The organism is Candidatus Neomarinimicrobiota bacterium (assembly GCA_018647265.1).
In the GTDB taxonomy this organism is placed as follows: Bacteria; Fidelibacterota; Marinisomatia; order Marinisomatales; family TCS55; genus TCS55.
In genome coordinates, this window is sequence record JABGTK010000143.1 from 1 (window position 1) to 57,671 (window position 57,671).

The window sequence follows — 57,671 nt, forward strand, 5'->3', positions numbered from 1 at the left end:
ATTAAATAATGAAACTTCGTTTCATCTTATTAATGTCCATTGCTTTTGGGCAGGTGAATTACAATCATCCTGAGTTGGATTGGAAGACCATTGAAACCGATCATTTCCGAATTCATTTTTATGCTGAGACAGAGCAATCCGCCCGTGAAGGGGCAACCGTGGCGGAGCGAATTTATCCATTTGTAACTAAACTCTATCAATATGAACCATTTGACAAGACCGATATCGTTTTCACCGATGTGGATGATATATCCAATGGTGCCGCATATTTTTATGATAATAAAATTATCATCTGGACCAGTCCTTTAGAATTTGAATTGCGCGGTTCACACCGTTGGTTCCAGAATGTAATCACTCACGAATTCACCCATATTGTTTCCATCCAGCGTGCTCAGAAGTTTGGTAAGTCCATTCCCGGTGGCTATTTTCAATGGATTGGCTATGAAAAAGAGAAACGTCCCGATGTGCTCTATGGCTATCCAAATACGCTTGTGAGCTATCCATTACCGGGGACAACTGTACCGCCGTGGTTGGCGGAAGGTGCCGCCCAATTTATGTATCCCGGCGCTGATTGGGATAATTGGGACAGTATACGGGATATGATTCTCCGTGACAGAATATTGAACAACAACATGCTTTCGTGGCGACAAATGAATACCTTTGGTAAAAGTGGGATTGGAAATGAATCTGTATATAATGCGGGCTTTGCTTTGGCCCGATATTTGGCAGTGAAGTATGGACCTGAATCTTTGGAAAAGATTATGACATCCTTGAGCAAACCAATGAATTATTCAATCAATAGAGGTATTAAGGATGCCACAGGAAATGAGGGTAAAAGTGTTTACAATGATTTTGTGACTGTTCTCAATACGAGATATGAAACATTGACAAAATCTGTTTTGCTTCATGAACGAAAGGGGAAAGTTATCCATGATAAAGGGACGGCCAATCTTTTTCCCGTCTGGAATGTTGATGGCACAAAGATTGCCTATATCTCAAATCAGGATCACGATTATTTTGGAAGTACAGATCTTTTCGTTTATGATATAAATAATAGATCGAGTGAAAAAATTGCCAAGAGTGTTTATTCTAAACCGGCTTGGAATGGGGATAAAATATATTATTCCAAAAAAGCGAAGAGGCCGAATAAATTTGGTTCAAAATATTATGACCTTTATGAATATGACTTTTCAACTAAAAAAGAATTTCGTTTAACGAAGGACGCGCGCGCATTCTCTCCTGTATTCAGCTCAAAAGACAGTGCCATTTTTTACCTTGCTACTTTTGACGGAACACAAAATATTTTCAAGATCGATCTTCATTTAAAATCTACCGAAAAACTTACGGATTTTGATGCCCATGAAATCATTGGCGGACTGAATTATGATGAAGGAAATGACCGCCTCATTTATGATATTACCACAAATCATTTTCGTAATATCCATTATTTGAGTTTATCCGATTCTACCTTAGGTCCTGTGTTAAATAATAAATTATGGGATGAGCGGCAAAGTGATTATTCGAAAAATGGAATGGTGTATAGTGATGATCGGTCGGGAATCTTCAATCTCTATTTTATTGGTAAAAAAAACCAAGGTTATCTAACCAATGTCTCCGGCGGCGCCTTTATGCCGGATATCCATGAGAGCGGGAAGGTTGTTTATTCCCTATATGAAAATGGTCAATATAAAATGGCAATCCTTGATTCTATTGAAATTATGGCTGATACACATGTGGGATATACTCCTTCATATTTTCAGCGGAATAAAAATTTATCTTTACGCATAAGTGAAAAGATTCGTGTAGAACCGGTAACGTACAAGGATCATTTTCCGCCCATGTTTACCATGCCTAGGGTGACAATGGATTATGGCACATTTAAACCCGGATTCTATTTCTATTCATCTGAGATTTTGGAAAAAGTTGCGATAGTTGGGGGTGCTTCTGTCAATCGCTCCAAGGATTTAGATTTGTTCTTTTTATTTGAGTATAAACATTTATATCCAACCCTATTTTTTGAAACATTTTATCTCACTCGGAATACGGAAGAACGATCAGCATACTCCGTATACAAACTGGATAATAATCTAAAATTTCGACTCATTGAATTTCGAGGTGGTATTCAAATCCCATTTTATGGGACTCAATTTGAACTATACGGAAGTTGGTCTCAATACCGTGCATCGATAAAGGAGCAAGTGGTGGGGAAGCCTCAACTTCAATCGGGAATTGGTTACGATTATTTCCGTGGAAAGGAAGCTGGTTTGAAATGGGGATTAACACAGTACAAGCGGCGAATCGATCAAAATATTAATCCCGTGGGATATCGGATCAACTTAAATGTGGCCAAAGAGTGGAATCAATTTATTGATGGATTAGATTTATCCGAATCGGGGACTCTTGTTTCCAATTTCAATAATCATGATTTGGTGCGGACAGAATTGAGTGGTGAATATCTTTGGGAAATTCCCAATACAAATAGATGGACGGTATCCATTGGGGGGCAAACAGGATGGATATCCAATACAAAAGCAGATTCATTTTTTCACTTTTTTGCCGGTGGTATGCCCGGATTGAAAGGCTATCCATTTTATTCCCTCGAAGGGACAAATATGGCGATTGGTGAAATGGGGTTGCGTGTGCCATTATTTCGAGAAAAACATATTCCCATTGGATGGTTTACTTTGCAGCATTCTACAATTGGGTTGATTGGTCAAGGTGGTGATGCATGGAATCGCGAAAAGTCAAATTTTAAAATGAAACGTTCGGCAGGAGTAGAATGGCGAATGTCCGGTGCATCTTTTTATAATTACCCTACTTCAATTGGAGTGGAATATCACCGAGGATTGGATACATTTGAAATGGATATTGGTGATGGAAATACCATAAAGTATGGCTATGAAGATCGGTTTTATTTCACAATATTGTTTGGTTTTTAAAATGAAAAGATTCATACTATTGACCCTTTTTATTTCAATGGGGTTGGCGCAATTCAATCCCTATGAGGTATCAAATTATCCAGTCCAGCGGGATTCGGTGAGAATGCCACTCTCTGCGAAGGCTATGTTTAAATCGTTTTTAATTCCGGGATGGGGTCAAATTCAGAATAAAGATCCATGGTGGAAGCCGGCTCTATTTGCCGGTGTAGAAACAATTGGACTGTTATCGTCTGCTAATTATGGTAAAAGGGCTGAAGATATTCGCCGAAATTTTGAATCTTTTGGCGATGAACACTGGGGCCTAGAACGGTGGTATAATAGGACGAAAATAATTTTTCCTAATCGCTGGGAAGAAATAATCATTGGAACCCATAAGCTTGGATTGAAAATAAATGGTGATTATTTTTATTCAGATCAGTTGGCAGATTTGGTAAAAAGATATTCATGGTCAGAAATATATGTTTTGCGGGATAGGGATTTTTATGAAAATATCGGTAAATATGATCAATTTGTAGGCGGTTGGGACGACCCTTATGACGACCCATTTGATTCTGAAGGAAATTGGTTTTCAGTACAAAAAGGAAATGTTGAATCCATAATTCTCACGAAAAGAAAAGATGATTTCCGAGATCAACGTCATCAAAGTAATTTGTTGAAACATTATTCACGTTATGCCGTAACGGTTGTGATGTTTAACCATCTAGCCAGCGGTTTAGAGGCAGCTTTGACGGCTAATAAAAAATCTAAAAATCTGGCAAAATTTAATTTGAATTACAATCCTTTAAATAAGTGGGGAGTTGGGGGTGTTCAAGTCACCTATACGTGGTAAATTCTCTGCTTAAAAATTGAAAGAAAGAATCCATTTAATGCGTGTAGCAGCAACTATTCTAATGTCTACGGTCATGTTTGTAACAGGATGTGCCGGAAATAAAGCTTTACGAGATATCGATTATAATGCAGAATTTCAGGAAGGTAAAACTGCATTAGCAAAAAAGAAATATTCAAAAGCACAGATGAAATTTAATACTGTGGTGATTGGTGCATCTCATACTGATTTGGGCGATGATGCCATTTTTTACCTCGGTGAATCCCATTATTTAGGTAAAGAGTACTTATTGGCGATTGCAGAATACGATCGCTTAATACGTAAAATGCCTTTCAGCGATTATGTTGAAAAAGCCCGTTATCGTATTTGTCAATCTTATGTGACTCTTTCTCCAAAATATTTTCGTGATCAAACTTATTCTGAAAAGGCCATTGGGAAACTTCAGGAGTTCATTGATGATTATCCAAATTCTAAGCATGGTAAAAAAGCTCAGGATGATATAAAAGATTTAAGAAATAAATTGTCTGAAAAGTCATATGAATCGGGCGTTTTATATATGAAAATGGAAGAGTACAAAGCAGCTCTTTTAGCCTTTGAGCAAGTAACTGAATTGTATTATGACACTGAATATATTGACCAAACTCATTTGAAAATAATCGAATGCTATTTTCGTCGTGGCGAATTGGAAATATCTCGAAATCACTTTGACAGCAAGCGTAAACATATTGAAAATTTGGGCATGGCTGAAGTGGTTGAAAAATGGTTCGAACTTGGCAGAGTAATGCGAAAGATTGAGGTCGAGTGAAAACCTGTCTTTTTGGTGGAACATTTGATCCACCTCATTTTGGCCATTTGATTGTAGCTCAAACCATTTTTGAGGCTGAACATTTTGATCGAATTGTATTTGTTCCCGCCCATATCCCGCCCCATAAAAAAGAACAAAAAATCTCTAATGTAAATTTGCGATTAGAGATGCTTAAGATTGCCACGAAGGACAACCCAAATTTCATCATTTCAGATATTGAGATAAAGCGTGGTGGAATTTCCTATTCTTTAGAAACTATAAGGGCTTATAAAGAAGAAACAAATATAACGCGCAATGATCTTTATTATTTGATTGGGAGTGATTCTTTAAAGCAATTCCACACTTGGGAAAATCCCAAAGCAATATTAGAAGAATGTCAATTGATAGTCGCCATTAGACCGGGTTTTCGTCCCAGTGATATTCCAAACTGGATCCTGGCTAAAGTACAATTTGCAAATATTCCACGAATTGAAATTTCTTCCACACAAATTAGGGAAAGATGGTTAGAAGATAAAACAATTCGCTATATGGTGACGCAACCCGTTTGGGAATTCATTAACGAACGCGATATATATTAATCAAATGTTCATGAGTCTCATATTTTTGGCTGCCGGTACTGTAATGCTTTTTTATGGCGCTGAGTGGATTGTGAAAGGTAGCTCTGGGATTGCTCAGCGTTTAGGCATTTCCCCTTTGGTCGTTGGATTAACCGTGGTTGCATTCGGTACATCCCTACCGGAATTAATTGTTAGTATTATTGCTTCTATGGAGGGTAGCTCGTCTATCGCAGTAGGCAATGTCGTTGGTTCCAATATTGCCAATGTTGGTTTAGTATTGGGACTGAGTGCGCTCATATTTCCGATTTCGGTTAATTATGACCATTTAAAAAGGGATATGTTCATTTATCTATGTGCATGTGCGTTATTTATTCTTTTCGCCTTTGACGGACGCTTAAGTCGCTTTGAAGGCACTATTTTGTTCATCAGTCTAATCTTTTATATTTTACTTTGCATTAAAAATCCCCATACTGGCGAATCAAAAACTGAAAAGCCTCAGGGGAAAACATTCAGTCTTGTCTTATTTGTTATTGCTGGAATCCTTCTTTTGGCATTTGGGGCAGACTTATTCGTGGATGGTGCTATTTTTCTCGCTCGATTTATTGGTGTATCTGAAATTGTTATTGGCATGACTGTGGTTGCTTTTGGTACATCTCTACCGGAATTAGCCACATCGGCAATGGCGGCATTCCGAAATGAAAGTGCCATCTCAGTTGGGAATATAATTGGTTCGAATATTTTTAATATTTTATCTGTATTGGGATTGGCGTCTATTATTAATCCTCTTGATTCACCAAAAGAAATCATGTCGTTCGAAGTTCCTTTAATGATTGGTTATGGTGTAGTCATGATTTTGATTGCCAAAATGCAGCAACCTATCAATCGTTTTATATCGGCCACATTATTGGGCGGATATTTTATTTTTATTTATCTCCTATTTTAACCTGGAATAAATCAGATTAGATTAATCCTATGATTCAACTCGATAACGTATCCTATACCTATCCAAAAGGCGGTGGTGTCTCCAATGTTAACCTGACTATCGAAGATGATGAATTCTCATTCCTGATTGGTCCCACGGGATCAGGGAAAACCACATTACTTAGGCTAGTTTATATGGATTTAATTCCTCAGGTTGGAAAGATTGTTATAGATAAATTCAAATCTAATCAGATTAAATCGAGGAAGATTCCTTATTTACGCCGGAAAATTGGTATGGTTTTTCAGGATTATCATTTACTAAACGACCGTAACCTGTTTGAAAATATTGCACTACCTTTACACGTTATTGGGTCATCAAAAGATGAAATAGTTGATCGAGTAGTAGAATCTCTAGAAGAAGTGGGGCTGGAGGATAAGGCAGAACATTTACCTGAAGAATTATCCGGTGGTGAGCAACAGCGTGCTTGCCTAGCGCGGGCATTGGTAAAAGATCCGGATATAATATTAGCTGACGAGCCTACAGGTAATCTTGATCCTGTGACTTCATTTGAGCTGGTTAAACTATTAGAAGAAATTAATCGTGAGGGCACAACCATACTCATGGCCTCTCATAATTATAATTTGATTAAGGGGCGAGGACATCGTATCATTGAAATCCAAAATGGAAGTGTGCGGCAATCCTAATGGATAAAATGGTGTTCCTTTTGGCAGAAGGTGTTAAAAACCTTTGGCGACATAAATTAACCGCCTTTTCGGCCATTTTTTCTACCTTCCTGACTTTGGCAGTAGCCGGATCATTGATCATTGTAAGTCAAAACACAAGTAAGGTAATTGAATACCTTCGTGATAAATACAAAATTGAAGTATTTTTTAAGGAAAGTGTAAAAGATAATCGTGTAGTAGAATTGGTCAATGAATTTAAAAAGATCAAGGGTGTCCGCTCGACCACAATGATTTCAAAATCTGATGCTGAAAAAATATTTAAATCCCAGTTTGGTGAGAACATTTTTGATTTAGTGGGGTATAATCCATTGCCGGCCAGTTGTGTGGTGAATGTGGTGAAAAACCATGAAACTATATTCAATGTTGGTCCGATTATTAACCGATTAAAAACCTACCCAGAAGTTGAAGATGTAAGTTACCAAGGAAGGCTAATTTTAAGAATTGAATCTTATTACCAGAAATTCGTTAAAGGAATGACAGTCTTGTTAATTCTAGTCTTAGGGATTTCTGTATTCATTATTTCAAATACAGTTCGATTGACAATCTATGCAAAAAAAGAATTAATCCAGGCACTGCAACTTATTGGAGCAACGCGAACATTTGTGAAAGCGCCTTTTATTATTGAAGGTATGTTCCATGGCTTGCTGGGAGCTTTGTTTGCTTCAGCGTTCCTTATCGCTGGTTTGGAAATTGGCTCCGGTATTATTTATTCAGTAACCAAACTCAACGTACAATATGACCCATTGGTCTTAATTGGTATTTTATCATCAACTGGGATTATTATCAGTTTCTTGGGTAGTAGTCGCGCAATCTCGAAATTTTTAAAATAAATGATTATAATTACTTTCTTGACAGATGAAAATCAAACCATCTAATTTTCAACCCTATGTCAACAATTAAAATTCCAAATTTGAATGATCGAGAAGCGGCGATTCTCACATCAGTTATTGAGGAATATATCGCATCTGGAACTCCTGTTTCTTCGGGCTATCTTAAAAAGCATTGCGGTATGAATGTGTCTCCAGCCACAATCCGAAATGGCATGGTTTCATTGGAGAAAAAAGGATTCCTTATGCAATTGCATACATCCGGTGGAAGAATTCCATCAGATGTAGGATACCGATTTTATGTCAACGCCAAGCCAAAATTTCGATCGCTGGATGATCCTTTTTCTGAAAGCGTTGAAAAAGAACTGTTGACCGTTGCTAATAATGTTGACGAATTGTTGGACTCCACAGCATTAATGTTGGCGAAAGTTAGTCATATGTTTGGTGTTGTTTTGATCTCAGGGTATCATAAGAGTATCCTAACGGACATAGAATTAGTTTCTCTCCATGGGAATCGCATTATGCTCGTGTTGGGTCTAGATTCAGGTTTAATTAAGTCCATTGTGCTGAACTTGGATTTAAACATTCAGCCAAAGTTGATAAATAAGATAACTCTAATTCTGAAAGAGCGATTGATTGGATGCTCTTTAAAAGAAATTCAATCCACCATTGGAATGCGATTGAATGGTACAGAAATGTATTCCCACGAATTGGTTCAGGTTTTGATAGATGATTGTTTAAATTATTTTCATATAGATAATAATAAAAGAATATACACATCGCCATCTGATGTATTACTTGATCAACCTGAATTTCAAAACTTAGCAAACTTTCAACGTCTTTTACCTGCCTTGGATAAATCGTATTTGAACCAACATTTTAAAGATAATTTTTCGGATAAATCAGAAAGAACATTAATTGGAATCGAGAATGAAGATGAACTGTTAAATGATTGTTCCATTATAACAACCCAGTTTGACAGTGGACTAATACAGGGAACAATTGGTGTGCTGGGCCCAAAAAGAATTCCATATATGTCAGTCCAATCCATAATTGATAAATTTGCGGAGATTATACAAAGTGCCCTCTAAAGAAAAAACTGCCAGACCGGTAGCTAAGAAAAAAACGCCTACAAAGTCATCGACTACTAAACTCAAAGATCAAATAGAAACTTTAAAGTTCGATATTTCTTCTCATGAAGATAAATATCTTAGGCTTAAAGCTGAATTCGACAATTATCGTCGTCGGAAACAGGAAGAGACTAGTAACATGTTCAAGTATGATGGTGAATCTGTCATTAAACAATTTTTGACTGTTTTAGACGATCTGGATCGATTGGCAAAAGCTGCAGAAGAAAATGGTAAATCAAATATTGAAAAAATTAAAGAAGGTATCGATTTGATTGTTAATAAAATCACCAAACGGTTTTCTGAGCGGGAAGTTGTGCCTTTTACAGCGCCCGGTGATTTAGTAGACCCTGAACTTCATGATGCCCTTATGATGCGATTAGAAGAAGGAAAAAAAGAGAATGAAATCCTCGAAGTTTTCGAAAAAGGATATCGTTATAAAGATCGTGTCATTCGTCATGCAAAAGTTGTTGTAAACCAGACGCCATCATGAGAGATTTATATGACATAATAGGTGTAGACAAAAGTGCCTCTGATAACGAAATCAAAAAATCTTATCGGAAGATTGCCATGAAATATCATCCAGATAAAAATCCCGGTGATTCCGAAGCAGAGCAAAATTTTAAAGAGGCAGCTGAGGCGTATTCAATTTTGTCTGATAATCAAAAGAGAAGACAATATGATCAATTTGGGCATGCCGGCGTAGGCATGGGCGATTCTCCTGGCGGCGGTACTGGATTTCATGGTCACATGTCCATGGAAGATATATTCAGTAGTTTTGGAGACATCTTCGGCGGTGGAGGTGGTAGCGGTGGATTTGATCCATTCGGCGGTATATTTGGTGGTGGGCAAAGAAGGGGTATTAAAAAGGCCCGAGATTTAAAAGTAGCATTAAAATTAGATTATGCGGATATCGTTAAGGGTACAGATAAAACGATCAAGATTAAACGTCATGAAACGTGTGAAACTTGTACTGGAAATGGCGCCCAGGCAGGAACGATGCCAACATCCTGTCGACAATGTAGTGGGTCTGGCCAAATTCGACAAATGTCTCAGTCATTTTTTGGGCAATCCGTAACAGTTCGAGAATGTCCTGTCTGCCAGGGGTCTGGTGAAATGATTGAGAATCCCTGTAAACCCTGTGGTGGCAATGGCATACAACGCAAAACTGTTGAAATAAAAGTAAAGGTACCTGCCGGCGTTGCAGAGGGGAATTATATGACCCTCAATAGTCAAGGAAATAAAGGACCGAAAGGTTTTCAGTCTGGGGATTTAATAATAATTTTTGAAGAAAAAGAGCACCCTGTTTTTACGCGTAATGGTGAAGATGTTATAACCGAAGTGCAAATTCAGTTCCACCAGGCCGCGCTTGGTATAACATTAGAAGTGCCTACATTGGAAGGAAAAGCTAACTTGAAAGTGCCTTCGGGGATTCAATCAGGGCAAATTTTACGCATGCGTGGAAAAGGATTTCCACGTGTTCGGGGATCGGCCAGGGGAGATCAATTGGTTCGCGTCCAAGTGCAAACACCAAAATCTTTATCTCGTCAACAGAAAAAAATACTAGAAGAGTTATCTTCGCTTAATGGTCAATCTGAACCCATATTTAAACGGGTAGTTCTGGATTGAGTATCTTCACCCAGCAGGAATCCTTGGTAATTAAATTTCTGCTTGGTGTCATTGTATTAGGTATTGTTGTTACATCATACCGCCATTGGATCGGTGATGAAGTGCCGTCTGCAGAATCAGAAATATTGGCTTTCAAAGTAGCTGCCGAAAGGATTGCTGAAGAAAAGGTCAGAAATCCTCATGAAAAGAAGCAGATTCGAACCGTAAAAAGTGTTAATATCAACACTTCGAATAAAGTGAAATTGATGACAATTCCCGGTATTGGGCCTGTAACTGCAGAGAGAATTATGCGCCATAGGGAAGATTATGGATTATTTGAATCCGTCGAAGGGTTATTGAAAGTAAAGGGCATTGGCCCTAAAACGTTTGAAAAAATTAAAAACTATATAAAGACGAAGGATTGAATCGAATGTCTGAGAATAATCAATCAGAACTATCTAAAAAACGTAAACTGTATTCCGACCTATTAGAATTCGCCATTGTGACTGCTTTTCTTTTCCTGATTATAAGTATTTACGTACCTAGGGCCATTTGGGATGAAGAAGAGCTTTATGAGGGGCAAAGCCATTTTTTCATGGAAAACATGTACGATATTGAAAATTTTTATAATGATCTCATGGAAGAATATGATGCGGATGGACTTTGGGCTATGCAAGTCGTGAACTCTGTTCGTGATTCATTGACCGGCGATTCAACCTATTTGGGGGAGCAATCAATTACATTAAATGGAAAATCCTTTATGGTTAATGTACCTAAGGGATATGATTCTGATTTTGATACAACGTTTGGATTCCCCATGATCCGACGTGATACAGTTTCAGATACGATTGCAACTATTGTTATGTTTTCAGAAGATCTATCCCGAAATGATACATCCTATGTTCAGAAAAAACTTTTGGCAAAATTCCAGGCTGATACTAATTTTGTTTCACTGATAGAAGAAGTTGAATCTGAGCGTGTAGAAGTTGTGAATTACTATGATACATTCATGCCAGATTCTTCTATGTATTTTTGTCCAGTCACCGAAAAACCCTTTCTTATTTCAATAATGAATGAAGGTAATGTGGTTAGAGTTGATAGTCCAATCGAAGAAACTGTTATACGCCGACGATATGCCATTTTTGCCTTCAAAGCTGATAATCATGGTTTTATTGATGATGGCTCCAAAAGTTGGGATAGGTAATTATTTATAAGTGATTCATCTCGCTATATCGGATAGCCATCTTTTATGTGCTCAGTGGACAGAAAAAGACGGGCAACCGCTACTCACTTCTTTCTCATATAAAAAGCTCCCAAGGCCCCTCAGTGTTTTAAATAATTCTGAAACGGAAATTATTTCAGTCCTGAATGCAGGCTTGCATCTAATCCGTGAAGATGTTCCCTTTGAAGGTGATAAAGTATATGTCACAATCCCAGATGAATATTGCCACTCTTCCGTTGTAGATCTTGAACCGGAATTGACAGAAAATGACGGATGGGCATTTGTTCAATGGACGATAAATCAGCGATGGGAAAGTGGTGGTTCATTTGAATATTTTGGAAGATCATTTAAAGGGAAACCTAATTCAGTTTTTGCAATTCGCGTCTCTACAATTTTTACCGAGCCAATTAAACTCGCTATTCAGGAGTTGGGTGGAGAGGCTGTGTGGATGGGCAGCGAATCAAGCGTATATTTTGGATTGAACCCTGAAAATGGATGTACAGTATTTCACCCTTCAGCAAACGGTTATCAATATTTTCAATATTCACAGGATAGTTTTCAGATTGGATCGGCACGATTTTTAAAAGGTGAATGGAAACTTCATCCATTGGTCGGTAATGATTCAGACAAAAAAGTATTTTCTGGCCAATTATTTTTTGCCGGAATATTAACTGAAAAGAGAAAAGCTAATTTTAAAGGTCGTCGGATTAAACAAATGGCTGCCCTTACTGGCATTGCATTAGAAGGTAATATTATTCCGAAAGGGGTTAAAGAAGAGGATCTATATATTTTAACAGCGATTGCTACAGGAACGATTAAAGGTGTAGCTCTTAATTTTTTCGATAAACCTGGATTGCAAAGATTTGAATATGAGAAGCCTGTTCCAATTTTAAAATCGAAAGAGGAAACCGAAAAACCTGCAAAAAAGAAAGTTGTAAAACAAAAAGTTAAAAAGAGAATAAAAAAGCCTAAAAAGAAAATTAATTTTCTTCAACCCTTCTTGTACTTTTTCTTTTTTGTTACCATAGGGGCCATGCTTGTTTTCGATCAAAAACCAGAATTGTTCGATCCAGTCATGAAGTATAAAGATGAAATTTTTCAAAAAACCGCACTGCCAATTCCGGTAGTTACAAAAATTCCGATTATTAAAACAATAACCGCGCCGCCTAAAAAAGAATTGGAATATCTATTTAAATCACAAAGCTTAATATCTATAACCCGGAAAATTTTAAAATTATCGGACGACTATAAAATCCTATTATTATCCATAAGTGATGGTAGGATGGATTTAGAATTGGTTGGTACTAAAGTAATGGATGCACCCATAGATTCATTCGGGGACGTTTTAAACTATTCCCTCCGTCAAGTAAATGGAGATGAAAAATATAAACACGGTTATTTGGTTAGTTATCGTTCGGCCGATTCAACTAATATCCGTTCCGAATTCACGGCGGAAGAATTTCAATCTTACATTTCAGGTATTGACCAATCATTCTTAAAGGCAATTGACCCAATAGAAAGAAATAGTGGAATCCAAATTCCAATCATCGTTAGGATAGGTGGTATTAAAAATATTAATCAACTATTGTCAGAATTATCTGTGAATGGAAAAAATGTAGTAGTAGAAAAATTTGTTTATACCAGTGATCCGGGTAATATTAATCCGTCGGCCATTTTTTATATTTCACTTTATTTTGCATCACAAACCGAATACCAGGATTAGGGTATGCAAATCCAAGCTGGCCGCTATAAAGGTCGTCGGGTAAAAACTGTAGCCAATGCACCTTACCGACCAACAACATCCATTGTAAGAAAAAGTCTTTTCGATATTCTCGGTGATTTATCTGGGTACCATATATTAGATCTTTATGCAGGGTCAGGCATTCTTGGTTTTGAAGCAAGCAGTCGTGGCGCTGAATCAGTTACATTCGTCGAAACCAGTATGCGAGTTGTATCCCTTTTGAAAATGAATGGTTCTCTTTTTAAAGAATCTCAATTTAGTTACATAAGGATGGATGCATTGAAATATTTAGATAAATGCGAGTCATTTGATCTAATCATTGCCGATCCACCATATCAAAATTCAGAAACTGATTTAGTCATAAAAAAATCGTTAACTCGCTTAAAAGAAGATAAATTTTTTATACTTGAATCTTCGCCTCGAGAATTCTCAATTTCGCCCTCAAGAGTTAAGCTTTATGGAGACACGCAACTAACTTTTTGGAGAAACACCAAATGAGAACAATCGTATACCCAGGAACCTTTGATCCCATTCACTGTGGTCATATTGACATTGCTGAACGTGCGTCAAAACTATTTGATAAAATTGTTTTTGTTATTGCCGTCAATACGGAGAAGAATCCCTTGTTTACGCCCGAAGAGCGGATAGAGATGATTTTGGGTGCAACCAATCATATAGGGAATGTTGAAGCACATTCTACCAATGGTTTAATAGCAGAATATGCTCGAAAGATTGAAGCCGTGGCTCTGATCCGGGGACTTCGTCATGTGTCTGATTTTGAATTTGAATTCCAGATGGCTACCATGAATCACCATTTAAACCCAGACGTATCTACATTGTTAATGGTGACAGCAGAAAACTTTATACATTTGAATTCCACCGTTGTGAAAGATGTGGCTCGACTGAAAGGTGATATTTCAAAATTTGTACCGCCTATTGTGCTGCAAAAATTAAAAGATAAATTTCACCTTTCCTGATTTATTTTACTTTCGGCAACTTTACCGAAAGCAATCATTCTCTATTTTATTTAAATTCTACGTCTCATTTTTAGAGATTTACAATAATTATGCCTACATACGACTATAAATGTCAACAGTGTAACCACACATTTGAATACTTTCAGGCCATGTCCGATGCTCGGTTAGAAAATTGTCCTGAATGTGAGGGAGCAGTGCGTCGTCTAGTTAGTGGCGGTACTGGATTAATTTTTAAAGGGAGTGGGTTCTATCTCACGGACTATGTTAAAAAGAAATCATCCGAAAAAGCGAGTGAAACGAAAAAAAGTAAAGAAACGAAAAAGAAGACAGTAAAAGAAAGCGCGAAAACATGAGTAAAATAAAACAGGGTGAAAAAATAACATTTGTTGATGGAATTTATAATGTACCGAACTATCCGATTATTCCCTTTATTGAAGGTGATGGTATTGGGGCTGATATTTGGGCTGCATCTAAAAAGGTATTTGATGCGGCAGTTGCAAAAGCATATAAGGGTGAAAGATCTCTTGTTTGGCATGAAGTGTTGGCTGGTGAAAAAGCAAACAAAAATACTGGTTCATGGTTACCTGATGAAACGTTAAATACAATTCGTGAATATTTGATAGCCATCAAAGGACCATTGACAACTCCGGTTGGTGGTGGAATCCGATCTTTAAATGTTGCACTTAGACAAATCTTAGACCTTTATGCTTGTGTCCGTCCTGTTAGGTGGTTTGAAGGTGTGCCATCACCTGTGAAAAAACCAGAATTAGTAAACATGATTATTTTTAGGGAAAATACCGAAGATATTTATGCTGGGATAGAGTGGGAGCACGGTTCTGAAGAAGTTGAAAAAGTAAAGAAATTCCTCACTGAAGAAATGGGTGTAACGAATATTCGTTTTCCAGATACTACTTCAATAGGGGTGAAACCAGTTTCCGAAGAAGGAACGGAGCGCATCGTAAAAGCCGCTTTGGATTATGCTATTGAGAATGGTAATGAAACGGTGACTTTGGTCCATAAGGGCAATATAATGAAATTTACCGAAGGCAAGTTCAAGGAATGGGGATATGCGTTAGCCAAACGGGAATATGGCGCCCAAGATTATGAAGGCGGCCCATGGCAGGTGATTGATAATAATGGAAAACAACTAATTGTAAAGGACGTGATTGCCGATGCTTTCTTGCAACAAATTTTGCTTCGCCCGGGTGAGTATGACGTAATTGCCACACTTAATTTAAATGGCGACTATATTTCAGATGCCTTGGCTGCTATAGTCGGAGGAATTGGTATCGCCCCTGGTGCCAATATAAATTATAATACTGGCCATGCGATTTTTGAAGCCACCCATGGGACAGCGCCTAAATATGCCGGTAAGGATATGGTAAATCCATCCTCTGTCATTTTATCTGGTGTTATGATGTTAGAACATATAGGCTGGCAGGAAGCAGCTAATTTAATTACCGGAGGTATCGAAGGTGCCATTGATGCCAAAACGGTTACATACGATTTTCACCGACTCATGGATGGTGCTGAGAAAGTTTCATGCTCAGGGTTCGGTGAGGCCATAATCGCGAATATGTAAACTATGAATCAACTTATTTCAATGAAAGGTGTGTAAGTAATTACGCGCCTTTTTATTTTCAATTATGTTTATTGATTACACTAAAGTAGAACTCCATGCCGGTAATGGTGGTCGGGGTTGTGTTTCATTCCGCAGGGAAAAATATATTTCCAAAGGCGGCCCCGATGGCGGTGATGGAGGCAATGGTGGCAATATTATTGCAAAGGTGGACACAAATCTTCATACATTGCAGGATATCCGTTATTCGAGATTATACAAAGCGAAAAATGGAACATCCGGTGCCGGTGGTTTAAAGACTGGTAAGAATGGGGAAGATATACTTATAAAGGTCCCATTGGGAACAATCATTCGAAATATCGATTCCAATGAAGTTGTGGCTGATTTTGATGCGAATGGACAAGAATCTATAATTTGTGAAGGTGGAAAAGGTGGCAAGGGAAATATAAAATTCAAATCTTCTACGAAACAAACGCCCCGCTATGCACAACCTGGCATTGAAGGTGAATCTGGAAAATTTGAATTTGAGTTAAAAATATTGGCAGATGTTGGTTTGGTTGGATTTCCAAATGCCGGTAAATCAACATTATTATCTGTGTTATCAAAAGCACGACCAAAGATTGCCGATTATCCATTCACGACACTTGAGCCCCATTTAGGTATTGTAAAATCAGGTGAGTACAAATCCTTTCTTATGGCGGATATTCCCGGGCTCATCGAAGGAGCGGCAGATGGAAAAGGATTGGGGCATCAATTCCTGCGCCATATTGAAAGAAATCGCGTCCTTTTATTTTTGATTGATGGTAATGACGAAGATCCATTCAAATCATTTGAAGCGTTAAAGAATGAACTTATTTCATATAATTCTTCATTAATCATGAAACCTATACTTCTTGTGAGGACAAAAGGGGATGCTCTCGACAAAATTGACCATACAAAGTGGAATAATATTCCCGAATTTTTTATGGAAATTTCTGCTGTAACTGGTGATGGGTTATTAAAATTAGTCAAAGAAATAAGCGGTCATCTTGATGAAAAATAGTAGCCTCATCAAGATATTAAATCTGCTAAAAGTAAAAGGTCTTGGGCCCCAACGAGTACGAACAATAATATCACATTTCGGAATTGAAGCAGAAATATTTTCTTTATCCTCCGAGGAATTATGCGCAGCTCCAAATATTAATCTAAAAATTGCGAGAGCAATTCATTCGTATTCCGATTTGGACTTTGGTGAAAAAGAACTTGAACGGGCAAATAAGGTCGGTGCATCAATTGTAGCATTCTGGGATAAGGATTATCCGACCCTTTTAAAGAAAATTTACGATCCGCCAGTTATCCTCTACGTGAAAGGCAATTCATTGAAAAAAGAAGATGATTGTGTGGGTGTGGTTGGCACGAGAAATATCACGCCTTATGGTAAAAAAGTGACGACTTCGATTGTATCAGATTTGGTTTCATCAGATTTAACAATAGTCAGTGGACTTGCGAGAGGTGTTGATAGCTTTGCCCATCATACGGCGGTAAAGGCGGGCGGTAAAACAATTGCAGTGCTTGGGAACGGTATAGACTTTGTCTATCCATCCGAAAATAAAAAGCTGGCAGAATCGATTTGTGAAAATGGATCCGTAATATCCGAATTCTCAATTGGAACCAATCCCGATGCGGGGAATTTCCCCCAACGTAACAGGATCATTAGTGGATTATCTCATGGGACAATTGTAGTCGAAGCAGGAAATAGAAGTGGTGCAATTCTGACTGCTTTAAATGCTGTGGATCAAAACAGGGAAGTGTTTGCCGTTCCGGGTAGATTAATTGACAAAATGAGTGTTGGATGTAATCGCTTGATTCGGAATGGCGCGATTCCTGTTGAATCGAGTGAGCAGATTTTGGATCATATTACAAATCAATTGTTTAATCCAAGAAACCCTGTTCAGCAGAAGATGAAACTTCATTTATCAAAAGAGGAACATGCACTGGTTGATCTCCTAGAAGATGATCCGAAACATATTGATGATATTGTATTGATCAGTGATTTGGAAATAACCCAAGCATTGACATTGTTGTTAAAATTGGAATTGAAGGGTGCTGTAGTTCAGCTTAGTGGAAAACAATTCGCCCGTGCATAGAATCCGTTGTTTAGGATCAATTATATCAATTAAATTTAGACGCAAAATATAAATAATAATTTTGCATTTGGAGGGGTGGCCGAGCGGCTTAAGGCGGCACCCTGCTAAGGTGTTTTAGGTGAAATATCCTAACGTGGGTTCGAATCCCACCCCCTCCGCTCATAATAAAGAAGCCCTGAACTAGTTCGGGGCTTCTTTATTATGATCTTTGCGTATTTTTCTCTACAAGTTTTAAATCAATGTTTTTAGAAATTATCATAGGTAAAGAACATAGCAAACGCTTACCTATATTTGGTGTCGTCACACACTTGAATTTCCCCTCTATTTACATTACTATCATTGCTTAATTTCCTCGTCAATTTTTATGTCAAATTCTTCAGTAAAAGTTCGATTCGCACCCAGCCCCACCGGTGAGCTACATATTGGCGGCGCACGTACAGCACTGTTCAATTGGTTATTCGCAAGAAACAATGGTGGAAAATTTTATCTTAGGATTGAAGATACGGATCCCACTCGTTCCCAAGATAAATTCACAGATCAAATTTTGGAGTCTCTTGCTTGGCTAGGACTAGATTGGGATGGTCCCTTAGTGTATCAATCCAAACGGTTTGACGATTATAAAATTCACGTAAAAGCACTCCTCGGCTCAGGGCAGGTTTACCGTTGTTTTTGTTCAAAAGATGATTTGCAGTCGGCACGTGATAAAGGTCATTATCAATATCCTAAAACATGTAGAAACCTAACTGAAGATCAGGTGAAGCAAAAACTGAATCAAGGGGTGGGGTTTACTTATCGTGTGAGAATTCCCGATGGTGAAACCAATTATGAAGATTTGATTTATGGTCCAATTCGAGTGGATCATAAGGAATTAGATGATTTTATAGTCGTCCGTTCTGACGGATCTCCAACATATAATTTCACCGCAGTGATTGATGATTACGATATGGGCATTACGCATGTCATCCGTGGGGAAGACCATGTGGCCAACACGCCCAAACAGATATTATTATATGAAGCGCTTGGTTATGAAATTCCAACTTTTGCCCATTTGCCCATGATTTTAGGCCATGATAAAAAACGATTGAGTAAAAGACACGGTGCGCCCGGTGTGCAAAATTTTAGAGATGACGGTTATTTTCCAGAAATTTTATTAAATTATTTGGCATTGTTGGGATGGAATCCCGGAACAGAAGAAGAGCTGTTTTCCGTGGCTCAGCTTATTGAAAAGTTTGACCTTTCCTTGGTGCATAAAAAAGGTGCTGTGTGGGATGAGAAAAAACTCCATTGGCTTAGCGGTCAGTATATAAAGAATCAAACTTCGGATTCTCTTTTGGAATCCATTCGGGGCATTAATCCTGATTGGGGTAAGGGGAGTGAAATATCCTTTTTAATTTCTATACTGGAATTGTTAAAAGTCAGGGCGAAATCGCTCAATGAGTTTGTGCAACAATCGGAATACTTTTTTAACGATCCGGCAAGCTATGATGAAAAAGGCGTTAAAAAAGGTTGGAAAGATGAATCCGTAAACCTGCGAATTAACGAATTTTTAGTTTATCTTGTAGAAATACCTAATTGGCGAAAAGAAGAAATTGAAACGGTATTTAAAACATTCGCAGAAACTAAAGAATTAGGATTGGGAAAAATAATTATGCCCGTCCGATTGGCTACTTGTGGTACCTTAAATGGCCCATCTATCTTTCAAATATTGGAATTGTTAGGTAAGGATATAACTATCCGAAGAATAAAAACTGCAAAAGAAAAATTACCGAGTTAAATGGAAGAACAAAACAAACACCGCCACTTTATTCAACGTATTATTGATGAAGATAATGTTTCCGGGAAATTTGAAAATCGAGTTCATACTCGCTTTCCACCGGAGCCAAACGGTTATCTTCATATTGGTCATGCCAAAGCTATTTGTTTGAACTTTAGTATCGCCAATGAATTCGGCGGTGAATGTAATCTCAGATTTGACGACACCAATCCTATAGCAGAAGAAGAAGAATATGTCCGATCGATTCAAGAGGATGTTAAATGGCTCGGTTTCAATTGGGATAAACTTTGTTTTGCATCTGATTATTTTCAAAAATTATATGATTATTCTATGCAATTGGTTGAATCGGGAAAAGCTTATGTTTGCGATCTAACACCAGAAGAGATTAGAAATTCCCGTGGCTCATTGACAGAAGGTGGACAAGAAAGTCCATACCGTAATAGGTCTGTTGGAGAAAATCTTGATCTATTTACCCGTATGAAAAAAGGCGAATTTCCCGACGGTAGTAAAACATTGCGCGCAAAAATTGATATGGCACATCCCAATATGAATATGCGAGATCCTGTTATTTATCGAATTTTGCATGCCCATCATCACCGCACTAAAAATGATTGGTGTATATATCCTATGTATGATTGGGCTCATGGTTTAGAAGATTCAATCGAGGGTGTCACCCATTCATTATGCTCATTAGAATTCGAGGATCATCGTCCTATTTATGATTGGTATTTAGATGCATTAGATGCTTACCATCCGCAGCAAATTGAATTTGCCCGACTAAATTTGAGTTATACTATAATGTCCAAAAGATTGTTAAAACAATTGGTGGATGAGAATCATGTTTCTGGTTGGGATGATCCTCGTATGCCCACTATCTCCGGATTACGTAGAAGGGGATACACGCCAATAACAATCCGAAATTTTATGGATGAGATAGGTATCGCCAAACGAAATAATGTGATGGAAGTGACTAAACTTGAAGCGCTACTACGGACGGATTTGAATAAAAAATGCGAGCGGCGTATGGCAGTGTTGAATCCGTTGAAGGTTGTGATAACCAATTATGCTAAAGACAAAGACGAAATGTTGGATGCGATCAATAATCCGGAAGATGAATCTGCGGGTAAACGGAGTGTCCCCTTTAGTGGCGAGTTGTTTATTGAGCGGGATGATTTTATGGAAGATCCTCCGAAGAAATTTTTTCGATTAGGTCCCGGTCGTGAAGTAAGGCTTCGTTATGCTTATTTTATTATCTGTAATGAAGTAATAATAGATCAAGATGGGAATATTACGGAATTGCACTGTACGTACGATCCTGAAACAAAAGGGGGTAATGCTCCTGATGGTAGGAAGGTGAAAGCAACGCTTCACTGGGTTTCGGCAACCCATGCCATTGATTCTGAGGTACGTCTTTATGATCGATTGTTTAAAGTACCATCGCCAGGATCCATGGATAATTTTATTGATGCACTTAATCCTGATTCGCTGACTGTTTTGAGTAAATGTAAATTGGAACCAGAATTGGGTAATGCAAAAGTTGGAGAAACTATTCAGTTTGAGCGATTGGGATATTTCTGCAAAGATTCTGATTTAAATCAAATGCCCGTATTTAATCGAACTGTCCCATTGCGGGATTCCTGGGCTAAAATTGAAAAACAGATTCAATTGGGACAGAAAAAATAGCATTGAGAAAAATCCTTAATTCCAATTAATTTGACAGCCGATGTGGACTAAAACTAAATCAATCTTTTCCCTTTTTCTTATAGTGGGCGCAATTAATGCGGCGCCCCCATCTTTGCATATTTATGTAATTCCATTTGATAATACAAAAAATGATGTGGCTATCGGATGGTTATCTGATGCTTTTTCTGAAATGGTTAATTCTGAATTAAGTCAACATGATCGAATTTATTTAAAAAATAAAATAGGATTAGAAGAAGTTATGACAAACCGTTCCTTACTTCTTCAGCAACGACCTGGTACAAAGAATTTCCTCATCCTCGGAAAATTTGAACGCGCATTGGATAAAATTTCCGTATCAGTCCAACTGATTGATATTGCTACCTGGGATGAAGTGGACCGTAGAAAGATTCGGGGTGACTATAACGATATTAAGGAAATCAATCAGTCATTGTCAGAATCAGTAAATGTCATGATTGAGCGTTTCCTGCCAAAACCTGAAAAAGGTCCGTATCCAACTATTACGGAAGGCAAGCGGATGCGCACACCACCTACTTATGGAGAAAAAGCCATTAATGTAAGTTCAGCCATCGATGTGGCCATTGATGAATTGGAAAAGAAACTGGACTTAAATATTGGTGCCCGCGGAGAGGTTGATTCCAAGGAATTGCGGGAAGAAAAAGGTGAATGGATTCTTGATATTGGAAAAGACAATTATAAAGATTCCCGCCCGGAAAACAATATTAACACGAATATGATGGTCGAGGTTTTGGGAAATCTTATGGATAATCCATACAAGGTAAAAATAACTCGTCCTGAATTCAATTATGATCCAAAGAACCGAAAAGAATTTCAAATTGAGATGTCCGTTAATTATAGTCTAAAGAGTAATATAATAAATGATATGCTTACATCACTGCCATACTCAGGATTGAAGCAAGATGGGAATCTTACTATTTTTTATTTCAATCGGGATAAATATAATTTTCCCAAGGAGATTTCGGAAAAAATCCAATTCGGTAAATATCGTTCAATTCCCGTTATTCAATTACAGGATTTAAATGGGAAGCCCCTAGTCATTCTAGTCGATTCGCCGGATCAAAATATTCATGGACTGGGCAGCCGAAACGTCTTATATAAACCATTCCATTTCTTTTCCCCATTGATTGATTTCACTGTTGGTGGATGGTCTATGCAAGTGGCACTCGAAACGGTTGACATTCCTGTCTCGTATAATTTTACAATGGACGTAAATACTGCCAACAATATCAGCCGTATCAGTCTGAAATTCATACCAGAAGATGAATTGCAGTCGTTCTTGAGCAAATTGCTCTAATTTTAATAAAAAGTAATAATATGAAAAATAGAATTTTAATTTGCATTATGGCATTAGCTGTGCCCATCATTCTAGGGCAAAGTAAAGTCCCCAATATTAAATTGAAAAAGCTGAATGGTAAATCAGTTATGCTACAGGATTATCTTAAAAGTGGACCTGTACTAATTAATTTTTGGGCTACATGGTGTGCGCCTTGTAAAAAGGAAATGGTTTATTTAGATCAATTTGAAAAGAAGTACACAAAGAATGGATTCTCTATTTTAGCCGTGAGTACCGATAGTCAAAAAAGCCTTTCCCAAGTACGTAGTTATATTCGATCAAAAAAATACACCTTTGAAGTTTTCCAGGATCCAAATAGTCAAATATTTAAAAAGCTGAACGGCAACCTTATGCCTACTAATATCCTGATTAGTAAAGAAGGCCAAATCCTCTGGCAGCATTATGGTTATCTTCCGGGAGATGAGACTCAATTGGAAAAAGAAATAAGGTCTGCACTCAAGATAGATTCCTGATTCTGTTATGAATTTCTTACGTCGATTAATATCGGCCATTATTATTGTTTGTACCGCGTTTAGTCAATTTTCCATTTCTGGCAATGCCTCTATTGGCTATGGAAAAAGTCAGAATAATTTTAATTTTTCTGAAAATAGTATTGATTTAAATGGTTATTGGAATAACTGGACAGGCTGGCTTCAGTTTGAATTATCCGATCCGCCTCAATTGGGCCGGGATATGAAGGCACTTCGAAAGTTTCGCGCGGAATATTCAATAAATTCATACACCTTTAAGTTGGGGGATATTTATGAATATTGGGGCAAAGGTTTGGTTCTAAATATGGTTGATGATCAAGCGATTAATCTTGACACAGGAATTAGAGGTGGCCTTGTGAGTTGGTCAAATGATAACTATTATTATGATTTATTGATTGGTTCACAGACCATTTGGCGGAATTCTAACCAGGTGATTGGTTTTGATGATCGCGTCCCCAATTACAGGATTGATAATAATATATATGGCAGTCGCGCTGGAATCAATTTTGATAAAACATCTATCGGTTTTCATTTTTTGAAAGTGAATGAGAATCATCCAAACCCAAGCTTCAAAAAAGATGATATAATTGCTCATCAATTATACAGTATAAACTTTAATTATTACGGTCAATCGTCTGACATTAATTTTGAATTCGCCCAAAAAGACAAAAATGGCTTTGGTATTTATGCTGATGGAAATATTTATTTAAGCGCTTGGTCAATGGGGTTCGCCTACAAGAATTATCATTTTGCAGAATTATCACCTTATGACCGGTGGGATTTTGTAAATAATACGGGTGGTGCATTAACATTTCAGCAAATGCCAACCGTATTCAGGGAACACAATACAAGTCTCTTGGGGACGATTACCCATATAATTGATTATAATGATGAATTGGGATTTCACATAAGCGCAGAGGGACCTATATTTGGAGGAACATTATTGTCCCTTCAATATTCTCAATCCTCTCGACATAATGAGTGGATAATGGATGAAAATTGGGAATGGAAAAAAAGTGGTGGTACGAAAGGATTTCCATCTTCTGACCCGCTTTTAAATCCATTCAAAGAATATTTTGCTGAAATTAATGGCTATGCATTTGGAAAAAAACTGTATTTTGTAGTCGGTTATGCCAACACTGAGGATGTTGTTGATATTTATCTAAATCGCCCTTCTGACAGTTATCAATCATATAGTTACGAATTTTTAGAGGCAAAAACGATTCCGACCCATTTTACCTATAGATTTAATAATACGTATAGTATTGATTTATTATTCGAATACCAGGAAAAGAAAAAAGGAGTAAATCTATTTTCTAATTACCCCCAATTGACACAAGATTTATTCACTTCATTATATTTAAATGATAAACAGATTAATCGTTTCATCAGTCTCGGTGTTGCAAAATCGCCTCGTTGGTCAGCCACACTTAGCGTGGATTATTCAAATACAGATGAAAGGGTGGTGCTGGAAAATAATCGAAAAAATAATGCATTCGAAAAAGCATTAGACAAACTTTGGGATACATCCTTGACTTGGGCCAATTTTGAAATGGTGTTTAATGTAAATGATAAAACCCGTTTGTCTATTTCTTATGGGTCACAGCGTGGTGGTGTATTTTGCAGCAATGGGGTATGCCGTTATATTCAGCCATTTGAAAACGGCTATAATCTTGGAATAATTTCATCCTTTTAGGTAAATTTGTGAGTTATTTTTACCTAAACAATCAACCTTTGGGGTATTCTTGAAGAAAAATTTACTATTTATTTTAATCACTTTCGCATTTTGGTCATGCGAGGATAAAGCTGAGCCTAAACAGGAAATAGGATCCATTGTTGTTTCGCCGTTGAGTAATATCCTTCGTCTGGGACAGACTATACAATTCAGTGCCTTGGTAATAGATAAATCCAATGCCTCCATGGATGTACCCGTAATATGGTCAACGACAAATGATCAAGTTGCAACGATTACAAAAGAAGGGTTGGTGACAGCAGTAGGTCAGGGAGAGTCCGTTATTTATGCCACCATTGACAATGTTCAAGGCATGGCTGAAATTTTGGTAAGCATAAATCGCCGTCGAATGTTGAGTGAACTATTTACTTCTAGCACCTGAGGACCATGCGCATCCGCGGAGCGGATACTAAATGGAGTTTTAAAACCAGGCACGGTCAACTATATTGGTAAGAATTTAGACTCAATGTGGGTTCAGATGAATTATCATGTTTGGTGGCCAGGGCAAGGAAATGATCCTATGTATTTAGCTAATACCAATATGAACCGCACTCGAAATAATTATTACGGTAATAATTATACACCCCACATGTTTACCAATGGGAAAGATTCCGGCTCAAATACCACAAACTGGAAAAATGATCCAAAAGATTATTTGGATGATGTTGGTTTTTATGGAGTTACAATTGCTGGGACTCAATCAGGTAATGATATTTCTTTTGATGTTTACCTCGATGCAATTAAGTCTACCACTGATTCAAGAGATTTGAGGCTCTTCGTCGCTGCTGTTATGGATACGGTAAAATACGATGGATCTGCCAATGGATTGAAAGAGCATCACAATGCGGTTATTGAATTGTTAACAGGTGACACTGGCAAAAACATTAAACTGATTAGTGGCGTAGTAACAAAAGAATCTTTTAGTTGGACCATGCGGAATGAGTGGCTGAATCATCCCGATTTTTCTTACAATATGTCCGGATTAAAAGCAGTGGCTTGGATTCAGGATTATAGCAGTAAAGAAATTCTTCAGGTTAACGAATTCAATTTTAAATAAAATTCCAGTTTATTTCATTTGGGTGCTTAATTAGACTGATTAAATTCTCGACCTTATTTGGCAGCATACGGGGGTAACTTGCAGGATTTATTGGGGTGTTGTCTAACGGTAGGACATCAGGTTCTGGTCCTGAGGGTCGGGGTTCGATTCCCTGCACCCCAGCGATATAATTAAGAATTATGTAATTTTTAATTAATAATTTTTCGAATGCGCCCGTAGCTCAACTGGATAGAGTGTCTGGCTACGGACCAGAAGGTTGGGGGTTCGAATCCTCCCGGGCGTACACAAAGCCTCCTAACGGGGGCTTTATTTTTTTTATAAAATTGATTAAATGATTCTTGCTTAGTGGATAGAAAGGCAAGTGATCCCTCATTCCATATATTGCAAATTCGTGGCATTTGATTTGGGTCACATGATATCAATTCTTATCTATATATATTCTTGCTCATTACAACGGTGAAACTTTAAATTAACGACGGACAATGTGAGTATTTTATTCATAAGAGAGCGTAGTCTGAACTGCGCCCCGAAAGAGCTAACTATAAAACATGGATTTAGACATGAAACAAGGATTTCGTAAAACTCTCCCTATTTATTTGATTCTAGGGTTATTTGTGATATTCACACCCTTTTCAATTCTTTCTGCCCAAGATGAAGAAGATGACGCCGGTATTGAGGAAATCTTCTGGGGAGATGAAGAAGAGGATGACGCTGGGCTTGATGAAGAATTTGACTTTTCAGAAGATGATGAAGGTGATGATGATTTAGAGGGATTTGAATTCGACGATGAAGGCGATGATGGATTTTCGGAGGATGATGAATTTTCTGATGACGAGGGCGATGACAGTTTTGCCGATGAATTTGCCGATGAACCGGAAGAATCTACCCAAGTAGCCGCCAGTCGCCTTGGCTACACCTTGAATATTGTTGGCGCATCTCCTGCTTTTGTAAATCATCAATTAAGAACTTATAATTCCGGGATGGATTTTCGCGCCGCTTTTGAATTCCCAATGCTACTTCAAATGGGGCCCCTAAGGTTCCGACTTGGGGCAGAGGTGGGAACATTCAAATTCACCAATTATAAACCTATTGGCGGATCCTATTCCGGCGTACACATTACGGGCATACTTTCTTTCCCTGCCGGGCCGGGGCAAGTGAGGCTTGGTGGTGGTATGGTGGGTAAAGGTTTTGGCATAATTGCTGAAAACTCCTATGGCTTTGCCGTAGGCAATTCACTTGATATTCGCATTGGTGTTCGTTCCACAACTGCCTTTGGTGTTACGGATGATAAAAAAAATAATCTCGGCACCGTGAGTTGGATGGATGGTATCCTAGTGCTTGGGGTTTCTTTATAATTTATAATTTAAATAATTTAGTTTTTCAAAGATGATTTACATAACAAAATTAAATAGATATTTTTCTATACTTATACTCTTGTTTTCATTATTAAGGGGTGGAACAGAATTAACATTAACTGCCTTTCGATTGTACACATCAGGAGTGTCAGCTGATTTAGTGTCGGGCTATTTTAATGAGAATGCTACCGGGTTGACCTTGGTATTTACGCCCGATGCAGATTACACTTCTTTTAAACTTTACGCTGAACTTTCCGCAACTACTGTTGGTGGTTGTACAGAGGCGAATTTTGACGGAACTGAGTTAGAATTAACAAATGGTACTTTTGATGGAAATAGCATGGGTACGGGTACGAGTTATGATCCTGTTGGCAATTTTTCACAAACATCTCATACAATTTTTATCCCTGCAGCAAATATTTTAACCAGGGTTGGTGGCGCTTGGAATTCAGGAGAAAAGTTATATATTGCCATAAAGTTTGATGGTAATACTGCTAAATGGGCATGTCCGAAAGATGCCCCCACAGCAGGTACCGATGCTTCCCAATCTGACGGGGCTCGACATTTTTTTGCTGTCGATACAACAGATCCAACCCTTACTTCTATTCTAGAGCATACGGTTAATGAACAAATTTGGAATAATCCGGATTATGTTAAAACGCCTAGCCTTGCAATAACTGTTGGGGCTGAAAGCATATCAACGGGTGGAATCACATGGACTGCTGTCTCTGGTGGCGGTGGAACTGTTTCAGATTCAGATGCATTAGATGGTGCAACTGCTGGTGTATTAAATATGACAACTGACCCAGGATTGGTTGACGGTACAGTGTATAATATTTCTTTTACCCTGAATGATGCGGCAGGTAATAATAAAACTTACACACGATCAAATGTTCTTTACGATATTACTGCACCAACAGTAACCAGTGTGGTTAGTGAAGAAGCTAATGGAGATATGCTCGCAGAAGGAGCAGTTGCAGATTTTTATGTAGAATTTTCTGAGAATATCAATTTTGTTGGCGCACCACAAATAACACTTCAATCCAATGATGGCGCCACAACTACAGTCAATGCGGCAACTTTTGCCAACGATACCGATAAAGCCTATTTTGATTGGACTGTCCCCGATGGTGCCTATTCTGTTTACCTAGATTACGAAACAACAACTTCTTTATCTGCAGGTACAACGATTAAAGATTTAGCAGGTAATGCGGCAACACTAACATTGCCAGCGCCACCGGCGTGGGGTGCTCAAGGGACAAATGCATCTTTGAGCCAAGCTGCTACAGGCGGGTCTTTCGGTGTGGATGGTGACGATCCTGCGGCTTTTTCGGTCGGTGCAGTTGTAACGACTGGGGGCAATGTTACTGCTGATTATTGGAATGGATCAAACACGGGTGTAAGTGTAACTGTCCCTGTTGCCAATGATAATAGTTTGACCGATGGCACCGTTCAACTCAGATCAGAAGCTGATGGTAATTATGAAGATATTGGTGGATCGTATACAATTTTAGTAGGTGATTTGAATACAAATATCACTATGACTGCATCGGGGGCTGGTTCCGGAAATACTGATGTGACAGAATTGAATGGATACACCCAGGCTGATGTATTGGGGTGGAAAGCCATTATTACGGATAAATCTGGGAATGCAACAACCGCGACTGCAAGTGCAACTACTTTAACAGTGGATACAGTAGCGCCTACGGTAAATACAGTTACTAGTTCGGATGGCGACTATAAATTGGCAGAATCAGTTGATGTGGTTGTTAATTTTACTGAGAATGTCTTAATAAGCGGTACGCCGCAACTTACATTAAATACAGATAATACACCGGGAACTGCCGATGCAGCCGTGGATAAATCAGGGCTTACGGGTGGTGCGGTAACTTTCGCATATACTGTAGGGGCCACTCATTACTCCGCTGATCTGGATTATGAAAGTACAACGGCATTAACAGCCGGCACCTTTATTAGAGATGCAGCCGGTAATGATGCCGATTTAGCTTTGCCGGCTTTAGGCACATTTGCCGCCGCTCAAGCTGTAAAAATTGATGGTGTTTCACCAGCGGCATTTACCACGGGAACAGTCATAACTGTGGGTGCTCCTATCGTGGCTGGATATTTAAATGAAGACAATACAGGCGTTGATGTAACTGTCCCAATAGCTAACGACGCATCACTTGAGAATGGAAAGCTCTACATTCAGGCAAAAATTGGCGCCAATAACTATGCCAGTGTTTCTTCGGCTTATACCATTCAATCTGCCGATTTAAATACGAATAAAACAATTACTGTGGCTGAAAGCGATTTGGATGGTATTACCGGTTTTACGCTTGGTGCTGTTATATCATTTGTGGGCATGATTGAAGATTTTGCCGATGGCGCAGCGGGAACGGGAAATCAAACTGTAGGCGCCGCATCCGCAACCACTTTAATAGTTGATCAAAACGATCCTGCTGCTTTTACAACAGGGGCAGTTACTACTTTGACTGAAACAGTTACTGCCGGAAAATGGAATTCTCACAATACTGGACTTACAATAGTGGTGCCTATCGCAAATGAAGCAACCTTAGAAGATGGGGACGTTCAGATTATTGCAAAAATTGCTACTACAGCCTACGAGGATATTGGCGCTTCTGTGGCAATAGCAAATGGCGATCTTGGGGGAAACATTACTGTTACTATCACCGCAGCCTTGTTTGAGGCTATTAATGTTGCTTTGGTTGATGGCGATGTTGTTACGCTCAATAGTAAAATAAATGATGTGGCGGGGAACATTACCACGGGAACCGCCAGCGGTACAACACTCACCGTTGATCAAACACCGCCAACAGTATCTTTCGTTTCTTCGGATGATGATGATTCCAATCCGTTTAAAGTTGGCGACGTCGTCAATCTAAAAGTGAAATTCGATGAAATTGTGAATGTTGCGACTGGGGGTGGTATTCCTTTTATAGGTCTTGATACCGACGAGGCTCCGGGAAATGCATCATCAACAGCGCCATATGCTTCGGGAACAGCTTCAGTTGACATAATCTTTGGCTACACGGTTGCAGCAAATGAATACAGTGCTGACTTAAACTATATTAATACTACTTCATTGTCAGTAAATGGCGGCACTATAAGGGATGCAGCGGGAAATAATGCAACACTAATATTGCCTGGAATTGCTGATAACAATGCCTTAAAACAGAAAAAGGATATTTGGATCGATGGTGTAGCGCCGGCAGCGGGTACAGTGGATGCAGTATTGACAGTCGGTGGAACATTAATGCCCGGTTTTTGGAATGAAGATAACACAAGTGCAACTGTGAAAATTCTCTTAGCTTCAACTGATGTGAGTTTAGAAGGAGGAACTGTCCAAATTTCTGGGGAAGCGGATGGCAATTATGCAAATGTTGGAGCATCCGGTACAATTTCAGCAGGTGATGTAACAGCAGGATTTAAAACAATTACATTGAGTGCTGCAAATATTGAAGGATTGGCTGGATATACCGACCAATACCCAAACCCTGATGTGATAAATTTCAAAGCTATTGTTTCTGATAAAGCAGGCAACAGCACAACCCACGCAGCTAGCGCAACGACCTTAACGGTGGATGAAACAGATCCTGCCGCTTTTACTGTGGGGAGTATTTTAACAGTATCCGGTGAAGTTGTGCCGGGATATTGGAATGAAGATAATAATTTAGTAAATGTTGGCATTCCTGTTGCTAATGATGGTACCCTTGAAAATGGTCGCATAATGGTTGAAGGCGAAGCCGAAGGCGCTTATGAGTATATCGGTAGTGGGTCGTTGTATAATGCGGCTGCTTATGTACCGTCAGATCATGATGATTATTATAAAGATTGGACAACGATTGCAGCTGGAGATGTGAATACAACAAAAACTGTATCCATAAATGGAAATCCTTTATTTGCAGCCGATCGTGAATTAGAAGAATTAACTAACTTTAGCGACGGTGACGAAATCGGATTTCGGGCTATCATTATGGATGCGGCAGGAAACACCACTACGGGAACCATATCTGCTACAACATTGGTTGTAGATCAAACAGATCCAGACACACCGATTATTGAATTAAAAAATTCTTCAGATACGGGCATTGCCGACTGGGATAACCTAACCAAAGACGACACGCCCACATTTACCTTAACCAACTTAACCAATACTGATTCTGTTTTCCTAAAAATTGCTGTAGATGTGGCCACTTTAGCAACGGATGGTTCAATTGTAGTTAGAGATGTTTCCACTTCAAATACTAAAGAATTAACCCCTGCCACCCATGCAAACGGGACTTACCTGGTATCGGCTCTCGCTAAGGATGTAGCAGGAAACTGGGGACTTGATGCAACAAAAACTTTTGTAAGAATTGATGTAATTCCGCCAGATGTGCCTAATAAACCGGATATGATGGGCCTCTCTGATACTGGATTTAAAGATAATGACAATATTACCAAAACAACCCAACCGCAGTTTATATTTACAGGTCTTTCTGCTACAATTGATTCGCTCCGATTGGTGATTGATGGGGGGGGCGCCGTTGGGCGAGATTCTATTATGTCTCAAGTAACAACCGATACTTTTAAAGTTAGTATCGCCTTAGCGAGTGGGTACCATACTGCCGGTGTTATTGCCATAGATTCTGCCGGAAACGTGCAGGATACCAGTGCAGTGTTACCTTTTGTCGTTGACAATGTAGCGCCTTCTAAACCAACAGCACCAGATATGACGGTAGCGACGGATTATGGGCAAAGTAACACAGATAACATTACTAAAGAGCCAAAACCCAATTTTGATATTACTAATATAGAAATAGGGTCATTTATTAATTTATATCATGTGACACCAGCGCCAGTAACAACGCTTGCTGCTTTTGACACAGTGGATGTGGGAGTTACCACATTAACAATTGCGCCATTAATTAATATGGATGATGGTACTTATACCATGTATGCAACAAGCGAAGATACAGCAGGGAATACATCTCAAAGTGATAACCTTACCAATGTAATTATAGATGCAACCGTTCCAACAATTTCAGCCAGTTATTATAACAGAACAATTCAAACGGTTTATAATACCTATGCCAATAAATTCAAGACAGACTCGGTGAATTTTGGTAAAGGAAACGATGAAGTCGATTTCATCGCCAAAATGAGCGAACCTGCCGGTACGACTCCTGAACCAACATTGGATGTGACCTATGGGAATAACTCAACCGACTCATTTGCTGCACTGGCTAAAACAAGTAAAGCAGATGATGATTCAACTTGGATTTGGAAGTTTGACCTACCAACAGCAACTAAAAATGACGGAGCTGCGAAAGTATCTTTTACGGCCTATGACATTGCAGGGAATCTCGCCATTGCTTTTACAGATACGCAAAAATTTACAGTAGACAATACACCACCAGTAGCTTTCACAACAGGAGTTGCTACTGTCCATGGTGATACAAATGTATCTATGGTAGTAGAAGCTAAAACTGGATGGTTTATTAATAGGACGACAGACAGCGTAAAAGTATTGGTAAATATTGATGCAACCGATAATTCCTTAGTCGGTGGTGGGTATGTGGATATACAAGCTACCGTTCGAAATAAAATGGTTGGGAATTGGGCAAGTATTAATTCAAATTATGGATCCAATCCATTCTTTCCGCAGGATTCAACTGAAGGTTTGGGGACATTAAAACCATTTTTCAGAAAAAAAGATGATATTACGGCTGCACTTACTGGAAGTGGATTGGTTCAAGGAGACACCATTGATGTTCGCGCATTGATTTATGATAAAGCGCTGAACCTAACAACCGGAACTCTAAGCGAATCCTATTTTGTTTTGGACACTATAGCACCAACAATTGGAATCTTCGCAACTGATACGTTATATACTATTGGTACCACTACGAATCGTTTGCGAGTCAATCAAGATACAACATGGACTAATGATACCATTAGTTTTGCAGTAAAAGAATGGACGGATCCAGGAAGTGCTACAAAAATTCCTTCAGGATTAGATCGATATGAATATGCCCTTTATCAAAGTGCAGATAACACCAATGCAAATTATACATTATTCAGAGATTTTCGAGAACAAACATCCAAAATGGATTCTGTATTTATAGATACATTTGCCTTAACTCATAATCGCAATTATTTGGTTCGCGTAAGGGGCATTGATGTGGCTGGGAATATTTCATCAACTGCCAATGATTCGTCAAAATCGGACTTTGTGCTCCGTTATAATGCTCGACCCGATACAGATTCAATACCGAGAGCCACGGCAAATGAAGATGTACTTTGGGAGCAATTGCTGACGGTGAATGATAAAGATTTGCTAACGATACGATCGGATGAATTTATTTATTCTATGGAATCTTATTTTTCTGATACAACTCAAACGCCGTGGATAACAGTGGGGAGTAAAATTGACACCATCACGGCGGCTGTTTCTACTTCTGGTAAAATGACTTTCACGCCAACGAAGTGGGATACTGCGACGTATATCCATCGCGTTTTTATAACGGATAAATGGGGATTAAAAGACACAGTTGATGTAGAAATGCTCGTAAAAGCGGTCAATGATGCACCACTGATCGATTTATCTTCATTGTCTAAATTAGAATTCTTAGAGGGTGCGAATAGCGATTCTGTCAATTTAACACAATTTGTGACCGATGAGGACAATACAACAGCATCTTTAAATTACACCTTTAAGATTGCTTCGACACTTCCTGGAAAAGGTGGCTTTCCAATTGCGAAGACCGGTTTTCTTTCGGATGTTAGTGCTGAATTTAAAAAGGCATTCATTGCCAAATTGGTTGATGAATTCCCAGCATCTACAATTATTCAGAAAAATAATGCTTTTGTGATTTATCCCGCGAATGTGATTGAATTTCGAGATCCTCTAAAAGTTGATTCGCTACTTAAAAGCGATTCAGTCTTTTCTTGGATTACGCAGACGGATACAGCTTCTTTGGACACTAATTATTATACATCATCTGATATGATGGTTGAATATACGGTAACTGATCCAGATGGACTTTCAGGCCGTGACACTGTTCTCTTCTCAATTACTCCAATCAATGACTCACCCGTTTGGGCTGGATTGCGGGACACGGTTGTTAAAGAGAATGATTCACTCTATATAGATTTTGCCAACTATTTAACGGATGTGGATGATTCTACCCTGACTTTAACAATCCTCCCTCTGTCTTATGATGCTAATGTAACGGTTGAACCAACCAAAACATTTGAGAAGAAGGCAACCGGTTATGTCTATTCCAGCAATGCTAGGAAGGATACAGTAAAGTTTAAACCATCTGCCTTGTGGTTTAAAAAAGATTCCGGGCCGTGGAATCCAAGCGATACAACTAGCAACCAGATTAAATTTCAAATTACGGCCGCTGATGGCGATACATCTGCAATAGATACATTTATTGTCAGAGTCCAGCGTGTACCGCGTCCTGAGATCAGCATGTACGTTGTCCAAAACAATGCGTTTACCAATTACTATGAGATTTTTCTCATAGACTCGGTTGGTAAAACTAAGGACCTTACACTTAAAGTTCAGTCTAAATCAGTGACACTGGATAAGGCGGCCGCGTTTACTTATGTGGGCCATTACGATTTCAAAACAAAAGGAACGTATACTTTTGAAGTTGATGCTAAGGGATTAGTTGGTGATACAGTAATTACCCAAAATCTTGGCTTAGCACTTGCAAAGATGTATGGAACTTGGTCCGGAAAAAGTGCCGATGGTCAATTCAATGTGATTGGTGGATCTGGTGCTGTTGATTTTGATCAATCTATCATGATATTGGATTCTACTCTTTTTGAACCTTATTTCAATGATCGCGCGTCTTATTTACTGGGGAATGAAGCCTTTCGATTCAAAAAGTCTGTAGAAATATCCCTGCCCGGAGATGATGAAGAAATGGCCTTATATCAACGTTCAATAGGTAGTGGGTGGATAGAATTACCTTCAATTACACAAGGAAATCGTGTGTTGGCATATACCCAAAAAATGGGTTATTTCCGAATGGGACCGAAGACCTTGATTGTGCCGGGACAAACATCTCTACAACAAAATTATCCAAATCCATTCAACCCAGTCACAACCATAATGTATGATTTGGGATTCATTGACGGTCCTTTCCAAAGAGTGAACATGACTGTTTATGATATTTTGGGAAGAAATGTAAAAACCTTGGTGAACCAGCAACAAGGTATTGGGCGTTATCGCGTCAAATGGAATGGGAGAGATCAAAATGGTGTACCAGTTGCTTCTGGTGTTTATTTTGTTCATCTGCTCACAGATATGGGTCGCAGTCAAACTAAAAAGATTATGTTAATGCGATGATAAATCGTTTCCATAAACCAACCCTTTTATTCATCATGGCAATAGGATTGCTCACCGTGGATGCTTGTCGTAAGAAATATTATGCTACCGCAGAAGACATGGCAGAATACGGATGGGTTTTGTACGAAACTAAAGATTACCTTAACAGCAATACATGGTTTCAAGACGCGGCTGCCAATGATAAAGATTGGAAAGATAGTTATAATGGATTGGGTTGGTCCTATGCTAAACTGATGGTTTTGGATAGTAGTATTGCCCATTTTAATACTGGATTATCCAAAAAACAGGATAAGTGGAATCTCACAGATGTTCAATCCGAAATTCTGGCCGGACTTACATTTGCCCATCACGCCAATGGTAAAGATACAAAAGCAATTCAATACGGTCGTGCTTTTCTAGATTCTACAGCAAAACCATTAACCGCCGGATGGATTTTTACCCATGATTCATTGCTCAACCATCTGGATGTCCGAATTACATTAGCGGCTTCTTATTATTCAGTAGGAAAATTTGATTCTACCATTTTACAGGTCACTGTTATTTTGGATTCCTTAAATTCAAGTGAATTACCTGTAACCGATACATCATTGGTTGGTCGAAAAGATATGGCCAAGCAGATCATGACTCTCCAAGATTATCTCTTGGCAAAATAACTCCCCTTGAAACAAGCCCATGAATACTGGATGAAGCAGGCTCTTGTCCAAGCAGAAAAGGCCTATAAGGCTGAAGAAATCCCTGTTGGTGCTATTGTGGTTTATGAAGAAAAAATTATAGGTCGGGGATACAATCAAAGAGAACGATTGAATGACCCCACAGCACATGCTGAAATTATTGCTATAACGGCGGCGGCAAATACACTTGGGGATTGGCGTCTTAACAAATGTTCTCTTTATGTAACAAAAGAACCATGTCCTATGTGCGCAGGTGCCATAGTAAATGCAAGACTAGAGATGGTCATATTTGGATGTTATGACGAAGAGGCTGGATGTTGTGGCTCCTTATATCAATTATGTGGCGATCCCCGTTTTAAAACTAAAGTGGCTGTTAAAGGTGGCGTTTTGGAAAAACAATCACTTTCTATAATTCAGGACTTTTTCAAAGTCCGTAGAATTATGTAATTTCACGTCGCGAATTTTTGGAGAGATGGCAGAGTCTGGCTGAATGCGCTGCACTCGAAATGCAGTTTACACTTGTGTAACGGGGGTTCGAATCCCTCTCTCTCCGCATTGCTATTAATAATAACAAAAAGATTATAATGAAACACTTATTGAAAATTACCCCAATCTTATTTATACTTATTTCGTGCTCAGCGCCGATTTCTGTCGATGATTTAAATGGAGAGGACGGTATCGCAATCGACCCTAAGACAAGTCAGCCATATTCCGGCGAAGCATTTTTAAATTTTTATGATGGCTCAAAAAGAATGGCTGGCAATTATGAGAATGGAGTAAAATCGGGTGATTGGACCTATTACGTAAAAGGTAATGAAGACAAATTTTATATTCTTAATTTTATTGATGGAAAAATTATTTCAGCTAATTATAATGAAGGTGATAGAAGATGGGATGGAACACCTGTTGAACATTCACCGGATTCACTCATGGCAGATGGTCGTTACTTTGTTCAAGAGTTAGATGTTTATAATTTTAATTTATCCCCAAAAGTATACGTGCAATTGATGCAGAATAATCCACAAGGGAATTTGACCCGCTGGTGGGAGAATAATCAAATGTATTCAGATGGCTATTTTGCAAATGGAACACGAAATGGCCAATTTACATGGTGGTATAAAAGCGGTGCCAAAAAAGAAAATTCAACTTGGGACAATGGTCAACAGGTAGGCACGACATCCCAGTGGTGGGAAAATGGGAAAAAATTCGCAGAAGCAAGATATAAAAAAGGTGCTTTATCGGGTAAGTTAGTTTGGTGGTATGAGGATGGTCAGAAAAAAGAAGAAGTGAATTTTATAGATGGTAAACGAGATGGCCTTGCCTATTGGTGGTATTCGAATGGGAATAAAAAAGGCTTCGCAGATGTTTCAGCCGGGTTAGGGAAAATTACAATGTTTGCTTTGGATGGTTCTCATTCAAAACAATATGAAGTTAAAAGTAACCAAATATTTTGTTCTTCAGGAGAAATTCTATTTTCAATTGATAAAGTTTCTAATTCAGGAGAATTACCCATGGGAGATGGCACGTGCGATTGTGCTGACTGTTCCGACGAAAATAATAACTGAATTGGCCGAATTTAAAATATAAAATCCTCTGATATAGTCATTGGTGATTCCTGTTGCAAAAGGGTATTTTTCCTTCCTGCTCTTATGCGCAATTTTCTATTCATCTTAACAATTTTATCGGCACAACTTTTTGCCGATGATCATTCCATTGCTGTTTTGGATTTCACCGGTGAAGGTATCCATGTATCAGAATTAAAAACTCTGAGTGAGCAATTTCGGATAGAATTATTAAAACAAGATTCACTTAGGGTAATGGATTATAATGATATGGCCCTCGTGTTGTCGAACGCGGGTTATGAGAAACCGGAATGTACTACAATGGAATGTGCCGTTATCATTTCTATGCTTTTAGAGCGAGAATGGATGGCGAAAATTCATATAGCTAAAATTGGTGAAGTTTATGTTTCAGAAGGTAGATTATTCGATTCTAATTCAGGTCGTGTAATCAATGTGGTTAACTATGACCATGAACTTTCCATGGAGGGGTTAATTTCCCGTGGGATGCATAATCTAGCTGAAATGCTCATGTCAACTCGAATACCTATGGATATTCATACAGGAAAAAATTTAGTATATATAAAAACAAAACCTAAAGGCGCCATGGTTCGTGTTGGTAGAGATACTTTAAATGGCGTCACACCTATGCCGCTAGATCGAGTTGTTTTTGAAAGCCGTCCCATAATATTATTAAAGACTGGATTTGAACCCTACCGACTGAAATACCTTCCTGAAGATGACTCTGACGTTATTTTTGTGGAACTTCAGCATTCGGTTCTTCAAATTGGTACTTTAGTATTTCCCAATCCAGTCCCGGAAGATATCGCTATTGTGTCTGAAGATGGTGAAGACCGTTTTTTAATTGACGAAGGTGCTCTAGAGGTGAAACAGCTGACCGCAGGAAAATATACCCTTGAGTCGAAAGAATTTATCATTAATGATGGTGACTTTAGAATTCGTCATAGGCGGACGACCCATGTTTCTCCAGTTTTTCATAGGGTTTTAGATGTTGAGAAAGATAGGGACCGATATAAACTGAAACGCAATCTACTTATTGGAACTATAATATTAAGTGTAGGGACTCGAGGCTATTTGCAGTTTAAGTCGGGGCAGTTATATAATGATTATAGCAGCGAGAATCCCGAGAGCGATATTCGTCATAAAAAAATTGAACAACTGGATCAGATGAAACCAATTATGGATGGAATCTCTCTTCTCCCTGTTTTTCCAATCATTTATTATCATGCAAAATATTTGAAAATGAATCGGCGGCTAGAACAACGATGAAGAAATTTATCTATATGTTGTTAGTTTTAATGGCTTGTGAAGATGTAAAGCGCGTCTGGGATAATCCTTATGATCCTCGTAGCGATAAAAGTTTATGGACACCTGACAGTTTGACTATTAATCAAAGGTCTCCCGATGAGATTGAATTGTCATGGTTCAGGAAAGGTCGCGATTTTGACGGATTTATAATTGATAAAAAGGTAGGAGAAGGGGAATGGCAGGATACAGTCGCAAAAGTGTGGGATTCCCTATATATTTGGGTTGATAAGCTCGATTTAAAGGAAGTTGTGAAAAACCCAGTTGAATATACTTATCAACTGTATGCCTTTGCCGATTCAAATGTTTCCAATAAAGTAAGTGCAAAGATTAAACCGGTATCACCAGGCCCGCCAGATAAAGTAAATGTCATATCAGTTACATATACAAATGAGCCCAAAATGACAATTACATGGGCCCTGTCTATAGATGGTGATTTTGCCAAATATAATTTATATCAAGCCAAAGATAGCACTGGAACGCAATCACTTATACAATCCTACAATAATAAAACTATTATTACCCATATTATGACTACTTTTGATCCTACAATTGAGAATTGGTTTTGGGTTGAGGTAGAAGATTCCACGGGCCAAAAAACAAAGGGTGTAGGTAAGGGACATACGGCCGATTCACCACCAATGGCTGCTGTTCTTGATAGTGTTACTTATGCAAGTGGATTTTTCAATTTGAAATGGTCAAAATCAAATATATCTGATTTTGATGGATATATTATTCAACAAACAAATATTAGCGGAGAAATCGTTATCTTTAGTGTGAATGAGCCTATTCAAGCCAATACGGGAAGTTTGATGCCCGTGAACCCGGATGAAGAACAATTTTTTAAAGTCGTTATTAAAGATATATGGGGACAAACCACTATTTCCAATATTCGAAGCGCCTCATCTTTCCAACGCATTGTTAAAGTGGATAACCTCACCAATAGCGGTGATAAACTCACTATTTTTAACAGAGGACCTATTTTGAACTTTACTCATGAATTTGTTAAAGATAATTCTGGTAATCCCGTAAATGCGTATTTCCCAGTTTGGATTCAAAATGGTAATAAAGTATTCGCCTTGAATAATAACGGCCCGGGCCTTGTGGTGAATAAAGATGGTTCTAACCTGAGAATTATGATTGGTGAAGAAGCGCAGAATTATGCTTTTAATCCTGACCAATCTTTTGTCGTTTATACCGGGATTGATCATAATATATATTTGGCTAATTTAAACAAAGATGTTTCTCCATCACAATTAACTGCCACGACGAACAATGAATGGTATGGCGATCCTGAATTTATTGAAAACGGAGATCGTATTCTTTATTGGCAACGGCAACATCAATCCAATAATAATGTAGGAGTAACAGATATTTTTTCAATGGATTTGGATGGGAAAAATGTAAAACAGATTACTCAGGCGCAAAACTTTGATAAACTTATTATGCCTCGTATGTCTCCAGACGGAACTAAGATACTTTACGTCAAAGAAGGGGATGGCCTTTACATTTTGAATTATCCTAATGAATCTATCGGCGTACCGGTAACCAAAAGTGATGGTGAAAAAATCATCCCCGAAACCAGTAAATATTTCAAAAATATGCGCTGGTCTTCGGATAGTAAAAAAGCAATTTTGTGGACGTATAAAAACGATAGCTATTTTCTTTATGTATTTGAATTAGGCGCATCGCCAGAATTAACACTTCTCCAGACGGGAGGCCACTATGCAGACTGGCTTTATGGTACGAATAATGATACTGTAATTTTTAAAAGCGAATCTTCAAAAGGTATGTTTACAAAGGCAGTTAATGCATCATCTTCATCAAACCCAAGTTTGTTTTTCGATGGAGATTGGGCGCAACTTCAACCGAGGCAGTAAAATGGAAATACAAACAATTAGACGAAGTGATTTTGAATATTTTGCAACGGTAGAAGCACGTTGGCGGGATATGGATGGATTGCGCCATATTAACCACGCTACCTATTTGACTTATTTTGAAACGGGAAGAATCCAGTATTGGGCATACATGGGATGGGCTTTGAATGAATGGGAAGCCGAAGTAGGCACCATATTGGCCAGCATGAAAATTGATTATATCCAACAGTCTACTTTTCCTAATATTTATGAAATTGGGAACAGAATCATTCGGTTAGGAAACAAAAGTTTTGACACATTTTCAGCCATCTTTGAAAAAGGAAATGAGATTCCAATCGTGACCGGAAACTTTACCATTGTGGCATTTGACTATAAAAAACAAAAAACGATTGTTGTTCCAGAAATAATAAAAAACGTATATAATCCTTTCTGATGTCTGGACCTGCGGGAATACCGTCAAAACAGTGGTCAGAACGCCTCATTGATCGTTTAGCCTATGCCCATGACGCTAGTATGTATCGATTGGTCCCTCAAGCGGTAGTTCGCCCAAAGAATGAAGTAGAAGTTAAAGCATTACTGCTCCACGCTAACAATACAAAAACGCCCGTAACTTTTAGAACTGGAGGGACGTCCCTATCCGGTCAGTCTATCACTGAAGGAATTTTGGCAGAGGTCGTTCGGAATTGGCAAAATTATTCCGTTCTGGATAAGGGTAAATCTATAAAACTTCAACCGGGCGTAATTGGTGCCCGGGCCAATATATATCTTTCTCCTTATCAAAAGCGCATTGGACCAGATCCAGCTTCAATTAATGCCGCAAGGATTGGGGGTATTATTTCTAATAATTCTTCAGGGATGGTTTGCGGCGTAAAGAATAATACTTTTCATACTATGAAATCCTTACGGTTTATGCTGGCCAATGGTAACACGTATGATACATCCGATCCCGGTGATTTTGATAAATTTATTCATAACGAACCGGAATTATCGAATGGAATTATCGCTTGTAAAAATGAGATTGAAGGCCAGAGTGATTTGGTTAAACGAATACGGCATAAGTATCGTATTAAGAATACATTGGGGTATTCACTTAATGCATTTATTGATTATGACAATCCACTGGATATTTTTGCCCATTTAATCATTGGTGCTGAAGGTACTTTAGCTTTTTTCTCAGAAGTAGTTTTAAGCACAATTGATGATCCCCCATTGAAAGCAACCGGATTGGCGTTGTTTGATTCTGTTGAAACCGCTATGGCTGCACTTCCCGTATTGGTTGATGAAGGTGCTGATGCCATTGAAATGTTGGACGATGCTTCCTTACGCACGGCGCGATACCTTGAAAATCCACCCTATGACCCGAGCAGTATTTTGGATAATTCTTCTGCTCTTTTATTTGAATTTCAAAAAAATAACTTGAATGAGATTGAGCATCTAACTCAGGCCATTCCCCATGCATTGTCTTTAGCAGGTGGGCAGTTACCATCGGGATTGATTTCTGATGATATACAGCGGATGAAATTATGGAATATCCGCAAAGGTCTTTACCCCACTGTAGGATCCATGCGTAAGAAGGGAACCAGTGTAATTACAGAAGATCTGTGTTATAATTATCGCGATTTGCCAAAGGTGGTAAATGAACTTAAATCCATCTGTCGAAACTGGCAGTATGATGATGCGGTTATTTTTGGGCACGCCAAGGATGGAAACCTTCATTTTGCTGCATCCCTGGATTTGAACAGTTCTGATGGTGTAAAACGGTTCGAAGGATTGTTGGATGACATGGTGGATCTGACAGTAGGAAAATTTGATGGTTCTCTAAAAGCCGAACATGGGACAGGTAGGAATATGGCCCCTTTCGTAGAATATGAGTGGGGCGGTGATTTATATAAAATTATGTGGAAAATCAAAAATTTAGCCGATCCAAACAGCATTTTAAATCCTGATGTTTTATTGACGAAAGATAAAAAACTCCATCTGAAAAACCTTAAAAAAATGCCCGTCGTTTCAGATCATGTTAACTTGTGCGTTGAGTGTGGATTCTGTGAACCAGTTTGTCCATCTAAAGAATTAACATTGACGCCGCGACAGCGGATTACTATCCAAAGAGATATCGCCGGTGGATATGCAGACCCATCGGTGTTAGATGCATATAATTATGAGGGCATAGATACTTGTGCCGCCGATGGATTATGTGAAATCGCTTGTCCGGTGAATATAAATACAGGTAACTATGTTAAATCACTCCGAACGGAAGGTCATTCAAAATTAGGAGATAGATTGAGCATTTGGGCGGCAGAGCATTTTTGGTTGGTGCAATCATTAGCTAAAGTCGGTCTGCGAGTAGGAAAAATTACTGAAAAATTGTTAGGATTAGCATTCTTGAAAACTGCTTCCGGTTTTCTGAGTAAATATGGATTAACACCGCTGTGGAATGAAAAACTCCCTAATGCGGCCAAATCATTACCCCAATCAATGATGAATGGGGGAGATGAGTGGATATACTTTCCGTCCTGCTTAACGCGGGTTTTCAGTAGCGATGGTCAGAAGACATCATTAGCAGAAGTGTTAATGGAAATTTCACAATCATCAGGAATATCACTGCAAATACCACCGGATATAAATTCATCATGCTGTAGCCAGCCCTTTTCAACTAAAGGATTGGTGGAGGCGGCCATATCAATTCAGGCAAAAACTATCAATCTTCTTTATAAAGCGTCGAACGGTGGATCATTACCGATTTTAGTGGATACATCTCCATGTACTTATCAATTTTTGTATCCAAATAACGGATTGGATAAATCCTCTATAGACAAGCTAAAAAAGTTAAAATTTGTGGATATTATTCAATTTTTGTCCCAGTGTGTTAACAGTGTTGATCGTCTGAAATTAAAGCGAAATATTACTTTGCACCCCACTTGTGCCTCGGAGAAAATGGGACATAGTCAAATCATGGCAGAATTAGCCCTTAAATGCGCAGAAAAGGCTATAATCCCAACCCATTGGGGATGCTGTGGTTTTGCTGGCGATAGAGGCTTAATTATCCCTGAATTAAATCGATCTGCAACTCGAATGGAGAAAGAAGAAACTAATGACCATGAAATGGGGTATTCTACCAGCCGTACCTGTGAGGTGGGAATGATGTCTAATTCTGATATTGATTATCAATCTATAGCCTTTTTAGTAAGGGATTATTTAAATCAATCTGTGAACTAACGCACTTTTCGAATTGGCTTAATATGGTAAATTCTAGGGCATTAATAAAAAATTTATACACAATTAAAGGTCGAACAATGGTTCAATCCACACTTAAAAAATATTCTATCATTCTCATTTTATTTACTTTTACTTTTGTTTCTGCAGAAACAATTGGAAGAGTCATTAAAGCCAATGGTACGGTACTCATAAAACCCATCGGTGGTGGCACCTATTCTGTAAACGTTAAACCGGGACAGGCTGTATCCAATGGTGATGCCATTCGGGTGGGTGAGTCTAGTTTTGCAGTAGTCATTTTTCTTGATGATAAATCCATCGTTAAAGTTCGAGAAAATACCGACTTCCAGTTTGTAGAGACTTCAAATACGCGCAGTCTCATTATTGAACAGGGAACGACACTCCATAATGTAAATAGTAAAGACAGGAAAAAAGCTTATCGTGTAGAAACGCCCGTATCGGTAGCATCTGTAAAAGGGACTGAATTCTCTGCATTTCATGATGCTATAGCAGGCGTCGACAAATTTGTGGGTAAAACAGGAAATTTTGAAGTATTTAATACCATTAGCGGAATGACCATAAATGTTGGTGCAGGGCAAAAAGCAGTTTCGAACTCTTTGGGACAATTGATTCCAGCGCCGGCGCAGCCAGGTGATTATCCGGAAGACCCGGATGGTGAATCTTCTGAGGAACAACAAGAAGAGCAGGACGAGCAGGATGAGCCTGAAGAATCTCAAGATAAACAGGATCAAGAAGAAACTCAAGGCGACACCAAAACAGAAGATGAAAATATAGACCAGGATGCAGAACCTGATGATATATCTGATCCATCGGACACGCAGGTCGATGATCCAAAATCGGGTGATACAGCTAAACCTGAACCAAAGCCAAAGAAACCTTTCAACCTAGGGTTGGGTGTTGGTTCAGCCACGATAGACGGAAAAATATATAATCAAGTGGCGCTCCGCCCGGAACTTTCCTTTGGCAAGTTGGGGCTTGGACTTGATCTAGTCCTTTATATCGATAATGAAGGTAACGTCCGCCAAGATGAATGGGACGAAGCTTCTGATGTTTTTGATAAATTCCTCTACATACGCTGGGGGCAAAAATCTGATCCATTCTGGTTCAAATGGGGCGCTTTAAGTAACGTGACACTTGGTTATGGTGGATTGTTGGGCGGTTATTCCAATATGATGGAATTTCCCTCTGTTCGTAAAGTTGGCATCCATTCTGGGGTAAGATTCGGTAATTTTGGGACGGAATTGTTTCTATCCAACATGAAGGACTTTTCCCGCGGTGGTACATTGATGGGTTTGCGTGGTACGTATAAAGTATCCGATGCATTGCCAATAACGCTCGGTCTGAATTTTATCATGGATATGAACCAATTCTCTGGATTGAAAGATGCGGATGATGATACCTATCCTGATATGTTTGATGATTTCCCGGATGATAAAAATTACTGGAATGATACAGACGGTGATGGAATTGCCGATTTTAATGGTGGTAGCAAAGAACCTGAAAATGGTTGGGATATTGATGGCGATGGTGACAATATTTTAGACAGTGCAGATAGTGACCTTACTTTGAAACCAACGCCATTCAGCCTTAAGGACAATAAAGCCACAGCACAGGGATTTGCCTTTGATTTGGGATACCCCATTTTGAAGAGTAAAGCTTTCAGCCTTGAAGCTTACATGGAATACAATAAGCTGATCTTTCCAAAAGTTAAAGGAGATGCCTATTATAGTCGTAAAGCCATGAATGGAACGGGTATAACAGTGCCAGGTGTTCGCGCAAGTTTATTCAGTTTTTTGAATGTGAGCTTCGAATATCGTATGAAGCAGGGATATTTTGCCCCGCAATTCTTTGATGGTAGTTATGATCTTTCTCGTGTGGTAGCTGAATTCAGTGATACTGGAACTGTGATAAAAACAAAAGATCAAGTGATCCTTGTAGACTCCTCAAATACATCCGGTATGTACGGATCGGCTTCGGCTAACTTATTTAATTTTGTGAGTTTCAATGCAGCTTATGCCAGCATGAAAGGTGACGGCGATGTTGAATACAATAGTTTCAGTGCAATGATAAATGTGAATGCTGAGAATATTCCCAAGTTGAGTGTGGCGCAAGCGTATTACCAACGGAATAATGATAAGAACCCATTTGATTTCAAAAACCCAACTATGAACACAATCTTTGGTTATAAGGTGGGTTATGAGGTAAGCGCCGGTGTGAGTTTGATATGGGATTTCCGCCAGTTCTACAGAGATACAGGTGCTGGTTTGGAACCGGTGAAACAGACAACCATTGAAACAGCTTTCAATTTTTAATGGGAGATGATCTAAAAACAGTTTACCGTTATGATGCTGGTGGAAAGGGATTTCGTAAAGTTGCCCTATTTCTTGCCGCATTAGCTGGTGTACTCGCTGTTTTTGGTGTTGTATGGGTAAGCTCATGGTTTTAAGGAGGAATGATGCGTATTTCAATCGAATATTGTAACAGTTGAAACTATTTGCCTAGGGCGGCCAGTATGGCTTCCGAATTGCTTGAGAAATATGGCAATGCTGTAAAAGGATTGGAATTGATTCCATCCGGCGGCGGTGTTTACGAAGTAATCAAAAATGGTAACTTGATTTTTTCTAAGAAAAGGGAGGGGCGATTCCCGGAATTGGATGAAGTGATTGAATCATTGGAAAAACCTGCATAAGTATTTTCTGATTTTTGCTGTGGTTTTACCTTTAGCGGCACAAAAAGGTGAAGTCATTCCATTAACAAAACATATTGGCTTTACGCTAGACGCTGAAGAAAATATGTATTATGAAGTATTTACTGATATTCCCAATTTTAAAAGCGCCCAGTTTTATGAAATAAAAGTAAATAGAATTGAAGCGCGTATCTCCTTTGTTGATTTTACCAAAATTAAGCTAAGTCGCCGTACTTTCAATCTAAGAGAATTGACTGACCTTCAATTCCGAATCAATCAAATGCCGGTAATTACAGAAGATATTCGAGAATCTTACAGAAAAAACTTAACCTACCTTAGAACAAAAGAAGTGCTAGAAAACATCCCCACCGGCCAGTATATATCGGTAAAACATCAAAATGGAAAATGGATAAGAGGAACCCTTTTATCTTATCGAAAAGAACGATTATCTCTGCAGACACCCTTTGCGGTTAAGCGAATACACATTACCAAAATGGAGCACATTAATTATAGAGAAACAATTATCCGCCGACCTGAGTGGAAAACAATAATTTATGGCCTAGCAGCTGTGATGGGCTTTGGATTAATGGAATCCTGGAATAGACAAACAACACCGGAATGGGGAATGAAATGGCACAACCGCTTTATGGGTGCTATCTTTGGATTGGTGGCAGGAGCGGAAGTTTATGACACATCTATGATATTATTATCTAAGAAAACACAGTTTGGACTTACACCTGAAGAAATGGATAAATTAAACCGTTAGAATTACGGAGATAATGTGACTGAACCAGCAAAAGAATTCAATAAAGAATATTTAACCGATAAGATTCAAGCCATTGGCGACAAGTTGGGTGATGCCTACGGCCAACCCTTTATGGATGAATTAATTGTGCGCATGGAACGCACCGTTGCCCATTTCAATGATGAAGTGGACACAATGGTATCCACCCTGAAAAGCAGGACAAAAAACCAACGGGGACTTTTAATGACCATGCGGGGGGAAGATCCCAACGCCGAACCTGTTGAATTGAGCGATCTCGAGAAAAAACTTGAATCGGGAGAAATAAAAGGAAAATCTTCCGGAGATAAAAAAGAAGAAGAAAAGTCTAAAAAGGGTTTCTTCTCTCGATTTAAAAGAAAAAAGAAAAAATGAAACCGATCCGCAGGGGAAAGTGGATCGCCCGGTTTTTTCTATTTATAATATTCACCTCGGCAGCCGTTACCCAAGAATCCAACCAAAAATACACTGAATTCAAATCGCTCACCAAGCGCGTTTATCATTTTACAAAAGTTGAATTCATTACACCAGAAGGTGAATTTAATGATGCAATTTGCACCCTGGTCATATCAGAATTAGATGAAGATAGTCCACCCTATGTAGCCATTTATTATAAGCGCGATAATTCCGATTGGTTTACCGAATCGCTCTACCGCAAACGCGTTCGTTACAGCTTTAAAAATGGTGTACTAAAATTAGACCGATCAAATTTCTGGGATTGGTATGAGGTGAATGAAATTAAGGTTGTGGTGATTTATTAACTGCTTCTGCTCTTGCTTCCCGACGAAAAATACGGGTAGATTTCATGCTAATTATTTGACAATTTGGTCGTGCTAGATGGGGAATTAGCGGTGCCCTGTAACCTGCAACCCGCTACAGCAGGATTGATGCTTGCATACGGCGAATGCTGATCTTTTAACTCGAATTAAGTGGTGTTGAAGTTTCAATTCTTCGCAATGGTTTTGCACTAAACCCCGTCAGGACCGGAAGGGAGCAGCGGTAGGTGATTAGAATTATGTGCCGGAGAACCCCTGGAATGGAGCTAACTGGTTTGTTGTTATCTGAGTCCAGATTTGACAATTGTAAGTGCACGACCATCCTTATTTGAGAAAAAAATGTCCTATCAAGTCTTATCCTTAAAATGGCGGCCCCAATCCTTTGAAGATGTAATCGGCCAGGAGCATGTGACTAAAACGCTGATCAATGCGTTTAAGAAAGATCGTGTTGCTCAAGGCTACATGCTCACCGGTCCTCGTGGTGTGGGCAAAACAACCACCGCACGAATTATTGCCAAAGCATTGAATTGTCCTGAGACAAAAGATGGTATTCCATGTAATAGCTGTAATATTTGTCAGGAAATCACTGACGGCAGAAATTTAGATGTGCTTGAAATTGACGGCGCTTCAAACAGGGGAATAGAAGAAATACGCAATCTCAGGGAGCAGATCAAATATGCGCCCATGCATGGGAAGTATAAAATTTTCATCATCGATGAAGTGCATATGCTCACCAATCCTGCATTTAATGCATTATTGCGCACATTAGAAGAACCGCCACCTCATGGTAAATTTATTTTAGCCACCACTGATATCCATAAAGTGCCCTCGACGATTATATCCCGCTGTCAACGATTTGATTTTAACCGAATCACAGAAGCAACCATTGGCGTACGTTTATCTTCAATCCTTAAGGATGAAGGAATTACGGCCGATGATGAATCTATCAGTGCCATCAGTCGTAAGGCAGATGGCAGTATGCGGGACGCATTAAGCCTCATGGATCAAGTAATCGCTTTCGCCGGCGAATCAATTGAAATTGATGCTGTTTCATCGGTAATTGGACTTATTCCTATTGATGTATTTTTTGATTATTCTTCAGCGATTTCAGATAAAGACTCTTCCAAAATGATGGGCGTTTTACGAATTATTCGAACCACCGGATTGCCCTTAGAAGATGTAGCGCAAGGATTGAATCAACATTTTCGTAATCTGATTGTTGCTACAATTGATGGCGGGAAGGCATTATTGGACTTAAATGATGAACATATCAATCGGTATATTGATGGTTCTAAGTCGTGGAATAGTAAAGATTTACTCCGAGTAGCTAAAGAATTAAATGAATTAGAATATTCTCTAAAAAGAGTAACGCAACCGGTTATTCATTTTGAAATGACAGCAATGAAATTATTAGAAATGGATACCTCCGTTTCTATTGCAGAATTATTATCTGGGGCTGAACCAAAACAAATAAAAAAAAATCCTAAATTGGTAAATAAGGCTGCAACTGTACCGGAACCATCTCAGCTACCACCGGCTCCAGCGCCACCCGTTTATGAAGAACCGATTGTTAAAAAAGCAGAACCAAAAGTTCCAAGCCCAGAGCCAGAAAGAGACGCGCCTGTAAAAGAAGAAGCGGGAAAAAATAGTAAAATATCTTTAGAAGAAATTGAAGAAAAATGGGGTGGATTTGTGGGAAAAATCCACAAAGAAAGGCCGTCGATAGGTACTGCTTTAGAACACAGCGAACCATTTGAACTTAATGAAAATAAACTGACAATAATGGTTTATGACATGCCAAAATTCAGCGTGGGAAATTTGAACCGGAACAATCATGTTCTGGAAAGGTTTATCGAAGATCACTACGGGGTAGCCTTGAAAGTGAAAGCGGAACGAGGTGAAAGAAAAAAATCAGATAAACAAATTGAAAAAGTAGAAAAAATTGAGGATCCGGCTCAGTCCGATGGTGATAATACTGACAATGTTGTTTCCCGGGTTCTGGAAGTCTTTGATGGTGAAATTTTAAGATAGGAGAAAGCATGTTTAATAAAGGTAACATGACAAAAATGCTGAAGCAGGCACAGGATGTGCAGAAGCAAATTGAAAATGTGCAAAATGAATTAGATGATTTGCATATCACGGGAGAATCCGGGGGTGGTATGGTTACGGCCACTGTTAACGGTAAAATGGAATTATTGGACTTAAAACTTCAGGATGAGATTCTTGAAGAAGATAAAGATATGATTGAAGATTTAATTATTTCTGCTGTAAACAATGCCATGACAAAAGCGCAAGAAGAAAGTCAGAGCAGAATGAATTCCGTAACGGGCGGAATGCTCAGCGGAATGAAAATTCCGGGCATGTAATTGGGTTCAATTCCAGAAAGCATTAACCGCCTTATCGAAGAATTTTCTCGATTCCCCGGTATTGGTCGTAAAACGGCTCAGCGAATGGCGTTTTACGTATTGAAATCACCCAATGAGCAGGCTGTTCAGTTGGCGCAATCAGTCATGGATATGAAAACAAAAATTAAATTTTGTTCAATATGTTTTGGCATTACGGAAGAAGATCCATGTCAAATTTGCGATAATCCAAAACGAGATCAATCATCAATTTGTATTGTTGAAGATGCGGCCGATGTTTATACTTTCGAGAAAACAAATGTTTTTCAGGGTGTTTACCATGTTCTTGGTGGTGTCCTTTCCCCATTGGATGGTATTGGTCCGGACGATTTAAAGATTAATCAACTGATAGATAGAACACAACCGGGAGATGAAGTAATCATTGCTACAAATCCAAGTATAGAGGGTGAAGCAACATCGCTTTATATTGGTAAATTATTGAATGGAAAAGATGTTAAAGTTACCCGATTGGCAAGAGGTCTACCTATGGGGGGAAACTTGGAATACATTGATGAAGCAACCATAATGAGAGCCATGGAAGGCCGCACATCTCTATGATGACTTTACCCAATATTTTGACACTTTTCAGAATATTCCTGACGCCGGTTTTTATTGTTTGTTTGTTTGCTGAATTCCAGGGCGCTCATTTATGGGCATTAACTATTTTTATTGTGGCATCGATTACCGATGCTTTTGATGGTTATTACGCGCGGAAAAATGATATGGTAACTGATACGGGACGGTTTTTAGACCCTCTTGCGGATAAGATTTTAGTTTCATCCGCATTCATATCATTTGCCATTATGGGGCTCATTGATTTTTGGATGGTGGCCCTAATCATTTTTAGGGATTTGTTTGTGACTGGCCTCAGGATGATCATGTCCCGCAAAGGGGTGACTCTGATGACCAGTAAGGTCGCAAAATCCAAAACAGGTGTTCAGCTTGGTATTATAATTTTTATACTCTTATTTTTGAGTTTGAAAGGTATTGACTGGTCTTTTGTGAAGGACTACCTCCAATTTGTCAAAGATTATCAACTGGTCTATTATTTAGCCATGATTGCAGCTATTTTTACAGTATACACAGGCTTCACCTACATTCAGGAAAATCGCAAGGCAATCAGGGAGATTATGAACTGATTCATGAATCGTGCGGCGGCAGAGTTGATTGGAACGGTATTTTATATAGGTAAGTTGCCCTTAGCACCGGGCACATGGGCCAGTATGGCTGCGACTATTTGTTGGTTTTTTTTATTCAAAGATGTAGACCCAATCGTTCTACCCGCTGTTTCAGCATTACTTTTTTTGATTGGTGTATTTGCTTCAGATGCCATTATTCAGGATACAAAAGAACATGATCCATCCAGGGTGGTTATTGATGAATGGGTAGGCCAGTGGCTGGCCTTTTCTATGATGCCGGTAAATATAACTACTGGTGTAGTTGGGCTAATCGCATTTCGAATTTTTGATATCGTTAAACCCGGTCCTGTAAGACGATTGGAAAAATTGCCCGGCGGGTGGGGTATTATGACTGATGATGTTATGGCCGGCATTATGGCCTATTTTGTTCTTTTACTCACCTATAATTTCATTTTATGAAAATTGGACTTATAACTATTGGTGCTGAATTATTAAATGGTGCCCGAACAGATACGAATGCTACCTGGATTGGTCAGCAGGTAATAGCTTCCGGTGGCGAGGTAGTGTGGCATATGACCGTGAGTGATGAAAAAAATGCCATTGTAAGCGCATTGGATCAAATTCCAAATGTGATAGATGCAGTCTTATGTACCGGTGGACTTGGACCCACCCACGATGATATTACTCCCAAAGTGCTTTATGAATATTTTGGTGCCGAAGCTGAATTCGATGAGGCATATTGGAAATTGCTTACGGAAAAATTTGCAGCCCGAGGAAAGGCGATACCTGAATCCAATCGCAATCAAGCAATGAGACCAAATGTGGGTGATGTAATTCATAACCTCGTGGGATCGGCCAGAGGTCTTCATTTTACCAATGAATATTATGATTGTTTTGCCATGCCCGGCGTCCCTTCTGAAATGAAATCCATGATGACCAATACAATCCTCCCGTGGATCGAGTCAAAATCCCATACAAAAATATTTGTAGAAGTCATGCGTACAACAGGGGTGATGGAATCTGTTTTATTTGAAAAAGTTGAGAATATCTTAAAAGAATACCCACAAGTGGATGCGGCCTTTTTGCCTAGATTTACTGGCGTTGACTTAAGGATTACATCATCAGTTGAGTCCGAAATCAAAGGGCTGATTGATGAAATTTCACCTGTCATTCAAAAATATCATTTTGGGGGTGAAGGGGTGGAGTTGGAAGATGCCGTAGGAAAATTACTCTCATCTAGTGGAAAAACAATTGCCACTGCTGAATCGTGTACCGGAGGTCTTATTGGCGACCGATTCACTAATGTATCTGGCAGTTCCGAATATTATAAAGGCGGCATTGTTGCCTACAGCAATACGGTTAAAGAAGCGGCAATCGGCGTTCAAAAAGAGACCTTGGATTCCGTTGGTGCTGTCAGTGAAGAAACGGCTTTGGAAATGGCCAAAGGAATTCGTGAAAAATTTAATGTAGACATTGGTATCTCCACCACGGGTATTGCAGGCCCAACCGGGGGCACAGATGAAAAACCAGTAGGATTAGTTTATGTGGGAATCAGTTACGAAGGTATGGATAAAGTATATCGTTTCACCTTTACACCATTCCGTAAAACCAATAAATTGATGACGAGTCAGGCAGCCTTGAATATTATCCGAATTCATTTGTTAAGTGGATTATAACCTGATTCGAACATTTATTGCCGTTCCGGTGCCGCAACAGGTTTTAGAACTGCAGAATTATCTCAAGTCAACCGTCTCGGGAAAAACAGGAAAGATAGACTGGGTTCGAAGCGACCAGCTTCATTTGACCCTAAAATTCCTAGGTGACACCACCGAAAGCTCTATTGGTAGAGTTCAGTCCACAATTAAAAATATCACAAAAGAAACAAGTCCGTTTGATTTGAAGATTCAAGGAACTGGATGTTTTCCTAAAGTGGAAAGGCCACGGGTGATGTGGGCCGGCATTGAGGGGGCAATAAAATCATTATATGATTTGCTAGAAATGATTCAAATTAAATTAGATCCATTGGGCTTCCCCAAGGATATTAAGCCTTTTCATCCTCATATAACTTTAGGTCGGGCCAAGTATCCCCAAAAAAGAACACCGGATATATCCACTTTTTTAAATTCAAACTATGACTCAATTCCATTTCGAATTGAAAAAGTTCAATATATTAGCAGTGAACTCTTCCCAAATGGGCCAATTTATACTATTTTAAGTACTCACTTTTTTGGTAATAATTAAGTTTAGGAGCAGAAATGCCATCCACAGACAATAAAAAAACAAAAGCTTTAGAACTCGCAATTTCACAAGTTGACCGTCAATTTGGTAAAGGTTCCATCATGCGCCTTGGTGGCGATCACATTATTGTATCAGACAATAGCATATCTACTGGATGTCTATCTCTAGATGTAGCCCTTGGTGTCGGTGGTATTCCAAAAGGGAGAATTACTGAGATCTATGGTCCTGAATCTTCGGGGAAAACAACTCTTGCACTTCATATTATTGCAGAAGCCCAAAAGGTTGGCGGTTATGCAGCTTTCATTGATGCAGAACATGCAATGGATGCACAATATTCTCAGAAATTAGGTGTCAACATAGATGACTTATTGGTCTCCCAGCCGGATACAGGTGAGCAGGCATTAGAAATAACTGAAACACTCGTTCGAAGTAGTGCCCTTGATGTTATTGTTATTGATTCAGTGGCAGCACTTGTGCCGAGGGTAGAACTTGAAGGCGAAATGGGTGATACCCACGTTGGTCTCCAGGCACGGTTAATGTCTCAAGCTTTGAGAAAATTAACGGGTACTGTAAGTCGGTCAAACACGGCCGTTATTTTCATAAATCAAATTCGTGAAAAAATTGGCGTTATGTATGGAAATCCTGAAACTACCCCTGGTGGACGTGCACTTAAATTTTATACATCTGTTCGTTTGGAAATACGACGTGTTACAACCATTAAAGATGGTACTGACGTTGTTGGTAACCGTACCCGTGTAAAAGTTGTGAAAAACAAAGTTGCGCCACCTTTTAAACAAACAGAATTCGATATCATGTATAACCAGGGTATCTCATTTATAGGCGATATCCTTGATCTTGCAATAAAAGGCGATATTGTGCAAAAAATGGGATCTTGGTTTTCCTACGGCGACATGAAGATTGGGCAAGGAAGGGAAAATTCAAAACAATTTCTCCTCGACAACGAAGACATAAAAATGGAAGTGATTACCAAGGTTAAAAATTTTATGGGCATCGAGGAAACCAAACCTCAAAAGAAATCAAAACCGAAGGCTAGCAAAAAGTCGGAGGAGAATGGCGAATCGTAAAGTAGTCAGGGTTAAACGATCGACTAAATATTCAGATCGTATTATAGTTCATTTGGATGATAAAAGCGTCTTCAGAATCCCTGAGGACGTTTTTGTTTTAAATGTGTTACATGTTGGAGATGAAGTCTCCCTGGAAACAATTGAATCCTATGGCAAAAAAATGCGTCTACAGGAGGCGAGAGATAGGGCATTTCGATTGTTGGGTTTTAGAATGCGCAGTATTGCTGAAATGAAAAAAAGACTGAAAGAAAAAGATTTTGAGACGGAAGAAGTTGATCGCACTATCGATTATTTAATCAAACAGAAATTTTTAGATGACAAAGAATTCGGAAAAGCATTCGTTAAAGAAAAAGTCCGAAATAAAAAGATTGGCCCAAGAGCATTAAAAGAAGAATTATTCCCACATTATATTTCGCCAGAATTAACTGAAACACTTATTCAGGAAATATATATAGAATTCGATCCATACATTCTTATTGAGGATCATATGAGAAAAAGACGAATCGAAAAGAAAATCCACTTAAATGATAAAGACAAAAAACGTCTGACGGACTTTCTTATGAGGAAGGGATTTTACTGGGGATCCATTCAGGAAGTATATAATGATTGGGAATTAATCTGATAATGGAACCCATTTGCGTATAAAGAATAAAAAGATGAATTTAAAACTAATCCAAAAACATTTGGGGCGTATACCCAACGATTCCGAACAAATATTTTTCAAGTCAATTTGGAATTCCATAACAAAACAATCTCAATTTGATTCTGAATTTTCTCAGTCTGAGGTTCAATCGAATTATAATTCGAAATTAATATTGATAGCCGAGGGGAAGTACGATCCGAGGATGATTGTAGCCGATAATATATTTTTGGCTGAAAACAGGAAAAGACTTGTGACTATTCCTACTGAAAAAGGGTCTTTTGTTCTTGGCCTTTCGTCTGTGACAGGCATGAATGCCTCCAATTCAGGGAAACATATTTATTTCATTTTTGGCGCTGGAATCAAAGCAATGATTGCTAAACTTAATAAATTGGAATGGTTTGAAGGAGCGATTCCTGTACACAAATATGGGCTTGGTTATGCTCTGTATCGATTGATAAAAGAAAATGATGGCGGTCTTCGATTGCCTTTAAAGAATAATGATGATATTAATATTTTATCGAAAAAAGGTGCGCAGGGAATTTTAGTTATCATCAATCGGCGGTTTGAGAATTCTTTTAATGATTTAATTAGAGTTTCAAAAATAAGTCATATGAATCTTGGTAGTATTACTCGAGAACCTAATATAGAGTTATTTATTGGCCAAAAACCGGTGGGACATATACCACTATCAATTGTTGATATAATGATTCGGAATGATCAAAATCTGGATGAAATAAAAATGCAATCCACCATTCCAAAATACCCTCAACCAAAATTAAAAGAAAAAAAGACTTTTAATGATGAGCTAAAAAAGTTGGTGAAAGATCGTGACAAAATTGGTTCAATAAAGATATCCCAAAAAACGGTTAATATGCAGGGCAATACTGTATTTTTTAAAAGAGGTGGTACCACCTTTGGTGCGGCTGTGAATGATAATAAACATATTACTTATAATGATTATAAGATGAAGTCTATGGCTGCAATCGCCAACACCGCTCGGCAACTTGCATGCGCTGGAATTCGTCCTGAAGTTTGCAGTGGATTTGTAACAATTCCTGATTCGAACCAAAGTGAAAAGGGTTCTTTCCTTAAAGGGATAAAAGATGCAGCACAAATTTTAAATCTAGACATAAAATATTTATCTATTGAGTCGGGATTAGGTCTTCCTAAGGGGACATTTTGTACGGCAGGAACAGCCATTAAAGAGGGTCTCTTCCCAAATACCTTTCCAGAATCAGACCTATTTATATCTATGTTGGGTAGCCATCGTGGAGAATTAGGCGGTAGTCATTATTTATCACTATTAAATCAGGAAAATGCGGGGAATCGGCCCGTTGTGGACCTCATGATGGAATCAAGGCTTCAGGATACCATATTGACGGGAATTCAAGGTGAACTAATCCAGTCCGCTAGACCAATTGGGCGG

The 57,671-nt window shown here is 38.7% G+C and carries 50 protein-coding genes, 4 tRNA genes and 1 other RNA gene (1 of these 55 running past the window's edge); all 55 read left to right on the plus strand.

Annotation, left to right across the window (positions count from 1 at the left end):
• Nucleotides 1-8 precede the first annotated feature (8 nt).
• Nucleotides 9-2,939, plus strand: coding sequence for a hypothetical protein (locus HN459_08675; GenBank protein ID MBT3479520.1), 2,931 nt, complete (start codon nucleotides 9-11; stop codon nucleotides 2,937-2,939).
• 1 nt (nucleotide 2,940) lies between these two features.
• On the plus strand, nucleotides 2,941-3,768 hold the full coding sequence (locus HN459_08680) for a hypothetical protein (GenBank protein MBT3479521.1): 828 nt from the start codon (nucleotides 2,941-2,943) through the stop codon (nucleotides 3,766-3,768).
• A 37-nt stretch (nucleotides 3,769-3,805) separates the two neighbouring features.
• Nucleotides 3,806-4,570 (plus strand): outer membrane protein assembly factor BamD, encoded by a 765-nt coding sequence (gene bamD / locus HN459_08685; GenBank protein MBT3479522.1) that lies wholly within the window; start codon nucleotides 3,806-3,808, stop codon nucleotides 4,568-4,570.
• Entirely contained in the window at nucleotides 4,567-5,148 is a 582-nt protein-coding gene (gene nadD / locus HN459_08690; GenBank protein ID MBT3479523.1) for a nicotinate (nicotinamide) nucleotide adenylyltransferase, read from the plus strand. The genes bamD and nadD overlap by 4 nt, the downstream gene beginning before the upstream one ends.
• A 10-nt stretch (nucleotides 5,149-5,158) precedes the next feature.
• On the plus strand, nucleotides 5,159-6,070 hold the full coding sequence (locus HN459_08695; protein MBT3479524.1) for a calcium/sodium antiporter: 912 nt from the start codon (nucleotides 5,159-5,161) through the stop codon (nucleotides 6,068-6,070).
• Between the two features lie 29 nt (nucleotides 6,071-6,099).
• Complete coding sequence (locus HN459_08700; GenBank protein ID MBT3479525.1) at nucleotides 6,100-6,753, plus strand: ATP-binding cassette domain-containing protein; 654 nt, start codon at nucleotides 6,100-6,102, stop codon at nucleotides 6,751-6,753.
• Nucleotides 6,753-7,622, plus strand: coding sequence for an ABC transporter permease (locus tag HN459_08705; GenBank protein ID MBT3479526.1), 870 nt, complete (start codon nucleotides 6,753-6,755; stop codon nucleotides 7,620-7,622). The genes HN459_08700 and HN459_08705 overlap by 1 nt, the downstream gene beginning before the upstream one ends.
• Before the next feature lie 56 nt (nucleotides 7,623-7,678).
• Complete coding sequence (gene hrcA, locus HN459_08710) at nucleotides 7,679-8,710, plus strand: heat-inducible transcription repressor HrcA (protein MBT3479527.1); 1,032 nt, start codon at nucleotides 7,679-7,681, stop codon at nucleotides 8,708-8,710.
• The gene (locus HN459_08715; GenBank protein ID MBT3479528.1) at nucleotides 8,700-9,239 is read left to right on the plus strand and encodes a nucleotide exchange factor GrpE; all 540 of its coding nucleotides are present in this window, start codon (nucleotides 8,700-8,702) and stop codon (nucleotides 9,237-9,239) included. The genes hrcA and HN459_08715 overlap by 11 nt, the downstream gene beginning before the upstream one ends.
• Nucleotides 9,236-10,375, plus strand: coding sequence for a molecular chaperone DnaJ (gene dnaJ / locus HN459_08720; protein ID MBT3479529.1), 1,140 nt, complete (start codon nucleotides 9,236-9,238; stop codon nucleotides 10,373-10,375). The genes HN459_08715 and dnaJ overlap by 4 nt, the downstream gene beginning before the upstream one ends.
• A gap of 245 nt (nucleotides 10,376-10,620) precedes the next feature.
• A complete protein-coding gene (locus HN459_08725) occupies nucleotides 10,621-10,779 on the plus strand; it encodes a helix-hairpin-helix domain-containing protein (GenBank protein MBT3479530.1) in 159 nt (52 codons plus the stop codon).
• 5 nt (nucleotides 10,780-10,784) lie between these two features.
• Complete coding sequence (locus tag HN459_08730) at nucleotides 10,785-11,558, plus strand: hypothetical protein (GenBank protein MBT3479531.1); 774 nt, start codon at nucleotides 10,785-10,787, stop codon at nucleotides 11,556-11,558.
• A gap of 10 nt (nucleotides 11,559-11,568) precedes the next feature.
• Entirely contained in the window at nucleotides 11,569-13,299 is a 1,731-nt protein-coding gene (locus HN459_08735) for a hypothetical protein (GenBank protein MBT3479532.1), read from the plus strand.
• A gap of 3 nt (nucleotides 13,300-13,302) precedes the next feature.
• A complete protein-coding gene (rsmD, locus tag HN459_08740; protein ID MBT3479533.1) occupies nucleotides 13,303-13,815 on the plus strand; it encodes a 16S rRNA (guanine(966)-N(2))-methyltransferase RsmD in 513 nt (170 codons plus the stop codon).
• A complete protein-coding gene (gene coaD, locus HN459_08745; protein ID MBT3479534.1) occupies nucleotides 13,812-14,294 on the plus strand; it encodes a pantetheine-phosphate adenylyltransferase in 483 nt (160 codons plus the stop codon). The genes rsmD and coaD overlap by 4 nt, the downstream gene beginning before the upstream one ends.
• Nucleotides 14,295-14,383: 89 nt before the next feature.
• The gene (locus tag HN459_08750; GenBank protein ID MBT3479535.1) at nucleotides 14,384-14,647 is read left to right on the plus strand and encodes a zinc ribbon domain-containing protein; all 264 of its coding nucleotides are present in this window, start codon (nucleotides 14,384-14,386) and stop codon (nucleotides 14,645-14,647) included.
• A complete protein-coding gene (gene icd, locus HN459_08755) occupies nucleotides 14,644-15,876 on the plus strand; it encodes an NADP-dependent isocitrate dehydrogenase (protein ID MBT3479536.1) in 1,233 nt (410 codons plus the stop codon). Before HN459_08750 ends, icd begins: the two co-directional genes overlap by 4 nt.
• Before the next feature lie 64 nt (nucleotides 15,877-15,940).
• Nucleotides 15,941-16,915 carry a GTPase ObgE gene (gene obgE / locus HN459_08760; protein ID MBT3479537.1) on the plus strand — a complete coding sequence of 325 codons (975 nt, stop codon included), beginning with the start codon at nucleotides 15,941-15,943 and terminating at the stop codon, nucleotides 16,913-16,915.
• Nucleotides 16,905-17,999, plus strand: a complete 1,095-nt coding sequence (dprA, locus tag HN459_08765; GenBank protein MBT3479538.1) for a DNA-protecting protein DprA — start codon at nucleotides 16,905-16,907, stop codon at nucleotides 17,997-17,999. Before obgE ends, dprA begins: the two co-directional genes overlap by 11 nt.
• Before the next feature lie 69 nt (nucleotides 18,000-18,068).
• Nucleotides 18,069-18,157 (plus strand) — tRNA-Ser (locus HN459_08770).
• 206 nt (nucleotides 18,158-18,363) lie between these two features.
• The gene (locus HN459_08775; GenBank protein ID MBT3479539.1) at nucleotides 18,364-19,773 is read left to right on the plus strand and encodes a glutamate--tRNA ligase; all 1,410 of its coding nucleotides are present in this window, start codon (nucleotides 18,364-18,366) and stop codon (nucleotides 19,771-19,773) included.
• A complete protein-coding gene (locus HN459_08780; protein MBT3479540.1) occupies nucleotides 19,774-21,456 on the plus strand; it encodes a glutamine--tRNA ligase/YqeY domain fusion protein in 1,683 nt (560 codons plus the stop codon).
• A 40-nt stretch (nucleotides 21,457-21,496) separates the two neighbouring features.
• Entirely contained in the window at nucleotides 21,497-22,789 is a 1,293-nt protein-coding gene (locus tag HN459_08785; GenBank protein MBT3479541.1) for a hypothetical protein, read from the plus strand.
• A gap of 20 nt (nucleotides 22,790-22,809) precedes the next feature.
• Nucleotides 22,810-23,301: a TlpA family protein disulfide reductase gene (locus HN459_08790; GenBank protein MBT3479542.1), complete on the plus strand. Its 492-nt coding sequence runs from the start codon at nucleotides 22,810-22,812 to the stop codon at nucleotides 23,299-23,301.
• Nucleotides 23,302-23,308: 7 nt separating this feature from the next.
• Entirely contained in the window at nucleotides 23,309-25,015 is a 1,707-nt protein-coding gene (locus HN459_08795) for a hypothetical protein (GenBank protein ID MBT3479543.1), read from the plus strand.
• Between the two features lie 49 nt (nucleotides 25,016-25,064).
• A complete protein-coding gene (locus HN459_08800; GenBank protein MBT3479544.1) occupies nucleotides 25,065-25,433 on the plus strand; it encodes a hypothetical protein in 369 nt (122 codons plus the stop codon).
• 96 nt (nucleotides 25,434-25,529) lie between these two features.
• Complete coding sequence (locus HN459_08805) at nucleotides 25,530-26,108, plus strand: hypothetical protein (protein MBT3479545.1); 579 nt, start codon at nucleotides 25,530-25,532, stop codon at nucleotides 26,106-26,108.
• 91 nt (nucleotides 26,109-26,199) lie between these two features.
• Nucleotides 26,200-26,270: transfer RNA gene (locus HN459_08810), tRNA-Gln, on the plus strand.
• A gap of 47 nt (nucleotides 26,271-26,317) precedes the next feature.
• Nucleotides 26,318-26,391: transfer RNA gene (locus tag HN459_08815), tRNA-Arg, on the plus strand.
• Nucleotides 26,392-26,656: 265 nt separating this feature from the next.
• Nucleotides 26,657-27,463 carry a hypothetical protein gene (locus HN459_08820; protein ID MBT3479546.1) on the plus strand — a complete coding sequence of 269 codons (807 nt, stop codon included), beginning with the start codon at nucleotides 26,657-26,659 and terminating at the stop codon, nucleotides 27,461-27,463.
• Between the two features lie 31 nt (nucleotides 27,464-27,494).
• Nucleotides 27,495-35,828 (plus strand): T9SS type A sorting domain-containing protein, encoded by an 8,334-nt coding sequence (locus tag HN459_08825; GenBank protein ID MBT3479547.1) that lies wholly within the window; start codon nucleotides 27,495-27,497, stop codon nucleotides 35,826-35,828.
• The gene (locus tag HN459_08830) at nucleotides 35,825-36,481 is read left to right on the plus strand and encodes a hypothetical protein (GenBank protein MBT3479548.1); all 657 of its coding nucleotides are present in this window, start codon (nucleotides 35,825-35,827) and stop codon (nucleotides 36,479-36,481) included. The genes HN459_08825 and HN459_08830 overlap by 4 nt, the downstream gene beginning before the upstream one ends.
• Before the next feature lie 30 nt (nucleotides 36,482-36,511).
• A complete protein-coding gene (locus tag HN459_08835) occupies nucleotides 36,512-36,946 on the plus strand; it encodes a nucleoside deaminase (protein MBT3479549.1) in 435 nt (144 codons plus the stop codon).
• 19 nt (nucleotides 36,947-36,965) lie between these two features.
• Nucleotides 36,966-37,052 (plus strand) — tRNA-Ser (locus HN459_08840).
• Nucleotides 37,053-37,083: 31 nt separating this feature from the next.
• On the plus strand, nucleotides 37,084-38,064 hold the full coding sequence (locus HN459_08845) for a hypothetical protein (GenBank protein MBT3479550.1): 981 nt from the start codon (nucleotides 37,084-37,086) through the stop codon (nucleotides 38,062-38,064).
• 84 nt (nucleotides 38,065-38,148) lie between these two features.
• Complete coding sequence (locus HN459_08850) at nucleotides 38,149-39,348, plus strand: hypothetical protein (protein MBT3479551.1); 1,200 nt, start codon at nucleotides 38,149-38,151, stop codon at nucleotides 39,346-39,348.
• Complete coding sequence (locus HN459_08855) at nucleotides 39,345-41,264, plus strand: hypothetical protein (GenBank protein MBT3479552.1); 1,920 nt, start codon at nucleotides 39,345-39,347, stop codon at nucleotides 41,262-41,264. The genes HN459_08850 and HN459_08855 overlap by 4 nt, the downstream gene beginning before the upstream one ends.
• A gap of 1 nt (nucleotide 41,265) precedes the next feature.
• Entirely contained in the window at nucleotides 41,266-41,694 is a 429-nt protein-coding gene (locus tag HN459_08860) for an acyl-CoA thioesterase (GenBank protein MBT3479553.1), read from the plus strand.
• Nucleotides 41,694-44,477 carry an FAD-binding oxidoreductase gene (locus tag HN459_08865; GenBank protein MBT3479554.1) on the plus strand — a complete coding sequence of 928 codons (2,784 nt, stop codon included), beginning with the start codon at nucleotides 41,694-41,696 and terminating at the stop codon, nucleotides 44,475-44,477. The genes HN459_08860 and HN459_08865 overlap by 1 nt, the downstream gene beginning before the upstream one ends.
• A gap of 23 nt (nucleotides 44,478-44,500) precedes the next feature.
• Nucleotides 44,501-46,807: a FecR domain-containing protein gene (locus HN459_08870; GenBank protein MBT3479555.1), complete on the plus strand. Its 2,307-nt coding sequence runs from the start codon at nucleotides 44,501-44,503 to the stop codon at nucleotides 46,805-46,807.
• Between the two features lie 140 nt (nucleotides 46,808-46,947).
• Complete coding sequence (locus tag HN459_08875) at nucleotides 46,948-47,184, plus strand: SelT/SelW/SelH family protein (GenBank protein MBT3479556.1); 237 nt, start codon at nucleotides 46,948-46,950, stop codon at nucleotides 47,182-47,184.
• Nucleotides 47,159-47,947, plus strand: coding sequence for a hypothetical protein (locus tag HN459_08880; GenBank protein ID MBT3479557.1), 789 nt, complete (start codon nucleotides 47,159-47,161; stop codon nucleotides 47,945-47,947). The genes HN459_08875 and HN459_08880 overlap by 26 nt, the downstream gene beginning before the upstream one ends.
• 15 nt (nucleotides 47,948-47,962) lie before the next feature.
• Nucleotides 47,963-48,337, plus strand: coding sequence for a hypothetical protein (locus HN459_08885; GenBank protein MBT3479558.1), 375 nt, complete (start codon nucleotides 47,963-47,965; stop codon nucleotides 48,335-48,337).
• On the plus strand, nucleotides 48,334-48,723 hold the full coding sequence (locus tag HN459_08890; GenBank protein MBT3479559.1) for a hypothetical protein: 390 nt from the start codon (nucleotides 48,334-48,336) through the stop codon (nucleotides 48,721-48,723). The genes HN459_08885 and HN459_08890 overlap by 4 nt, the downstream gene beginning before the upstream one ends.
• Before the next feature lie 67 nt (nucleotides 48,724-48,790).
• Nucleotides 48,791-49,056: signal recognition particle sRNA large type (gene ffs, locus HN459_08895), an RNA gene on the plus strand.
• Between the two features lie 21 nt (nucleotides 49,057-49,077).
• Nucleotides 49,078-50,769: a DNA polymerase III subunit gamma/tau gene (dnaX, locus tag HN459_08900; GenBank protein MBT3479560.1), complete on the plus strand. Its 1,692-nt coding sequence runs from the start codon at nucleotides 49,078-49,080 to the stop codon at nucleotides 50,767-50,769.
• A gap of 8 nt (nucleotides 50,770-50,777) precedes the next feature.
• The gene (locus HN459_08905; GenBank protein MBT3479561.1) at nucleotides 50,778-51,104 is read left to right on the plus strand and encodes a YbaB/EbfC family nucleoid-associated protein; all 327 of its coding nucleotides are present in this window, start codon (nucleotides 50,778-50,780) and stop codon (nucleotides 51,102-51,104) included.
• Nucleotides 51,105-51,698 (plus strand): recombination protein RecR, encoded by a 594-nt coding sequence (gene recR / locus HN459_08910; protein MBT3479562.1) that lies wholly within the window; start codon nucleotides 51,105-51,107, stop codon nucleotides 51,696-51,698. It abuts the gene before it with no gap.
• Nucleotides 51,695-52,279, plus strand: a complete 585-nt coding sequence (gene pgsA / locus HN459_08915) for a CDP-diacylglycerol--glycerol-3-phosphate 3-phosphatidyltransferase (GenBank protein MBT3479563.1) — start codon at nucleotides 51,695-51,697, stop codon at nucleotides 52,277-52,279. The genes recR and pgsA overlap by 4 nt, the downstream gene beginning before the upstream one ends.
• A gap of 3 nt (nucleotides 52,280-52,282) precedes the next feature.
• Entirely contained in the window at nucleotides 52,283-52,738 is a 456-nt protein-coding gene (locus HN459_08920) for a phosphatidylglycerophosphatase A (protein ID MBT3479564.1), read from the plus strand.
• On the plus strand, nucleotides 52,735-53,955 hold the full coding sequence (locus HN459_08925) for a CinA family nicotinamide mononucleotide deamidase-related protein (GenBank protein ID MBT3479565.1): 1,221 nt from the start codon (nucleotides 52,735-52,737) through the stop codon (nucleotides 53,953-53,955). The genes HN459_08920 and HN459_08925 overlap by 4 nt, the downstream gene beginning before the upstream one ends.
• The gene (thpR, locus tag HN459_08930) at nucleotides 53,945-54,520 is read left to right on the plus strand and encodes an RNA 2',3'-cyclic phosphodiesterase (GenBank protein ID MBT3479566.1); all 576 of its coding nucleotides are present in this window, start codon (nucleotides 53,945-53,947) and stop codon (nucleotides 54,518-54,520) included. The genes HN459_08925 and thpR overlap by 11 nt, the downstream gene beginning before the upstream one ends.
• A 14-nt stretch (nucleotides 54,521-54,534) precedes the next feature.
• Nucleotides 54,535-55,602: a recombinase RecA gene (gene recA, locus HN459_08935; GenBank protein ID MBT3479567.1), complete on the plus strand. Its 1,068-nt coding sequence runs from the start codon at nucleotides 54,535-54,537 to the stop codon at nucleotides 55,600-55,602.
• Nucleotides 55,589-56,224 (plus strand): hypothetical protein, encoded by a 636-nt coding sequence (locus HN459_08940; protein ID MBT3479568.1) that lies wholly within the window; start codon nucleotides 55,589-55,591, stop codon nucleotides 56,222-56,224. Before recA ends, HN459_08940 begins: the two co-directional genes overlap by 14 nt.
• Nucleotides 56,225-56,258: 34 nt before the next feature.
• Nucleotides 56,259-57,671: the 5' portion of a hypothetical protein gene (locus tag HN459_08945; GenBank protein MBT3479569.1), read on the plus strand. 273 nt of this gene lie beyond the right edge of the window; 1,413 of the gene's 1,686 nt are visible here — the first part of the coding sequence; it begins with the start codon at nucleotides 56,259-56,261; its stop codon lies off the right edge, out of view.

Bases quoted from the DNA above. Each gene is read 5' to 3' on its own strand.
- obgE (MBT3479537.1), top strand. From the start codon at position 15,941: ATGTTTATTGATTACACTAAAGTAGAACTCCATGCCGGTAATGGTGGT.
- HN459_08835 (MBT3479549.1), top strand. From the start codon at position 36,512: ATGAAGCAGGCTCTTGTCCAAGCAGAAAAGGCCTATAAGGCTGAAGAA.
- HN459_08860 (MBT3479553.1), top strand. From the start codon at position 41,266: ATGGAAATACAAACAATTAGACGAAGTGATTTTGAATATTTTGCAACG.
- HN459_08775 (MBT3479539.1), top strand. From the start codon at position 18,364: ATGTCAAATTCTTCAGTAAAAGTTCGATTCGCACCCAGCCCCACCGGT.
- hrcA (MBT3479527.1), top strand. From the start codon at position 7,679: ATGTCAACAATTAAAATTCCAAATTTGAATGATCGAGAAGCGGCGATT.
- rsmD (MBT3479533.1), top strand. From the start codon at position 13,303: ATGCAAATCCAAGCTGGCCGCTATAAAGGTCGTCGGGTAAAAACTGTA.
- HN459_08680 (MBT3479521.1), top strand. From the start codon at position 2,941: ATGAAAAGATTCATACTATTGACCCTTTTTATTTCAATGGGGTTGGCG.
- HN459_08705 (MBT3479526.1), top strand. From the start codon at position 6,753: ATGGATAAAATGGTGTTCCTTTTGGCAGAAGGTGTTAAAAACCTTTGG.
- HN459_08920 (MBT3479564.1), top strand. From the start codon at position 52,283: ATGAATCGTGCGGCGGCAGAGTTGATTGGAACGGTATTTTATATAGGT.
- HN459_08820 (MBT3479546.1), top strand. From the start codon at position 26,657: ATGGATTTAGACATGAAACAAGGATTTCGTAAAACTCTCCCTATTTAT.
- dnaX (MBT3479560.1), top strand. From the start codon at position 49,078: ATGTCCTATCAAGTCTTATCCTTAAAATGGCGGCCCCAATCCTTTGAA.
- HN459_08700 (MBT3479525.1), top strand. From the start codon at position 6,100: ATGATTCAACTCGATAACGTATCCTATACCTATCCAAAAGGCGGTGGT.
- HN459_08855 (MBT3479552.1), top strand. From the start codon at position 39,345: ATGAAGAAATTTATCTATATGTTGTTAGTTTTAATGGCTTGTGAAGAT.
- HN459_08780 (MBT3479540.1), top strand. From the start codon at position 19,774: ATGGAAGAACAAAACAAACACCGCCACTTTATTCAACGTATTATTGAT.
- HN459_08725 (MBT3479530.1), top strand. From the start codon at position 10,621: ATGACAATTCCCGGTATTGGGCCTGTAACTGCAGAGAGAATTATGCGC.
- pgsA (MBT3479563.1), top strand. From the start codon at position 51,695: ATGATGACTTTACCCAATATTTTGACACTTTTCAGAATATTCCTGACG.
- HN459_08940 (MBT3479568.1), top strand. From the start codon at position 55,589: ATGGCGAATCGTAAAGTAGTCAGGGTTAAACGATCGACTAAATATTCA.
- dnaJ (MBT3479529.1), top strand. From the start codon at position 9,236: ATGAGAGATTTATATGACATAATAGGTGTAGACAAAAGTGCCTCTGAT.
- HN459_08675 (MBT3479520.1), top strand. From the start codon at position 9: ATGAAACTTCGTTTCATCTTATTAATGTCCATTGCTTTTGGGCAGGTG.
- HN459_08845 (MBT3479550.1), top strand. From the start codon at position 37,084: ATGAAACACTTATTGAAAATTACCCCAATCTTATTTATACTTATTTCG.
- coaD (MBT3479534.1), top strand. From the start codon at position 13,812: ATGAGAACAATCGTATACCCAGGAACCTTTGATCCCATTCACTGTGGT.
- HN459_08805 (MBT3479545.1), top strand. From the start codon at position 25,530: ATGAATTATCATGTTTGGTGGCCAGGGCAAGGAAATGATCCTATGTAT.
- HN459_08825 (MBT3479547.1), top strand. From the start codon at position 27,495: ATGATTTACATAACAAAATTAAATAGATATTTTTCTATACTTATACTC.
- bamD (MBT3479522.1), top strand. From the start codon at position 3,806: ATGCGTGTAGCAGCAACTATTCTAATGTCTACGGTCATGTTTGTAACA.
- dprA (MBT3479538.1), top strand. From the start codon at position 16,905: ATGAAAAATAGTAGCCTCATCAAGATATTAAATCTGCTAAAAGTAAAA.
- HN459_08695 (MBT3479524.1), top strand. From the start codon at position 5,159: ATGAGTCTCATATTTTTGGCTGCCGGTACTGTAATGCTTTTTTATGGC.
- HN459_08795 (MBT3479543.1), top strand. From the start codon at position 23,309: ATGAATTTCTTACGTCGATTAATATCGGCCATTATTATTGTTTGTACC.
- HN459_08850 (MBT3479551.1), top strand. From the start codon at position 38,149: ATGCGCAATTTTCTATTCATCTTAACAATTTTATCGGCACAACTTTTT.
- HN459_08925 (MBT3479565.1), top strand. From the start codon at position 52,735: ATGAAAATTGGACTTATAACTATTGGTGCTGAATTATTAAATGGTGCC.
- HN459_08730 (MBT3479531.1), top strand. From the start codon at position 10,785: ATGTCTGAGAATAATCAATCAGAACTATCTAAAAAACGTAAACTGTAT.
- HN459_08790 (MBT3479542.1), top strand. From the start codon at position 22,810: ATGAAAAATAGAATTTTAATTTGCATTATGGCATTAGCTGTGCCCATC.
- recA (MBT3479567.1), top strand. From the start codon at position 54,535: ATGCCATCCACAGACAATAAAAAAACAAAAGCTTTAGAACTCGCAATT.
- HN459_08785 (MBT3479541.1), top strand. From the start codon at position 21,497: ATGTGGACTAAAACTAAATCAATCTTTTCCCTTTTTCTTATAGTGGGC.
- HN459_08905 (MBT3479561.1), top strand. From the start codon at position 50,778: ATGTTTAATAAAGGTAACATGACAAAAATGCTGAAGCAGGCACAGGAT.
- icd (MBT3479536.1), top strand. From the start codon at position 14,644: ATGAGTAAAATAAAACAGGGTGAAAAAATAACATTTGTTGATGGAATT.
- HN459_08890 (MBT3479559.1), top strand. From the start codon at position 48,334: ATGAAACCGATCCGCAGGGGAAAGTGGATCGCCCGGTTTTTTCTATTT.
- HN459_08750 (MBT3479535.1), top strand. From the start codon at position 14,384: ATGCCTACATACGACTATAAATGTCAACAGTGTAACCACACATTTGAA.
- HN459_08865 (MBT3479554.1), top strand. From the start codon at position 41,694: ATGTCTGGACCTGCGGGAATACCGTCAAAACAGTGGTCAGAACGCCTC.
- HN459_08870 (MBT3479555.1), top strand. From the start codon at position 44,501: ATGGTAAATTCTAGGGCATTAATAAAAAATTTATACACAATTAAAGGT.
- HN459_08830 (MBT3479548.1), top strand. From the start codon at position 35,825: ATGATAAATCGTTTCCATAAACCAACCCTTTTATTCATCATGGCAATA.